Origin of the sequence: Delftia sp. 11MD, assembly GCF_050907895.1 — a bacterium.
Lineage (GTDB): Bacteria > Pseudomonadota > Gammaproteobacteria > Burkholderiales > Burkholderiaceae_C > Comamonas > Comamonas tsuruhatensis.
The window spans coordinates 1439372-1497042 of sequence record NZ_CP194333.1 but is presented as its reverse complement, the minus strand read 5'-3'; the positions used below and the strand labels follow the sequence as shown (position 1 = coordinate 1497042).

At 67.4% G+C, this 57671-nt stretch carries 46 protein-coding genes and 3 tRNA genes (2 of these 49 running past the window's edge); 19 read left to right on the top strand and 30 right to left on the bottom strand.

The window, feature by feature from the left end:
- The 13 genes from ACRSCF_RS06745 to argH form a co-directional block, all read right to left on the bottom strand.
- Positions 1–349, bottom strand: partial view of an endonuclease/exonuclease/phosphatase family protein gene (locus ACRSCF_RS06745; protein ID WP_016451137.1) — the start only. The gene continues 521 nt to the left of window position 1, outside the view; only the first 349 of its 870 coding nucleotides appear in the window; it begins with the start codon at positions 347–349; the stop codon falls past the left edge of the window.
- A complete protein-coding gene (locus ACRSCF_RS06740) occupies positions 346–735 on the bottom strand; it encodes a glyoxalase/bleomycin resistance/dioxygenase family protein (RefSeq protein ID WP_016447842.1) in 390 nt (129 codons plus the stop codon). Before ACRSCF_RS06740 ends, ACRSCF_RS06745 begins: the two co-directional genes overlap by 4 nt.
- A 48-nt stretch (positions 736–783) precedes the next feature.
- A complete protein-coding gene (locus tag ACRSCF_RS06735) occupies positions 784–1632 on the bottom strand; it encodes a carbohydrate ABC transporter permease (RefSeq protein WP_244387885.1) in 849 nt (282 codons plus the stop codon).
- Positions 1629–2525 carry a carbohydrate ABC transporter permease gene (locus ACRSCF_RS06730; protein WP_034366340.1) on the bottom strand — a complete coding sequence of 299 codons (897 nt, stop codon included), beginning with the start codon at positions 2523–2525 and terminating at the stop codon, positions 1629–1631. Before ACRSCF_RS06730 ends, ACRSCF_RS06735 begins: the two co-directional genes overlap by 4 nt.
- 21 nt (positions 2526–2546) lie before the next feature.
- Positions 2547–3842: an ABC transporter substrate-binding protein gene (locus ACRSCF_RS06725; RefSeq protein ID WP_034366337.1), complete on the bottom strand. Its 1296-nt coding sequence runs from the start codon at positions 3840–3842 to the stop codon at positions 2547–2549.
- Between the two features lie 91 nt (positions 3843–3933).
- Positions 3934–5001 (bottom strand): ABC transporter ATP-binding protein, encoded by a 1068-nt coding sequence (locus ACRSCF_RS06720; protein WP_046985879.1) that lies wholly within the window; start codon positions 4999–5001, stop codon positions 3934–3936.
- A gap of 66 nt (positions 5002–5067) precedes the next feature.
- Positions 5068–6468 (bottom strand): amidase, encoded by a 1401-nt coding sequence (locus ACRSCF_RS06715; protein WP_034366333.1) that lies wholly within the window; start codon positions 6466–6468, stop codon positions 5068–5070.
- Positions 6469–6599: 131 nt separating this feature from the next.
- Entirely contained in the window at positions 6600–7544 is a 945-nt protein-coding gene (locus ACRSCF_RS06710) for a helix-turn-helix domain-containing protein (RefSeq protein ID WP_034366330.1), read from the bottom strand.
- A gap of 95 nt (positions 7545–7639) precedes the next feature.
- Positions 7640–9727 (bottom strand): BCCT family transporter, encoded by a 2088-nt coding sequence (locus tag ACRSCF_RS06705; RefSeq protein WP_026062436.1) that lies wholly within the window; start codon positions 9725–9727, stop codon positions 7640–7642.
- A 206-nt stretch (positions 9728–9933) separates the two neighbouring features.
- Positions 9934–10461 (bottom strand): DUF2867 domain-containing protein, encoded by a 528-nt coding sequence (locus ACRSCF_RS06700; RefSeq protein ID WP_034366360.1) that lies wholly within the window; start codon positions 10459–10461, stop codon positions 9934–9936.
- An 89-nt stretch (positions 10462–10550) separates the two neighbouring features.
- Complete coding sequence (locus ACRSCF_RS06695) at positions 10551–16613, bottom strand: alpha-2-macroglobulin family protein (RefSeq protein WP_244387884.1); 6063 nt, start codon at positions 16611–16613, stop codon at positions 10551–10553.
- A 433-nt stretch (positions 16614–17046) separates the two neighbouring features.
- Positions 17047–18045, bottom strand: coding sequence for a Bug family tripartite tricarboxylate transporter substrate binding protein (locus ACRSCF_RS06690; RefSeq protein WP_034366327.1), 999 nt, complete (start codon positions 18043–18045; stop codon positions 17047–17049).
- 25 nt (positions 18046–18070) lie between these two features.
- Positions 18071–19552, bottom strand: a complete 1482-nt coding sequence (argH, locus tag ACRSCF_RS06685; RefSeq protein ID WP_016445811.1) for an argininosuccinate lyase — start codon at positions 19550–19552, stop codon at positions 18071–18073.
- 191 nt (positions 19553–19743) lie between these two features.
- Here argH and ACRSCF_RS06680 point away from each other — a divergent pair, with 191 nt between their 5' ends.
- Positions 19744–20898, top strand: coding sequence for a sensor histidine kinase (locus tag ACRSCF_RS06680; protein ID WP_026062438.1), 1155 nt, complete (start codon positions 19744–19746; stop codon positions 20896–20898).
- Positions 20879–21640: a LytR/AlgR family response regulator transcription factor gene (locus ACRSCF_RS06675; protein WP_034366324.1), complete on the top strand. Its 762-nt coding sequence runs from the start codon at positions 20879–20881 to the stop codon at positions 21638–21640. The genes ACRSCF_RS06680 and ACRSCF_RS06675 overlap by 20 nt, the downstream gene beginning before the upstream one ends.
- A gap of 172 nt (positions 21641–21812) precedes the next feature.
- Here the strand turns inward: ACRSCF_RS06675 and ACRSCF_RS06670 are convergent, their stop codons facing one another.
- Positions 21813–23297: an aminotransferase class V-fold PLP-dependent enzyme gene (locus ACRSCF_RS06670; protein ID WP_016445808.1), complete on the bottom strand. Its 1485-nt coding sequence runs from the start codon at positions 23295–23297 to the stop codon at positions 21813–21815.
- Between the two features lie 27 nt (positions 23298–23324).
- Positions 23325–23795, bottom strand: coding sequence for a Rid family detoxifying hydrolase (locus ACRSCF_RS06665; protein ID WP_016445807.1), 471 nt, complete (start codon positions 23793–23795; stop codon positions 23325–23327).
- Positions 23796–24433: 638 nt separating this feature from the next.
- Here ACRSCF_RS06665 and ACRSCF_RS06660 point away from each other — a divergent pair.
- Positions 24434–25846, top strand: coding sequence for a cache domain-containing protein (locus ACRSCF_RS06660; protein ID WP_016445806.1), 1413 nt, complete (start codon positions 24434–24436; stop codon positions 25844–25846).
- Complete coding sequence (locus ACRSCF_RS06655; RefSeq protein ID WP_034366318.1) at positions 25843–26505, top strand: response regulator; 663 nt, start codon at positions 25843–25845, stop codon at positions 26503–26505. The genes ACRSCF_RS06660 and ACRSCF_RS06655 overlap by 4 nt, the downstream gene beginning before the upstream one ends.
- Before the next feature lie 17 nt (positions 26506–26522).
- Here ACRSCF_RS06655 and ACRSCF_RS06650 read toward each other — a convergent pair whose 3' ends face one another.
- The 3 genes from ACRSCF_RS06650 to polA all read right to left on the bottom strand — a co-directional run bounded on the left by ACRSCF_RS06650 (position 26523) and on the right by polA (position 31456).
- Positions 26523–27356 carry a ZIP family metal transporter gene (locus ACRSCF_RS06650; RefSeq protein ID WP_016445804.1) on the bottom strand — a complete coding sequence of 278 codons (834 nt, stop codon included), beginning with the start codon at positions 27354–27356 and terminating at the stop codon, positions 26523–26525.
- Positions 27357–27658: 302 nt separating this feature from the next.
- Entirely contained in the window at positions 27659–28555 is an 897-nt protein-coding gene (locus ACRSCF_RS06645) for a dienelactone hydrolase family protein (protein ID WP_016445803.1), read from the bottom strand.
- Between the two features lie 57 nt (positions 28556–28612).
- Entirely contained in the window at positions 28613–31456 is a 2844-nt protein-coding gene (gene polA / locus ACRSCF_RS06640; RefSeq protein WP_034366316.1) for a DNA polymerase I, read from the bottom strand.
- Between the two features lie 72 nt (positions 31457–31528).
- Between polA and ACRSCF_RS06635 the strand changes: the two genes are divergently transcribed.
- The 5 genes from ACRSCF_RS06635 (at position 31529) to ACRSCF_RS06615 (ending at position 37076) form a co-directional block, all read left to right on the top strand.
- Positions 31529–31903, top strand: coding sequence for a hypothetical protein (locus ACRSCF_RS06635; protein WP_016451118.1), 375 nt, complete (start codon positions 31529–31531; stop codon positions 31901–31903).
- A gap of 126 nt (positions 31904–32029) precedes the next feature.
- Complete coding sequence (locus ACRSCF_RS06630) at positions 32030–32986, top strand: homoserine kinase (protein ID WP_061287392.1); 957 nt, start codon at positions 32030–32032, stop codon at positions 32984–32986.
- A gap of 146 nt (positions 32987–33132) precedes the next feature.
- Positions 33133–33966, top strand: a complete 834-nt coding sequence (locus ACRSCF_RS06625; protein ID WP_016445799.1) for a BPSS1780 family membrane protein — start codon at positions 33133–33135, stop codon at positions 33964–33966.
- 246 nt (positions 33967–34212) lie between these two features.
- The gene (locus tag ACRSCF_RS06620; protein ID WP_016445798.1) at positions 34213–36165 is read left to right on the top strand and encodes a PhoX family protein; all 1953 of its coding nucleotides are present in this window, start codon (positions 34213–34215) and stop codon (positions 36163–36165) included.
- 275 nt (positions 36166–36440) lie between these two features.
- Positions 36441–37076, top strand: coding sequence for a hypothetical protein (locus ACRSCF_RS06615; protein ID WP_016445797.1), 636 nt, complete (start codon positions 36441–36443; stop codon positions 37074–37076).
- Positions 37077–37100: 24 nt separating this feature from the next.
- Here ACRSCF_RS06615 and ACRSCF_RS06610 read toward each other — a convergent pair whose 3' ends face one another.
- Entirely contained in the window at positions 37101–39569 is a 2469-nt protein-coding gene (locus ACRSCF_RS06610) for a UvrD-helicase domain-containing protein (RefSeq protein WP_034366354.1), read from the bottom strand.
- 318 nt (positions 39570–39887) lie between these two features.
- Between ACRSCF_RS06610 and ACRSCF_RS06605 the strand changes: the two genes are divergently transcribed.
- The 4 genes from ACRSCF_RS06605 (at position 39888) to ACRSCF_RS06590 (ending at position 41373) form a co-directional block, all read left to right on the top strand.
- Positions 39888–40865, top strand: coding sequence for a GMP reductase (locus ACRSCF_RS06605; protein WP_016445795.1), 978 nt, complete (start codon positions 39888–39890; stop codon positions 40863–40865).
- A 178-nt stretch (positions 40866–41043) separates the two neighbouring features.
- Positions 41044–41119: transfer RNA gene (locus ACRSCF_RS06600), tRNA-Lys, on the top strand.
- A gap of 55 nt (positions 41120–41174) precedes the next feature.
- Positions 41175–41250 (top strand) — tRNA-Lys (locus ACRSCF_RS06595).
- Between the two features lie 47 nt (positions 41251–41297).
- Positions 41298–41373 (top strand) — tRNA-Lys (locus tag ACRSCF_RS06590).
- Positions 41374–41409: 36 nt separating this feature from the next.
- Here ACRSCF_RS06590 and ACRSCF_RS06585 read toward each other — a convergent pair.
- Positions 41410–42408 (bottom strand): TRAP transporter substrate-binding protein, encoded by a 999-nt coding sequence (locus ACRSCF_RS06585; RefSeq protein ID WP_244387883.1) that lies wholly within the window; start codon positions 42406–42408, stop codon positions 41410–41412.
- A gap of 267 nt (positions 42409–42675) precedes the next feature.
- On the opposite strand from ACRSCF_RS06585, the gene ACRSCF_RS06580 reads away from it, so the two are divergent.
- Positions 42676–43908 (top strand): multidrug effflux MFS transporter, encoded by a 1233-nt coding sequence (locus ACRSCF_RS06580; protein WP_016445793.1) that lies wholly within the window; start codon positions 42676–42678, stop codon positions 43906–43908.
- Between the two features lie 28 nt (positions 43909–43936).
- On the opposite strand, the gene ACRSCF_RS06575 is transcribed toward ACRSCF_RS06580, so the two are convergent.
- The 3 genes from ACRSCF_RS06575 to orn all read right to left on the bottom strand — a co-directional run bounded on the left by ACRSCF_RS06575 (position 43937) and on the right by orn (position 48544).
- Positions 43937–45406 (bottom strand): sensor domain-containing diguanylate cyclase, encoded by a 1470-nt coding sequence (locus ACRSCF_RS06575; RefSeq protein WP_016451114.1) that lies wholly within the window; start codon positions 45404–45406, stop codon positions 43937–43939.
- A gap of 150 nt (positions 45407–45556) precedes the next feature.
- The gene (locus tag ACRSCF_RS06570) at positions 45557–47608 is read right to left on the bottom strand and encodes a DEAD/DEAH box helicase (RefSeq protein ID WP_016445791.1); all 2052 of its coding nucleotides are present in this window, start codon (positions 47606–47608) and stop codon (positions 45557–45559) included.
- Between the two features lie 330 nt (positions 47609–47938).
- Complete coding sequence (gene orn, locus ACRSCF_RS06565; protein ID WP_244387882.1) at positions 47939–48544, bottom strand: oligoribonuclease; 606 nt, start codon at positions 48542–48544, stop codon at positions 47939–47941.
- 30 nt (positions 48545–48574) lie between these two features.
- On the opposite strand from orn, the gene ACRSCF_RS06560 reads away from it, so the two are divergent.
- The 3 genes from ACRSCF_RS06560 to rsgA are packed head-to-tail and all read left to right on the top strand — an operon-like array spanning position 48575 to position 51212.
- On the top strand, positions 48575–49876 hold the full coding sequence (locus ACRSCF_RS06560) for a M48 family metallopeptidase (RefSeq protein ID WP_034366313.1): 1302 nt from the start codon (positions 48575–48577) through the stop codon (positions 49874–49876).
- Positions 49877–49892: 16 nt separating this feature from the next.
- Positions 49893–50225, top strand: a complete 333-nt coding sequence (locus ACRSCF_RS06555) for a 4a-hydroxytetrahydrobiopterin dehydratase (protein WP_016445788.1) — start codon at positions 49893–49895, stop codon at positions 50223–50225.
- A gap of 18 nt (positions 50226–50243) precedes the next feature.
- Positions 50244–51212, top strand: coding sequence for a ribosome small subunit-dependent GTPase A (gene rsgA, locus ACRSCF_RS06550; RefSeq protein WP_016445787.1), 969 nt, complete (start codon positions 50244–50246; stop codon positions 51210–51212).
- A gap of 91 nt (positions 51213–51303) precedes the next feature.
- Here rsgA and ACRSCF_RS06545 read toward each other — a convergent pair whose 3' ends face one another.
- The 6 genes from ACRSCF_RS06545 to rpsP form a co-directional block, all read right to left on the bottom strand.
- Positions 51304–52293, bottom strand: coding sequence for a CobD/CbiB family protein (locus tag ACRSCF_RS06545; protein ID WP_026062341.1), 990 nt, complete (start codon positions 52291–52293; stop codon positions 51304–51306).
- A 68-nt stretch (positions 52294–52361) separates the two neighbouring features.
- Positions 52362–53090, bottom strand: a complete 729-nt coding sequence (locus ACRSCF_RS06540; RefSeq protein WP_034364114.1) for a CoA pyrophosphatase — start codon at positions 53088–53090, stop codon at positions 52362–52364.
- A gap of 87 nt (positions 53091–53177) precedes the next feature.
- Positions 53178–53558 (bottom strand): 50S ribosomal protein L19, encoded by a 381-nt coding sequence (gene rplS / locus ACRSCF_RS06535; RefSeq protein ID WP_013800930.1) that lies wholly within the window; start codon positions 53556–53558, stop codon positions 53178–53180.
- A 110-nt stretch (positions 53559–53668) separates the two neighbouring features.
- Entirely contained in the window at positions 53669–54439 is a 771-nt protein-coding gene (gene trmD, locus ACRSCF_RS06530; protein WP_034364112.1) for a tRNA (guanosine(37)-N1)-methyltransferase TrmD, read from the bottom strand.
- Positions 54440–54451: 12 nt separating this feature from the next.
- Positions 54452–55021 (bottom strand): ribosome maturation factor RimM, encoded by a 570-nt coding sequence (gene rimM / locus ACRSCF_RS06525; protein WP_013800928.1) that lies wholly within the window; start codon positions 55019–55021, stop codon positions 54452–54454.
- Positions 55022–55153: 132 nt separating this feature from the next.
- Complete coding sequence (gene rpsP, locus ACRSCF_RS06520) at positions 55154–55408, bottom strand: 30S ribosomal protein S16 (protein ID WP_012207143.1); 255 nt, start codon at positions 55406–55408, stop codon at positions 55154–55156.
- 146 nt (positions 55409–55554) lie between these two features.
- Between rpsP and ACRSCF_RS06515 the strand changes: the two genes are divergently transcribed.
- Together ACRSCF_RS06515 and ACRSCF_RS06510 are read left to right on the top strand one after the other, a co-directional pair.
- Positions 55555–56079, top strand: coding sequence for a GNAT family N-acetyltransferase (locus tag ACRSCF_RS06515; RefSeq protein WP_034364110.1), 525 nt, complete (start codon positions 55555–55557; stop codon positions 56077–56079).
- 7 nt (positions 56080–56086) lie between these two features.
- Positions 56087–56593, top strand: coding sequence for an NINE protein (locus tag ACRSCF_RS06510; protein ID WP_212644951.1), 507 nt, complete (start codon positions 56087–56089; stop codon positions 56591–56593).
- A gap of 76 nt (positions 56594–56669) precedes the next feature.
- Here the strand turns inward: ACRSCF_RS06510 and ACRSCF_RS06505 are convergent, their stop codons facing one another.
- Positions 56670–57671: the 3' portion of an inorganic phosphate transporter gene (locus ACRSCF_RS06505; protein ID WP_016445779.1), read on the bottom strand. The gene runs 9 nt beyond the window's last position; the window shows 1002 of its 1011 coding nt (coding positions 10–1011); its start codon lies beyond the right edge, outside the window; its stop codon occupies positions 56670–56672.

The following is a 57671-nucleotide window of genomic DNA, read 5'->3' as shown; positions in this document are numbered from 1 at the left end:
GCATGCTGCGCACGCCGCCGTCGTGCGGATACGGCAGGCGGTGGTGGGCCAGTTGCAGCACCGGCAGGCGCGTGGCCACCAGGTTGCCGAAGCGCTGCCGGCCCACGGCCGTGAACTCGTCCACGGCGGCGCCGAAGAAGACCTTCCAGCCTTCGGGCAGGGCCTGGCGGATCTGCGCCACCTGGTCGCCGGGCGCACCCTGCAGGCCGGGATAGTGGATGGCGATTTCCTGCAGGCACAGCACGTCGATATCGGCCATGGACAGTGCATGCGCCACGATGCGCTCCGGGTCCATGCGGCCGTCCAGGCCCAGGCACCATTGGGTGTTCCAGGTGAGGATCTGCATCATGCGGACAGCGGCTCGCGCAGCTGGAACAGGTTGCCTTCGGGGTCCATGGCGTTGCAGACGCGAAAGCCCGGGCCCAGCCAGGACTGCTCCCACAGCTGGCCGCCATGCGCGATGACCAGGGGGCGCACGGCCGCAAAGCTTTTCACGGTGGCAAAGAACTTGATGGCCACGTTCTCGCGCGGCTGGGGTGGCTCGGTGATGGTGATGTGCCGCGCAATCGCCTCGGGAATGGCGTGCAGCACCAGTTGCAGGTCCGGCGACTGCAGCACCATGAGCTCGCTCGTGTGGTGCAGCATGCGCATGGCCAGCACCTCCATGTAGAACAGCGCCAGCCGGTCAGGCTGCTTGGCGTAGATGAACAGACCTGCGGATGCGGGACCGGACATGGTGGACCTCGGGGTGAAAGGCTGGGACAAGGAACTTTAGCACCGCCCTCACTTGATCCCCGCACGCATGAAGCTCTGCACGAACTGGCGCTGGAACAGCACGAAGGCTACCAGCAGCGGGCCCGAGCTCAGCAGCGTGGCGGCCGTGATGGTGGCCCATTCCACGCCAGACTCCACGCTGGAGAACACCTGCAGGCCCACAGTGAGCGGACGCGCCTGCACGCTGTTGGTGATGATCAGCGGCCACAGGAAGTTGTTCCAGTGAAAGCTCACCGACACCAGCGCAAACGCCAGGTACACGGGCCGCGCCAGCGGCACGTAGACGCGCCACAGGATCTGCAGGGTGCTGGCACCCTCCACCCGCGCGGCCTCGTCCAGTTCCCGGGGAATGCCCAGGAAGGTCTGGCGCAGCAAAAAGATCGCAAAGGCCGATGCGAAGTACGGCAGGCCTATGCCCAGCAGCGTATCGACGGCGCCCAGTCGCGACACGGTCTGGTAGTTCGCCACCAGCAGGATGTCCGGCATGATCATCAGCTGCACCAGCACCAGCGCAAAGGCCAGGCCCTGGCCGCGAAAGCGGTAGCGTGCAAAGGCATAGGCCGCCAGCGTGCCCAGCACCAGCTGGGCCGCCAGGATCATGGCCACCAGCACGGCCGTGTTCAGGAAATAGCGCGCAAAGGGCGCGGCCTGCCAGGCACGGCGAAAGTTCTCCAGCGTCCAGGGCGCTGCCAGGTCGAAGCGTGCCGAGTATTCGGGCGGATGGAAGGCCGTCCAGAACGCATAGGCCAGCGGCAGTATCCACAGCAGGGCCAGCAGCCAGGCGGCCAGCGTGTCCAGCCAGGGGGCGCCGTACAGCGCGGGCGGCGCATGGCGCGGGGCAACGGGTGCGGCGCTCATTGGTAGTGCACCTTCTTGTCGAGCACGAAGAACTGCAGCAGCGCCACGGCCGCCAGCACCACGACCAGCACCACGGTGATGGCCGCCGCATAGCCCGTGTCCCAGAACTTGAAGCCCACTTCGTACAGGTGATAGAGCAGCAGCGTGGAGGCGTTGTCCGGCCCGCCGCGCGTGAGGATGAAGAGATGGTCCACCAGGCGGAAGGCATTGATCACCGCATTGACCAGCACGAACAGCGTGGTCGGCATCAGCAGCGGCCACTGCACGCGGCGCAGGAAGTACCAGCGCGAGGCGCCTTCGATGGCCGCAGCTTCCCTGAGGCTGGGATTGAGCGTCTGCAGCGCGGCCAGGTAGAAGATCATGAAAAAGCCCGCCTCCTTCCACACCGCCACCACGGTCACGCAGGCCAGCGCCGTGGAGGGATCGCCCAGCCAGTTGTGCGCGGGAAGGCCCAGTGCGCCGCGCAGCTGCTCCAGCAGCCCGTACTGCGGTGTGTAGAAGAACAGCCAGATGTTGGCCACGGCAATCATGGGCAACACCGTGGGCGTGAAGTACGCCATGCGCACGAAGGCGCGGCCGGCCAGCCTCTCGTTGACCCACAGCGCCATGGCCAGCGCCAGCGCCATGGACAGCGGAATCGTGGCCGCCGCAAACCACAGGTTGTTGCGCACGGCCTGCCAGAACACCGGGTCGTCCAACATGACGGCGTAGTTCTCCAGCCCCACCCATGGCCCCGGCTGGCCGCCGCGCGGCGTGGCATGCAGGCTGTCGATCAGCGTGGCCACGGCCGGCCAGTGCGTGAAGGCCACCAGCAGCACCAGCGCCGGCAGCAGCATCAGCCAGGCATGGACGGCCTGGCGGCCGCGGACAAGGGAGGCGGGGGCGGAGCTCATGCGGTCAGCGGCACTGCGCCATCACTTGTAGCGGCGCAGGATGCGGTCTGCTTCCTTTTGCGCATCCTGCAGGGCCTGGGCCGAGGTCTTGCTGCCGTTGAGGGCGGCCTGCACGGCGTCGTTGAGCACCTTGGTCACGCGCTGGTTCTCATGCGTGGAGAACTCGGCCACCGATACCGGCAGCTGGTCGCGCGCCACCAGGGCCTGCGGGAAGTCCTGGCCGTACTTCTTGAGCGCGGGCGTGTCATAGGCGGCGGGCGAAACGGCCACGTAGCCGCTGTCCATGCTCCACTGCGCGGCCAGCGGGGGCTGGGTGACCCACTTCATGAACTGGAAGGCCGCCTCCTGCTGCTCCCGGGGGGCCTTCTTGAACAGGTAGAAGTTGCCGCCGCCCGTGGGCGAGCCCTTGCGCACATTGCCTGCGATCTGGCCCACGCCGAAGTCGAATTTAGCATTGGCACGGATATTGGTCAGGTTGCCCGTGGTGGTGACGATGATGGCGGCCTTCTTTTCCATGAAGTCCTTGGGCGTCGTGCCCCACTCCACCACGCCGGCCGGGTGCACGCCTTCCTTGACCAGGCCCACCCAGTAGTCCAGCGCCTCCACTACCTTGGGGCTGTCCAGCGTGACCTGGGTGCCGGCCTCGTTGGCCAGCAGCACGTCATTGGGCGTGGTCAGCGTCTGCAGCATCCAGTAGGCAAAGCCGGTGGACGGGATCTGGATGCCGTACTGCACGACCTTGCCGCTGGCGTCCTTCTTCGTCAGCCTGTGGGCGGCTTCCTTGAGTTCCTTCCAGTTCTGCGGCGCCTTGTTCGGGTCCAGGCCGGCTTCCTTGAAGGCTTCCTTGTTGTAGTACATGACCACGGTGGAACGCTGGAAGGGCACGCCCCAGGTCTTGCCGCCCGCCTGGCTGTTGGCCATGAAGGCCGGGTAGAAGCCCTTGAGCCAGGCCCGGTCGGCATCGGTCTTCACGAAGTCGTCGATGGGGGCGATGGCGTCCTCGTCGATCAGCGTGAACATGTCGGTGGACAGCAGCACCGAGGTGGCCGGCGGCTTGCCCGACTTGTGGGCCGTCAGCGCCTTGACGATGGTCTCCTGGTAGGTGCCCGCATAGACGGGCGTGATCCGGTACTGCGGATGGGCCTTGTTGAACTCGGCCGCATAGCCGTCGATCACCTTGGTGATGGGGCCGCCCACGGCCACGGGGTAGTAGAACGGCACCTCCAGCGGCGTCTGCGCGCTGGCGGTGTGCAGCAGGCCCGTGGCGGCCAGGGCGGCAGCGGCTGCGAGGGTTTTGAGGAAGGCATGGCGTTGCATGGCGGACTCTCCTGGAAGGTGCTTCGGGTGCGAAAGCCGGAACGGCTGAAACGGTGGAACTGCGGAGGAAGATAGGAGCGGTGCCACGGCCTCAGGCCGCGCAGCGCCGCCCCTGTTCGTCAAAGAAATGCGTGGCCTCGCGCGCCCAGCGCAGGCCCACGAGCTGGCCCGGCTGCAGGCCGCCGAGCTGGCTGCCAGCGGTGCGCACCATCAGTTGTTCGCTGCCCACGCGGCAGCGCAGCACCAGGTCGGCGCCCAGGTATTCGAGGCTCTCGATGTCGGCAGCGACCACGGGGCCGCTGCCGACATCGCCATGGAGCGACAGGCGCATGTCCTCGGGCCTGACGCCCAGCCAGCGCGCCTGGCCCGGCTGCTGCAGGCCGGCGGGCGCGGCGCTGGCATGGCTGCCCGCGATGTGCAGGCCGTCGAGGCGTGCGATGTTCATGGCCGGCGTGCCGATGAAGCGCGCGGCAAAGGTGGTGGCGGGCCGGCGGTAGATCTCCTGGGGCGCGGCGCACTGCTCCACGCGCCCCTGGCTGAGCAGCACCACCTGGTCGGCCATGCCCATGGCCTCGGCCTGGTCGTGCGTGACATAGACCACGGTCAGGCCCAGGCGCCGCTGCAGCTCGCGCAGCTCGGTGCGCATTTCCTGGCGCAGCTGGGCGTCGAGGTTGGACAGCGGCTCATCCATCAGGCAGACCCGGGCGCGGGCCACCAGGGCGCGGCCCAGCGCCACGCGCTGCTGCTGGCCGCCCGACAGCTGGCCGGGCCGGCGCGCCAGCAGCGCGTCCAGGCCCAGCAGCGCGGCGGCCTCGTCGATGCGCCGGCGCGCCTCGGCCGCCGGGACCTTGCGCACGGACAGGCCGAAGCCGATGTTCTGCGCCACCGTCAGGTGCGGGAACAGCGCGTAGTTCTGGAACACCATGGCAATGCCGCGCCGTGCGGGCGGCAGTTGGGTGACGTCCTGCCCATCGATGCGCACACGGCCCGAGGTGGCGCTTTCCAGGCCCGCGATGATGCGCAGCGTGGTGGACTTGCCGCAGCCCGAGGGACCGAGCAGCACGCAAAAGGATCCGGGTTCAATGCGCAGATCCAGCGCCTGCAGTGCCGTGGTGCCGCCCCAGGACTTGGCAACACCTTCCATCTCGATCAAGGACATCACGCCAGTCTAGGAAGGCTGTGTGACAGGCCCGTGTCGCGCCACCGGACTGGCAGCTCAGGCAGCTCAGGCAGCAGGGTGCCGTCTGTGCCAGTCCGTGGCCTGCTGGAACGCCCAGCCCGCGCGCACCAGCAGGTCTTCGCGGAAGTCGGGGGCCACGAACTGGAAGGCCACGGGCGCGCCCTCAGAAGTGCGTCCGCCGGGCAGCGTGATCGTGGGGCTGCCCGTGAGGTCGAAGGGGCAGGTGTAGCGCAGCATGCCCGAGAACAGCTCGGCATCGGAGCCGAAATGCGCCATGCGCTGCAGCGTGGGGGCCGCAAAGGCCGTGGCGGGGACCAGCAGCAGGTCCACCTGCACGAAGAGTGCGCGCACCCGGCCCGTGAAGTCCGCGCGGCGCAGCAGCAGCCGCTGGTAGTCGGTGGCGGACAGGCCCAGCCCCAGGTCGATCAGCCCGGCGAGCCCGGGGCCATAGGCCTCGCGCCGTGCAGGGAACGTGGCGCCGTGCGCCACGGCGGTCTCCACCGCGCACAGCGCCGGCCAGTCCTCCACCGCCTGGGTGGCATCGGGAAAGCGGACCTCCTGCACGCTGGCCCCCAGGCGTTGCGCCACCGCCAGGGCCTGCTCCACCGCCTGGCGGGAGGGGGCATCCACGCCGTCCAGTGCCCATTGCCGGTCCATGCCCAGGCGCAGGCCGGAGAATCCGCGCGTCATCATGGCCAGATAGTCGGGCACGCTGCACTGGCTGGCCGTAGGGTCCAGCGGGTCCGCCCCGGCGATGGCCGCGAGCATGGCTGCGGCATCGGCGGCACTGCGCGCCATCGGGCCTATGTGGTCCAGGGACGCGGCCAATTCGAAGGCGCCGTGGCGGCTCACCCTGCCCCAGGTGGGCTTGAGCCCCGTGATGCCGTTGGCGGCCGATGGAAAGCGGATGGAGCCCCCGGTGTCCGTGCCCAGCGATCCGAAGCACAGCCCCGCCGCCGTGGCCACGCCCGAGCCGCTGGACGAGGCCCCGGGCCATAGCTGGGCGCCCCAGGGGTTGACGGGGGCAGTGATCTCGGGATGGTGGTCGGCGAAGGCGCCTTCGGTCTGCTGCAGCTTGCCCAGGATGACGGCGCCGGCCTCGCGCAGCCTGCGCACCACGGTGGCATCTTCCGTGGGGCGATGGTCGCGGTGCAGCGTCATTCCATGCGTGGTGGGGACGCCCCGGGTCCACAGCAGGTCCTTGAGCGCCAGCGGCACGCCGTGCAGCGCACCGCGGCGGCGGCCCTGCGCGATCTCGGCGTCGGCGCGGCGGGCGTCCTCCAGCGCCTGCTGCGCCATCACCGTCACGTAGCTGTGCAGCCGCGCGTCCACGGCCTCGATACGCGCCAGCATGTGGCGGGTCACCTCTTCCGAGGAAATGCGGCGGGACTGGATCTCGCGCCCCACCTCCAGCAGTTCGAGATGGTGCAGTTCGCTGTCGTTCATGGCATGTCTCCCGGCGCCCGGCTCCGGGGCGCCACCGTTGTTGCACTGGAAAAGCCGCACGGGACGCGCGGCAGCCCCATGCTAGGGAGCCGGCGGCACCGACGCTTGTTCGGGAGGGTCAGCGACCTTGCTCAGGCGGCCAGCAGGCTGCGGGGCGTGCAGCCGAACGCCTTGCGAAAGGCTCGGCTGAAGTGCGCCGCATCGGAGAACCCATGCGCGAAGGCCGCCTCGGTCACGCTGGAGCAGCGCCCCTGCATCAGGGCCTGGCGGCTGGCCTGCAACCGCAGCTGCCATACCAGGCCCATGGGCGTCTGGTTGTGCCGCGCAAAGGCCCGCGTCACGGTACGGGGCGAGACGTTGTGCTGCTGCGCCAGCCATTGCAGCGACAGCTCGGGCGAGCCCAGGTTGTCCTGGATGAACGCCTGGATGCGGCCATGCAGGTCCCTTTCCGCGCGGGGCTGCACGGCCATTTCCTGCATCTCCAGCGCCAGGGCCAGCACGTCGAGCAGCGCCATGCCAAAGCGCTGCGCCAAGGCATCACCGTGCGGCGCAGGCGGCATGGCCATGGCCTCGCCGAGCATGGCCCGCAGCGGCGCCACGGCCGGGGCATGGCCATGCAGCGCCCGGCCCGCGTGCAAGGGTGCACGGGCAAAGCGATTCAACAATTCGCTGCGCGGAATGCGCATCAGCAGGATATCGCGGGGCGCCACCGAGAATTCGAAAGGCTGCGCAGCGTCATAAAGCACCAGATTGCCCGCACTCAGCCGGGCCACTTGCCCGCCCTGGCGCACCTCGGCCTGGCCCTGGAGCAGATAGCCCAGCCACAGCTCATCGCGGGCATGCAGGCGCAGGTGGGCTGCGTTGCGCACCCAGCGGTGGTTGGGCGCCGACATGGCACTGATCTCCAGCAGTCCCAGGGACCGCACGGACAGCGTGGCCCCGAAGCCGCCGGGACCTGCACCATCCCCCTGCGCGCGGTGGCTGTCGGCCGGGATGCAGTGGCGGCAGACCACCTCGTGCCAGTAGTCGAAACGATGGCGTGGCTCCTGCGAATGGGTAGAGTATTCGAGCTGCATGGCAGCGCCCAGTATCCGCAGGCGGCCGCCGGCTGGCACCCCGGTGTTTACCCAAAGGCCCGGGGTGCCGCGACGGCGGCGCTGCCAGGCACGGCTCAGCTGTGGCCCGGCGCCCGGTTCAGCAGATGCGTGCGCTGGTCGGCGCTCAGCGACAGGTAGCGCTCGTAGTGGCGCAGGATGTCGGCGATGACTTCCTCGCTGCGCAGGTACTGGATGTCGTGGCCCAGGCGTCCGTCCTCGAAGAACGTGATGGGCTCGTAGACATGGCGGCGCTCCTGCTCGTTGGCCGCCTCGCTCACCAGGAAGGTGGGCACCGTGCGGCGCGTGGCGCGCACGCCGTAGACGAAGTCGCGCAGCGAGGGATCGGGCACGGTCAGGCGCACGGCGCCTTCGCCGTCCAGGTCCTCGGTGACCACCGCCTCGACGCCGCGCTTGTGCATTTCGGCTGCCACCTCGTTCATGGCGGGCAGCACCACGCCGGCCAGGAACCTGCGCACATCGGCGCGCGAGGGCTGGTGCACGATCTGCTCCAGGCGCTTGCGCCAGTGCTGGCCGCTCCAGAAGCTGGTGGCCGGAGCCAGGTCGGGCGAGAAGTGCGCGCGGTCGGCCAGCAGGCCGCGCCACAGCCCGTAGCACAGCGCCAGCATGATGACGGCCACCGGCAGGGCCGCCACCAGGGTCATGGCCTGCAGCGCCTTGAGGCCGCCGGCCAGCATCAGCACCATGGCCGTCGCACCCAGCACGGCAGCCCAGAACAGCCGCTGCCAGACCGGCGAACGCGCATGGCCGCGCGAGGCGATGTTGTCCACCACGAAGGCCCCGGAGTCCGCCGAGGTGACGAAGAACACCGCGATGAGCACGATGGTGAGCCAGGCCACGGGCTTGAACCAGGGCAGGTACTCGAAGAAGCGGAACAGCAGCGCATCCACGTTCGAGGCCGTCTGCCCCAACGCGCCCATGGCCACGTGGGTGTCTATCCAGATGGCGCTGTTGCCGAAGGCCGTCATCCACAGCAGGTTGAAGGCCGTGGGCACCAGCAGCACGCCGGTCACGAACTGGCGGATGGTGCGCCCGCGCGAGATGCGCGCGATGAACATGCCCACGAAGGGCGACCAGGAGATCCACCAGGCCCAGTAGAGGATGGTCCAGCCGCCGAACCAGCCTTCCTGGCTGGGCGGCTCGTAGGCAAAGGTGCGGAACGACAGCTGCACCAGGCCAGACACGTAGTTGCCGATGTTCTCGCTCAGCGCCTCGAACAGGAAGACCGTGGGCCCGGCGACGATGACGAAGGCCAGCAGGATGAAGGCCAGCATGAGGTTGAACTCGCTCAGGCGCCGCACCCCTTTGTCCAGGCCCGAGACGGCCGACAGCCCGGCCAGGCAGACCACGATGACGATGACCGCGATGCGGAAAGCCGCCGCAGAGGTGTCCCAGCCCGTGAGGGTGTGCAGGCCGGCGGCCAGCTGCAGCGCGCCGTAGCCCAGCGTGGTGGCGATACCCGCGATGGTGCCCACCAGCGCGAAGGCATCCACGCTGTGGCCGATGGGGCCGTTGATGCGCTTGCCCAGCAGCGGGTACAGGCCCGAGCGCATGGTCAGCGGCAGGTTGTAGCGAAAGCCGAAGTAGGCCAGCACCAGGCCCATGGTCCCGTAAACGGCCCAGGCATGGAAGCCCCAGTGGAAGAAGGTGGACTGCAGGGCCTCGCGTGCGGCGGCCGGCGTGGAAGGCACGGCCGTGGGCGGCTTGAGGAAGTGCTGCAGCGGCTCGCCCACGCCGAAGTACATCAGGCCGATGCCCATGCCGGCGGCGAACAGCATGGCGGTCCAGGAGATGAAGCTGAACTCGGGCTCCGCATCATCGGGACCCAGGCGGATGTCGCCGAAGCGGCTGGACGCGACGAAGATCAGAAAGACCAGGAACAGCGTGACCGAGACGGCATAGAACCAGTCCATGTGCCCCACCACCCAGGCCTGGGCGCTGGAGAACAGCCGGTCGGCGCTGTCGGGCATGAAGCCGCAGTACAGCAGCAGCAGGCCCAGCACCAGCAGGGAAGGAATGACGACGGGGCCCGAGAACGTGATGCGCGGTGCAGGCTCTGCAGGCGATGGCGTGGCCGCCTGCGGCGCATCCGGTGGCGGAGCTGCCGGTGGCGCCGTGCGGGGATCGGTGTTCATGTCTGGCATAGACCCTCTCTCTCTTGTGATCAATGGTGTGCCCGGGAACCGATTCGCAATGGTGGCGGCCTTGCCCTTGTGGGGCGGGCCGCGTTCCCTGCTCGGGGTATGTCCGCCGGGCAAAGGCCGCAAGTATCGTGACTCTTCGCGTCTGCCCGCGTCGGACGCAGGCCCTGAAGGCTTCCGTTTTGCTGACGTGATGCCTTCAGGCCAGGTCAGCCGGCCAGCTTGGCCACCACGGCCGGGGCGATGACGCGGTGCGCCGGCGCCACGCCCAGCATGTAGATACGGCCCAGGGCATTGTGCACATGGACCACGGTGGACATGGCGGCGGTGAAGGTGGCGGACGGCGTGCCCTCGGGGCCGGGCAGCCGCATGAGGGAGACCTGCACGTCCAGGTGCCTGTCGCTGTCGCCCAGCACCACTTCGCTGTCGCTCAGGGCATGGACACGGAAGATGCCGGCGCGGTCGCCCACGCGGTAGCTCGATGGATGGCGCTGCGCATCGACGCCGCTGAGCGTGCCCAGGTCCTTGATGCCGAAGGGCGCCACCACGCGGTTGCGCAGGCGCATCAGAAAGTCGATCCAGCCCGGCGTGCGGCCCACGCAGCGCAGGTACAGCGCCATGGGGCTGCTGCCGTCGTCCGGCAATTGCAGCTGGTAGCTGTCGTGGAAATAGGCGGTCTTGAGGCGGTCCTGCAGGGCGCTGCCCGCGGGAACCGGGGAGAGGATGACTTGTGCCATGGAGCGGAGGGTGATGAAAAAAGGGGGCGGTCCTGCAGCCATCATAGGCCGCAGGGCCGCCCCCTTGTCAGGGCGCCATCAACGCTGCATCAGCGCTTGTCGCCCACCTTGATGCGGGCGTTGGGAACCTCGCCGAACATCTCGGGCGCATACAGCGCCTCCACCCGCGTGGGCGGCAGCGCGAAGTCGCCGGCATTGTTCAGCCGCACGGTGTACTCCACGCGCGTATTGCCCTTGGGCAGGTACTGGTAGTAGGCGCGGTAGGCCTCGAAGCTGCGCTCCTCATAGGCCAGCCAGCCCGCGCCTTCTGCGCGCTCGCCGCCCGAGGCGATCTCCGAGTCGCGCCCCAGACCGCCGCCCAGGATGGTGGCGCCCGTGGGCACGGGGTCGGTGATGGCCACCCAGGTCATGTCGGTGCGGGCCTGCACCTCCAGCGTGACGCGCAGCACGTCGCCGCGCGAGTACTGGCCTGCGGGCAGGCTCTTGTCGGCCTGCTCCACGGGCTTGACCGTGCGCGTGACGGTGTAGCCGGCACTGAACGGCGCCTTCAGCTGCACGGCCGCCACAGACTGCAGCGTGAGCCAGGGCTTGCCGGTGCCCTGCTGGGTCACCGTCAGCTGGCCCTTGCGGGCCTCGCCCACCGCGCTCCAGGGCAGGAACATGGTGTTGTTGCGCAGGCCGCCGACCACCGTGGTCGCGCCGAAGCTGGACGCCTGGTGCGCCGCGCCCTCGCTGTCGCTGGCGCGCATGCGCGTGACCTGGCTCCACTCCACGCGGGCCTGGGACGCGCCCAAAGCCGCCTGGGTGGCGCCCGTCACGGGCGTGGCCTCGAACTGCTGCGAGAAGCGCTGCAGTGCCAGCGCCCCCCACAGGTTGGCCGTGGTCGTGCCCCAGGCGCCATTGCTCTGGCGCGAGATGAAGCCGTTGGCCAGGCGCGGCAGCTCTTCCTTCCACGTCGGGTCGTCCATGTTGACCAGCATCAGGCGGGCCAGGTTGACCTCGGGGCCCTGCATCAGCCACCACCACTGGTCGTCCTGCTCGTTGCTGAAGGCCACGCGCGTGCCCTGGTAGCTCAGGCGGGCGCGCAGGATCTGCTGGGCCTGGGCCAGCTGCTGTTCGCGCTGGGGCAGCTCGCGCATGTGCTTGAGCAGGGCCACCCAGTCGATGACGGCATGCGTGGGCCAGTCGTTGGGCGCGATGGTGATGCTGTCGAGCATGCGCGGATTGGCGCGGCCCGTCAGCGCCAGCGCCTGGATGGCGGCCAGCTTGCGCATGTCCAGGTCCTTGCGCGGGCTCCAGAAGCTGCGCTGGATGCGGCCTTCGACGAAGGCGATCAGGCCGTTTTCCATGCGCTCGCGCTCGGCCGCCGGCAGCACGAAGCGCTTGTCCACGCCCTGCGCCAGTGCCGAGAGGTTGAGCAGGTGGGCCGTCAGCGTATCGCTGCCGCGGGCCGCACGGCCCGAGCCGTCGCCGGCCAGCGGGAAGTAGCTGGCCAGGCCGTCGCTGTCCAGGTAGCTGGGCAGCTGGCCCATGGTGGACTGCCACAGCGTGGCGTCACTCATGCCCACGGCCTTGCTGGTGACCTGCTCCAGGCAGCTGTAGGGATACCGCGCCCACCAGTCGCGCACGCCCGGCAGGCCTTCGGCCAGCTTGGGCGCCAGCGACATGCGCAGGCCGCCGCGGCCGGCCAGCGCGTCGGCCGGCAGCTGCACGGGCAGGTTGATGTTGCCATCGACCTGCATCAGCGTGCCCTGCTGCACCGTCAGCGGCACGGCCGGGATGATGCGCTGGCTGACTTTCAGCCTGTCGCTGGCGGGCTTGTCGCCACCCGCAGTGTCGCGGGCCTCGATCTCCCAGATCAGCGACTCGGCGCGGGTCTGGCCCAGCTGGGCCGGGGCGGTGACGTTCCAGCCCACCTCGCGCGCCTCGCCCGCGGGAATCTCCACGGTCTGCGCTGCCAGCTCCAGCAGCGTGGCGCGCGGCGTGACCTGCACCTTCATGGCCTTGGCCGAGGTGTTGCGCAGCGTGACCATGGCACGGAACTGGTCCTCCTCGCGCACCAGCGGCGGCAGGCCGCTGATGATCTGCAGGTCCTGGGCCGTGCGGATGGGCGCCTGGCCCGTGCCGAACATCGACACGCCATGGTCGGCCACCGCCACCACCTGGAAGGTGGTCAGCGAGTCGTTGAGCGGCACGCTGACCTGGGCCTTGCCCTGGGCATCGAGCACCACGCTCGGATTCCACAGCAGCAGCGTCTCGAACAGCTCGCGCGTCTGGCTGCGGCCACCGCCGCCGCCAGCGGCCACGGCCTTGCGGCCGTAGTGGCGCCTGCCGATCACCTCCATCTGCGCGGTCGAGGTCTGCACGCCCCACTCGCGGCGGCGCAGCATGGCGTCGGCCAGCTGCCAGCTGGTGTTGGGCATGAGCTCCAGCAGGGCCTGGTCCACGACCGCCAGCGCCACCTCGGCGCCAGCGGCGGGCTTGCCGTCGGGCAGCGTGGCGCTGATGGTGACCTTGGCGGTGCCGCGCACCTGGTAGCTGGCCTGGTCGGCCGTGACCTTGACGTCGATGCGGTGGGCCTTGGTGCCCACGCGGATCTCGGCCATGCCCAGGCGGTAGGCGGGCTTGGACAGATCGACCAGGGCCGTGGGCGCGATGTATTCCTTGCCCTCGTGCCAGAAGGCATTCCACCACTCGCGCGGCGCCTTGAAGCCCCAGGTGAAGAAGCTGTACCAGGGCACCTCGCGCAGCCGCCCGCGCAGGGCCAGCACGCTCACGTAGACGTTGGGCCCCCAGTCGGGCTGGACCTTCAGCTCCACGGTGGGGTTCTGGCCATTGAGCTGCATGACCTGGGTGCTGACGATGCCTTCGCGCTCCACGGCGACCAGGGCCGTCGCATAGCGGAAGGGCATGCGCACCTGAAAGCGCGCGGTCTCGCCGGGCTCGTAGCTGCGCTTTTCGGGCAGCACGTCCATGCGGTCATGGTCCTCGCCGCCGAACCACAGCTCGCCCTGGCGCGTGACCCAGACGCTGGAGGCGGCCTGGGCGGGCCGGCCGTCCTTGTCGGAGGCGGTGACGATCAGCTCGACCTCGCCGGGCTGCGACAGCTGGGCCTCGCACTGCACCATGCCCTGGGCATCGCTGTTGCCCGTGCACACCGTGCCCATGGATTGGAGCGCGGTCTGGTTGTCGTAGCTGTAAAAGCCCCCCACCAGGCGCTTGCGGCTGCTGGTGGTGACGCGGGAGATGGCCTCCACCTTGACCGGCACGCCGGCCTGGGGCTTGCCGTCCACGCCCAGCGCCAGCGCCTGGAACTGCAGCTTGCGGCCCGTGGTGATCCAGCTTTCGGCGCGCACGCCGGCCACGATGGCCGCGGGCCACAGCATCTGCGTGCTGCGCAGGGTCTGCACCTCGCCATTGGGGTCGGCATAGGTGGCCTCGATCAGCAGCTCGCGCGGCTCGCGCAGCTTGGGCAGGTTCTCGATCTTGAGCTTGCCCAGTCCTTCACGGTCCAGCGTCACGGGCAGCTTGTCGGCCACCACCTTGCTGTCCTGGGAGGCCGTGGCCTCCTCGTCATCGCTCTGGCCCGTGTCCTGGGCGCTGCGCGGTGCCGAGAAGCTGAAGCCCTGCCAGTCGCTGCGGTCCATCCAGGTGGAACGCACCAGGGCGGACACGCGCACCGGCAGGTTGGCGGCCGGGCCGCCGGAGACGTAGTTCACCTGCACCTGCACCGGCAGGCTGGAGACGCCGACCAGGGCCTGCTTGCCTTCGGGTCCCACACGGCCTTCGAGCACGGGCAGGCGGAATTCCTCGACACGGAAGCTGCCCGTGCCGAAGCGGTTGTTGCGCCCGCGCGAGCCGTTGCCCTCGCCGCGCAGCTCCACGGAGTACGAACCCAGCTTGGCGCCCTTGGGCACGGAGAAGCTGTTTTCCGCACTCAGGCCGCCCGTGCCCGTGGAACGCCACTGCAGCGGCTGCGTGTACTGCTGGCCGCTGCCTTCATGGGTGATGACCAGTTGCGTGGGCCGCTGCTCGGGCAGCGCAAAGCCGCCCTGCCCCTGGCCGATGCCGGTCTGGGTGCGCATCAGGTGCTTCATGGACACGGTCTCGCCGGCGCGCAGCAGCGTGCGGTCGAAGATGGTGTGGGCCACTTCGTCGCGCTGGGCGCTGCGGCTGGTGGGCACGTTGAAGCGCCAGGACTCGATGCCGCGCTGCCAGTCGCTCCAGGTGAAGGCCAGCTCCTGCTGGCCGTCCTTGCCCTGGGCGCGCGCGCTGACGAAGTAGGCCGGCGAGCGGTAGCCGACACCGCCCGTGCACTGGGGCGGCTCGGGCGACAGGCCGTCCAGGCGGGCCACGCCGCTGGCATCGGTGGTGGCCGAGGTCAGCACCTTGCCATTGCAGTCGGAGACCTGGACCCTGGCATTGGCCACGGCCTGGCCCTTGTCCAGCGTGGTGACCCAGGCGGCCGCGTTCTCGCGGCCAAGCTTGAAGTGCACGGACAGGTTGGTCACCAGGGCCGAGGTGCGCACATACATGCTGCGCGCCGAGCCGTAGCGCTCATCGAGCAGCGACTGCCCCAGCAGCGGCGAGGCGATCTCGACCACATGAAAGCCCGGCGTGAGCGGAATGCCCACCACCTCGAAGGGGCGCGGATCGCCCTTGACGGGCTTGGGCAGCTCCAGCGTCTTGACGTCGCCCTGGCCGGCCAGCAGCGACAGCATGCGCGTCTGCACATAGTCGCGGTTTTCGTTGTCGATCACGGGCGGCAGCGGGCCCTTGATGTCGCGCGAGGCGCGCTTGCGGTCCATGTCGGAGGACTCGTAGTCGGCCACGCGGCGCATCCAGGCGATGATCTCGGCATCGCTGCCGGGCTGCTTGGTGCTCACGCGGCTGGCATCCAGGGACCTGGTGGCCAGCTCGGACTCCACATTGCGCAGCGTCACGGGCAGCAGGGCCGGGCCGTCCGGGCCTTCGGCGTAGCGCTCGACGATGCCGAAGGGCGAGGCCGCGAACTTGGCCAGTGGCGGCAGCGCGCCCGTGGCCACCTGCAGCGGGAACATGTCGGCATTGCTCAGGCTGCGGCCTGCCGCGTCCTTGAACTGCGGAGGCAGCTCCACCGTGTAGCGCGCCTGGGCCTGCATGGTGGCCGGGAAGCTCAGGTTCTGCACCAGCGAATCCTCGCTGAGCTTTTCGCCGTATTCGCTGTCGATCACGGGCGCCACCTTGGAGGCGCCGCTGCTCAGGCGGATGCCCTCGGCCAGCTTGCGCGGCACGGGGGCATTGAAGCGCAGGCGCATGGGACGGATCGGCAGGCAGGCGGCCTGGGCGTTCTCGCGCTCGCAGCTGAACTCGGCGGCGAAGGGCTCGCGCACGCGGTACTCGAAGCGCTTGTCCTGGCGGCTGGCCACGCCGTTGGGCGTGGCAATGCCGGCGCCGAAGACCAGCTTCATGGTCGTGCCCGCCGTCAGGCGGCGGTTGCAGGCCAGCGTGGCGTACTGCAGCGGGTTCTTGGCAGCGGCCTTGTCCCAGCCGCGGTGCTTGAGCAGCTCGTCGCGCTCCTTGCCTTCGATCAGGCGCACGGGAATGCGCTCGCCCACGCCTTCGGCCGTGCACCACATGTGCTGCTGCAGGCTTTGCACGGTGGCCGGGCCCGACAGGCGCAGAGCGAAGTACTGCTCCTCGTCGATCTGTTCATAGGTGTCGGGTGCCATGTCCAGCACGGCCGGGCCGCCGGTCTGGAACTGGTAGCTGGCAGCGCCCGTCACGGCCGTGCCCGCAGGCGACTTGTAGCCGGCCACGAGCTGGGCCGTGCAGCGCACGCCGGGCGGCAGGGCCTGCTTGAAGTCGAACACCCATTCGCGGTCGCTGTTCCAGCGGCCCGTGCCCTGGGTGGCCGCCGCATCGCTGCAGCTGAGCGTGACCGGCGCGGCCGCCTTGGGGTCGCCAAAGCGCACGGCCGTGCCATCGAACTGCACCACCACCTGCTCGACCTTGGCCACCTCTCCCTGCGGGCTGAACTGGCGCACGCCCACGGCCTGCGCCGCCAGCGCCGCCGATCCCAGCAGCAGGCCCAAACCCCACCTGCCCCAGGGCCGGCCGTGCGCCGGCGGACTCTGGAACCCCTTGATCGCTGTCGTGCGAAGCACCCCCATGGCAATCCCTTCTGTCGGGCTCAGATGGCCCGGTGTTTTCTTGGAATGAGCAGGCTTTCAGCGCTGCGGCGCGCGCCGTGCACGGTGCACAGGCTGCAAATGAAAAGCCCTGCGCTGCGGCAGGGCTCGGCGGCAAGGGCTGCAACGAGGCAGATGCCCGCCGCCCGCATGCGCCGAATGCAGGGCCGCATCCGCTGCGGCTGAAAACCACTGCGCGGGATGATACCGGGCCGCATCCGCTGCAGGCCCTGCTGCGGGTGCCCGGAACCGGGTCTGCGGTGTATCCATCTGTAAGACATCGGCGCACAAGGGCGTCATATATGTCCGATCACAAGGATTCGCGCCACCCACTGCACCGTCAGCTCCGGCGATGGCCGTACCAAAACACAGCGCCTGCCGGCCGCGGAGGCTGTCGCCCCGCAGTCCGCCTGTCTTACTGCGGCTGGAAGCCGCTGGTCTGGATGATGCGTTTCCAGACCTGGGTATAGGCCTGCTCGCGCTCGGCCAGCTGGGCGGGCGGCATGTGGCCCACGGTCAGGCCCAGGGCGGTGAGCTGCTCGTGCACATCGGGCTGCTTGAGCACGGTGGCCACGGCGGCGGAGAAGCGGTCGATGAAGGCCTGGGGCGTGCCGCGCGGCGCGTAGATGCCGTAGTAGGGCGTGTCCTCGAAGCCCTTGACGCCCTGCTCGGCCAGCGTGGGCACTTCGGGCATGGTGGCCTGGCGGCGCGTGCCCAGCACGCCGATCACGCGCAGCTTGCCGGCCTTGTGGTTTTCCATGAAGTCCTGCACCGAGGCGATGCCGGCCGGGATCTGGTTGCCAAGCATGTCGGCCAGCATGGGCGCGCTGCCCCGGTAGGGCGCGGCCACCAGGTCCAGCCTGTAGTGCTCGCCCAGCAGCCTGACCAGGAATTCCGGCGTGGACGCGGGCGCGGGTATGCCGAGGCTGCCGCGCTTTGCGCCCTGGCGCACCCACTCCACATACTCGGCGAGGTTGCGCGCCGGCGTGCTGGCGGAGACCGCCAGCGCGTTCACGAAGGTGGCAAAGCCGGCCACGGGAACGAAGTCATGGGCCGGGTCGAAGCCCGGCTTCTTCACCACCTGGGGCAGGATGGAGATGGTGTGGTCATGCGTGAGGAACAGCGTGTGGCCATCGGCCGCAGCCGCCTTGAGCTGCTGCGCCGCGATCTGGCCGCCCGCGCCGGGGCGGTTGTCCACCAGCACCGTGGTGCCCAGCACGTCCTTGAGCCGGTCGGCCAGCAGGCGTGCGATGGCATCGGTGCCGCCGCCCGGCGGAAAGCCCACGAGGACGCGAATGGCCTGCCCCGGCTGGGCCCAGGCCAGCGGGGCCAGGGCGGACGAGGCGGCAACGGCGGTCACTGCGCCGGCGGCGCGCAGCGCCCCCGTCAGCAGTTGGCGGCGGGAGGATGTCATGGCGTGGCTCCGGCGAACGGGGGGATCAGCCCAGGCGCGCGTTCAGGCGTGCATTCAAGCGCGCCTGGTGGCCTGCCAGCTGCTTGCGCACCTGGGCCGGCGCCGTGCCGCCCAGGGTGTTGCGCGCATTGAGCGAGCCTTCCAGGCTGAGCGCCTCGAAGACATCGGCCTCGATGCCGGGATTGAAGGCCTGCAGTTCGGCCAGCGGCAGCTCGGTCAGGTCCACGCCCTTTTGCGAGGCCAGCTTGACGGCATGGGCCACGGTCTCGTGCGCGTCGCGGAAGGGCAGGCCCTTCTTGACCAGGTAGTCGGCCAGGTCGGTGGCCGTGGCGTAGCCCTTGAGCGCGGCGGCGCGCATGGCTTCGGCGTTGACGGTGATGCCGCCCTTCTTGCCGCCCGTGGCCGGGTCGGCCTGGCCGCCGATCATCTCGGCGAAGATGCGCAGCGTGTCCTTCAGGGTGTCCACCGTGTCGAACAGCGGCTCCTTGTCTTCCTGGTTGTCCTTGTTGTAGGCCAGGGGCTGGCCCTTCATCAGGGTGATCAGGCCCATCAGGTGGCCGACCACGCGGCCGGTCTTGCCGCGCGCCAGTTCGGGCACGTCGGGGTTCTTCTTCTGCGGCATGATCGACGAGCCGGTGGTGAAGCGGTCGGCGATGCGGATGAAGCCGAAGTTCTGGCTCATCCAGATGATCAGCTCTTCGGACAGGCGGCTCACGTGCACCATGCACAGGCTGGCGGCCGAGGTGAATTCGATGGCGAAGTCGCGGTCGCTGACGCCGTCCAGCGAGTTCTGGCAGACGCCTTCCATGCCCAGCGTGCGGGCCACGCGCTCGCGGTCCAGCGGGTAGGTGGTGCCGGCCAGGGCGGCGCTGCCCAGCGGCAGCACGTTGACGCGGCGGCGCAGGTCCAGCATGCGCTCGGCATCGCGCTTGAACATTTCCACATAGGCCAGCAGGTGGTGGGCAAAGCTCACGGGCTGGGCCACCTGCAGGTGGGTGAAGCCGGGCAGGATCACGTCCACGTTCTTCTCGGCCACTTCGACCAGGGACAGCTGCAGCTCGCCCAGCAGGCCTTCGATGAGGTCGATCTCGCCGCGCAGCCACAGGCGCACGTCGGTGGCCACCTGGTCGTTGCGGCTGCGGCCCGTGTGCAGGCGCTTGCCGGCGTCGCCCACCAGCTGGGTCAGGCGGGCCTCGATGTTCAGGTGCACGTCTTCTAGGTCGAGCTTCCACTCGAACTGGCCGGACTCGATTTCCTGCGTGATCTGCGCCATGCCCTTGCGGATGGCTTCATGGTCGGCGGCGGCGATGATGCCCTGGGCCGCCAGCATCTCGGCATGCGCCAGGCTGCCCGTGATGTCGGCCTGCCACAGGCGCTTGTCGAAGAACACGCTGGAGGTATAGCGCTTGACCAGATCGCTCATCGGCTCTTCGAAGAGAGCGGACCAGGCCTGGGCCTTGGTATCGAGCTGGTTGTGCGAGGCGGACGTTGGTTGATTGGCAGACATGTGAGGACGCGATCTTCGATGGGGCTGTGCAGGCAGCGCAGGCGGCGGGCGGCATCGCCCCCCGGCGCAGGCAGGAAGCGAAGATTCTATCGACCTGGGCGGCGCCACGCCCGTGCAGGGGCCTACACGGGCCTGCATGGGCGTGCATGGGTGTGCATGGGCGGTGTGACCGCTGTGCAGGCCCGCCCGGCATGACCATAATCCGGGCATGCGGCGCGAACCCCACCCGCCGAAACACTACCTGCCGCCCCTTGCCGACCCAGCCAACCCCCACCACTGCCCCCCCGCCCCTGCCTGCGGCGCTGGTCTTTGACGCCTGCAACGTAGGCGTGGTGCTGCGCGCCGTGCTGTTTGTGCAGGCCGTGGTGGCAACGGCCTCGATGTTCGGCGCCGACTCGCCCCTGCAGTGGCTGCAGGGCATGGCCCTGCTGACCGGCGCCTGCCTGCCCGGCACGCTGGTCTGGCTGGTGGCCGCCTGCCTGCTCAAGCACCCGCTGCAGCGGCTGCCCGCCTCCGGCCAGTACGCGGCCGGCGTGCTGCTGGGCATGGCGGCCGGGCTGTATGCCTGCGCCATGCTGCACCTGGCCGGCGGCACCAGCGCCCCCTGGCTGGCCAGCGCCGTGTCCGGCGGACTGCTGGCAGCCCTGCTGGTCGCAGCCCTGGTGCTGCGCGCACGCGGCCACGCACCCGCCGACACGCAGGCGCGGCTGGCCGAGCTGCAGTCGCGCATACGCCCGCATTTCCTGTTCAACACGCTCAACAGCGCCATCGCCCTGGTGCGCGCCGAGCCCGCCAAGGCCGAGGCCCTGCTGGAGGACCTCAGCGACCTGTTCCGCTATGCGCTGGCCGAGCCGCACAGCACGACCACGCTGGCCGAGGAGATCGAGCTGGCCCAGCGCTACCTGGCCATCGAGCAGGTGCGCTTTGGCGAACGGCTGCAGGTGCGCTGGCAACTGGACCCTGCCGCCCACGGCGCCCTGCTGCCGCCGCTGCTGCTGCAGCCGCTGGTGGAAAACGCCATACGCCATGGCGTGGAGCCCAGCGCACGCGGCGGCAAGCTGCAGGTGCGCACCGAGCGCCGTGGCGATCTGGTGGAGGTGCGCATCACCAACACCCTGCCCTCCGAGATCGATTCCGCCAGCGCAGCCGGCACGCGCGGCAACGGCATTGCGCTGGCCAATGTGCGCGCCCGGCTGTCGCTGCTGCACGACCTGCAGGCCCACCTCACGGCGCGCACGCTCAACGGGCATTTCGTGGTGCGCATCAGCCTGCCGCTGGCACCGCCTGCCAGCCAACCCACGAAGGCTTTATCGAAGAAGAAGCACCATGCACATCCTGATCGTTGACGACGAAGCCCTGGCCCGCGCGCGGCTGCGCACCCTGCTGGCCGACGTGCAGGCATGCACGGGCAGCGGCCCGCACCAGGTCAGCGAGGCGGCGGACGCCCGCCAGGCCATGGCCGTGCTGCAGGCGCCGGGCCCGCGCCCCGTGGAGCTGGCACTGCTGGACATCCACATGCCCGGCCAGGACGGCCTGGCCCTGGCCCATATGCTGCGCCGCCTGCCGCTGCCGCCTGCCGTGGTCTTCGTCACCGCCCATGCCGGCCACGCGGTCGAGGCCTTCGACCTGGATGCTGCCGACTACCTGACCAAGCCCGTGCGCCGCGAACGCCTGCAGCAGGCCCTGGCCAAGGCCGCGCGCACGGCCGCGCACCAGACGGCCGAACGCGACAGCGGCCCCGTGCTGCTGATACAGGACCGGGGCGCCACCGTGCGCCTGCCCCTGTCGGAGGTGCTCTATCTCAAGGCCGAACAGAAATACGTGACCGTGCGCACCGTGGGCCGCAGCTACATCCTCGACGGCGCCCTGGCCGAACTGGAGGCCCGCCACGCCGACCACCTGCTGCGCGTGCACCGCAACGCGCTGGTGGCCCGCAGCGCCCTGCGCGCCCTGGAACGCCACGACGACCCCACCGAAGGCGAAGGCTGGGCCCTGCGCCTGCACGGCATCCCCGAACTGCTCATGGTCTCGCGCCGCCAGCTCCCCCAGGTCCGCGCCGCCATCCGCGACGAAGGACAGCCCGGCTGAGGCGCAGGGCTCAAGGAGCCCGGCCCAAGACAGCCCCCGCGTCAGAAAGCACGCCCGCAACACAAGCATGGCCCAACGCGAGGGACACCGAGCAAGGGCCTATGCCGGCCGCGCCGCCCCGCAGCGAGGGTGTCGTCCCCCTCGGGGGGAAGGCGCGCAGCGCCTCAGGGGGCTACATTTTTCTAGACAGATCCCACATCGCATCCACCAGCAGATCGATGTCCCGCGCGTCATGCCACAGGTGCGTGGACACGCGCACGCCGTAGTGGTCTGCCGCCGCGCCGATCACGGGGAAGTTGGAGTTGCGGATCACGAAGCCCTGCGGATAGTCGCTGAGCATGCGCGCCACGAAGGTCGAGGACTTGGTCCCGTTCATCACGTCGTCCTTGTTCTGGAACGGGTTGAAGCAGGTCAGCGCCGACAACAGCTTGGGATCGTCCTTGGGCGAGTACAGCGAGTCCACGCCCCAGCGCTCGACGATCTTTTCCTTGAGGTAGGACGACAGCGTCAGGTCATAGGTCTCGATCTTCTTGCGGCCGATGCTGTCCCACTGCGCGCAGGCCTGGGCCAGCGCCATGAACATGGGCGTGTGCACGCTGCCGCAGGAGGTGACCGAGGCGGCGATGTCGTAGGTCTCCTTGGCCGTGGTCGTGCGCTCCAGCGCCGGGTAGGCGCTGGTGTGCACCGGGTACCACTTGGGCAGGGGCAGCGGGTTGGAGGCGCGGATCTTGTTGCGGATGATGAGGATGCCCGTGGAGCCCGGGCCGCACTGCCACTTGTGGCCCGCGCCCGACATGAAGTCCATGCCCAGCTCCGCATAGTTGTAGGCCATCATGCCCGGCAGGTGGGCGCCGTCCACGATGCTGATCAGGCCGTGCGCCTTGACCACGCCCATCAGGTCGGCAATGGGCAGCATGGTGCCGGTCTTGTAGGTGGGAGAGGACCACATCATGGCGCGCACGCGCTTGCCCTGGGCCTTGAGCGCGCGGATGCGCTCGTCGAACAGGTTCACGTAGGTGGCGGCCGTCTGGTTGTTGCCCACGGGCAGCGCAATGCGCGAGACCTCGATGCCGTAGCGGTCCTGGGCGATCTTCAGCGGCGTGTCGCCGCCGCCGTGCTCGTGGTTGGTGGTCACCACCACGTCGCCACGCTGCCAGTCGATGCCCAGGATGGCGTGGCACATGCCCGAGGAGGTGTTGGCCGAGAAGGCCAGCTCGTCGGCATCCACGCCAAAGCCCGGCGCCACCTGCTTGCGCAGGTCCAGCAGGTTGCTGTAGCCGTTGCCCGAGTCGGCGGCCTTCTTGCGGTTTTCGGTATCGAACACATCGAGCACCAGCTTGGGCATGGAGCCCGCCGTGCCGATGTTCATGTAGGTCTTCTCGGGCTTGAGGATGAACATGCTCTGCACGTCGGTCCAGAAGGCCTCGTCACGCATGAGCTGCTCGCGCAGCGCAGCGGCCGAGGTCTGGGCATTGCCGCTGCCGCAGGCAGCCAGCAGCGGGCCCAGCGTGGCTGCGCCGGTGCCGTAGCCCAGCATGCGCAGGAAGTCGCGGCGCTTGGAAGTCCAGCGCGCGGGATAGCCGGATTCGCCGGCGGCCGCAGTGGCGGTCAGGGATGTGGCCTGCTCGGCCGCGATCTGGGGGTGTCGTGCGTTCATGCGGTCCTCCTGTCGTTGCGCAAGCGGTCAGCGGCGGCCGACGATGGCCGAGATTTCGATCTTCACATCGCGCGGCAGGCGCGCCACCTCCACCGTGGCCCGAGCGGGGGCGCCGGTCTTGAAGTACTCGCCATAGACCTTGTTCATGGCGGCGAACTCGTTGAGGTCCTTCATGAAGACCGAGGTGGACAGCACATCCTCATAGCCCAGTCCCTGGGACTTGAGCTTGGCGCCGATGTGGTCCAGCACGGCGCGCGTCTGCTCCTCGATGGTCGTGCCCTGGATGGCCGTGCCCTGCGCGTTCAGCGGCAGCACGCCCGAGAAGTAGATCGTGTTGCCATGCGCCACCATCTGCGAATACGGGCCGATGGCCGGATAGATCTGCGTGGTGGACAGCACCTCGCGCTTGTGGGGCGCGGCGCAGCCCGCCAGCGTCGCTACCGCCGCCGCCACACCGCATGCCAGCGCCACGCGCCGCAGGTTCGATCGAATATCCATGGTATTGCCTTTCTGAAACAAGAATACAAACTGCCACTGCCGTGCCGCGCATTACTGCAACGGCGCCCCGGAAACACTTCGTCACCATTTAATTGGGTCATCGAAGGCGACATGAATCATTGACACAAAATGATTCGAATCAGTGATTTCACGGAGAAATTCTAGGCAGGGATCTGGAGCATTCGATAATGAATTTTCCCCTACGCACCACTACGCAGGACCGCTTGCGCAGTGCTACGCAGCAGGATAACTCTCTTCTGAAACAACGGCTTGGCACGGAACCTGCTCAACCGTAGCCAGGCATGTCAGACAGATGAGGGACGGCGCACCACAATACGGCAAAACCATTATTCAAGACCCCAAAAAGGGGACAACGCACCAAGAAAATGCATATCGGATTCCCTATGTCAATGGGATATTCTTTCGTGCGCGAAATATATTATCCATGGCATTTTCCTTGGGATATTCAAATTCTTTTTCCTGCGCGCGTGGATATGCAGCGCGCACAGGCCATTGGCAGATACGACGCCCGCCATTCAAGGTCCGATGCCGGGCCCCGGCGCCATGCGCGCAAGCCCTGTTGACAAGGTCCGTGCACTGGGCGGAAAAGATCGTCGGTGCACCCCACACAGGCTCCCATGCAACTTCCGCTGAAACTTGCGCTTCTGTCGATTGCCGCCATCGCGCTGGCCCTGGGCCTGGTCGCGGTGACCGTGCAACACCAGACACTGGAGCTGGCCCGCCAGGAACGAGAGCTGGTCGAGACCGCCTACCTGCACAGCAAGGAGACCGAGCTGCGGCACTACGTGCAGCTGGCGACCACGGCGCTGGCGCGCATCCAGTCCAGCGGCGAGGAGCCATCCGTGCAGCGGCGCCAGGCGCTGGATACGCTGGCGCGCATGCAGTTCGGCGAGGACGGTTACTTCTTTGTCTACGACGAACACGGCAACGTGCTGCTGGATGCACGGCAGATGGGCCTGTCGGGCGTGGACCTGTGCGATCCCAACAGCCCGGGCGGCGCAGGGCCCGCCAGGATCATCCTGGATGCCGCGCGCAGCGGCGGCGGCCTGGTGCGCTACCAGTGGCAAAAGCCGTCCTCGCTGCGTACCGAGGCCAAGCTCGCCTACGTGGCCACGGTCCCCGAATGGGGCTGGTCGCTGGGCACGGGCCTGTACCTGGACGATGTGGAGCAGGCGCTGCGCCAGATCGACGAAAGCGCCCAGGCCAATATCGCGGCCACGCGCTGGCGCATCTTCGGCATTGCGGCGCTGTGCATCGTGCTCATCGGCGTGGCGGGGCTGGCGTTCAATCTCAGCGACCACCGCGTGTCCAGCACCAAGCTGCAGCGCCTGGCCCAGCGCGTGGTGCATTCGCAGGAGGAAGAACGCACGCGCGTGGCGCGCGACCTGCATGACGGGGTGGTCCAGGTGCTGGTCTCGTCCAAGTTCCTGCTGGAGACGGCCCAGGCCCAGCTCAGGCGCCTGGCCGCACAGGACCCGGCCACGGCCCAGCGCATGGTGGACCAGGGACTGGAGCAGCTCAACCACGCGCTGGTGGAGATACGGCGCGTCTCCCACGGCCTGCGCCCCGCCCTGCTGGACGACCTGGGCCTGGCCCCGGCCCTGGCACTGATGAGCCAGCAGATGCAGGCCGAGGACGGCCTGCGCATGCAGTTCGGCTGCCGGGGCGAGACCCGCTTTCTGCCGCCCAGCCACGCCACGGCCCTGTTCCGCGTGGCCCAGGAGGCCGTGACGAATGCGCAAAACCATGCGCAGGCCACGCGCATCGACGTCAGCCTGCACTTTCAGCGCCGCCGCGTGGTGCTGCAGGTCAGCGACGACGGCCAGGGCTTCGACATGCGCCGCGTGCAGCGCGACCGCCAGGGCGGCATCGGCCTGCGCAACATGCGCGAGCGCATCGAGGGCCTGGGCGGCCATCTGAGCATCAGCTCGGGCGCCCGGGGCACCCGGCTGGTCGCCGTGCTCTACCGCAGCGGCGGCATGCCGCTGTCTCCCTCACCGGAATTCGAACTCCCACAGGCCGCTGCATGAACCCCATGATCCGCATCCTCCTGGTGGACGACCACCCTCTTGTGCGCGACGGCGTGTCCATGCGCCTGCAGGCCACCGACCATATCCGTGTCGTGGGCGAGGCCGCCAGCGTGGACCAGGCCGTGCCGCTGGCGCGCGAGCTGTCGCCCGACCTGGTGGTGACCGACATCCGCATGCCGGGCGCCAGCGGCATCGACCTGGCCGCGCTGTTCCGCGATCAGTTCCCCCTGGTGCGCGTGCTGGTGCTGTCCATGCACGAGGACCCCGAATACGTGCGCCGCGCCGTGGCACTGGGCGCACGCGGCTATGTGCTCAAGGATGCGCCGGCGCAGCAGCTCATCGAGGCCATAGACCGGGTCTACGCGGGCGGCCTGTATTTCAGCCCTGGCCTGCAGCCCGTGGTCGAGGACGACGGCGCCGGTGCCGGCCCCCGGCGCGCCCTCACGCCGCGCGAGGCCAGCGTGCTGCAGTGGATCTCGGAGGGCCGCTCCAACAAGGAGATTGCGGCACTGATGGGCACCTCGGTGCGCACCGTGGAAACCCACCGGCTGCACCTGCGCCGCAAGCTGCGCATCGACGGCCATGCGGCCTTCATCAAGTACGCCGTGGACTATGCCGACCTGCTGGGCAGCACGCCCGTGCAAGCAGGTGCGGGATAGCCTGAAACGCCGCCCGCTCAGTGCGCGTGCGCCGCGCGGCTGACCACGGTGACCAGCACGATGCCCAGCATCAGCCAGCCCACCTGGGCCACGGTCTCGCGCGCGCTCAGGCGCTTTTGCAGCTGGGGAATCAGGTCGGCCAGCGCCACGTAGATGAAGCTGCTGGAGGCCACGGCCAGGAAGTACGGCAGCAGCTCCTGCAGCTGGCCGACCAGGAAATAGCCGCCAATGCCGCCCAGCGTGGTCACGGCCCCGGCCATGGACACCTTGATCAGGGCCACGCGCCGGTTGGAGCTGGACTGGCGCAGCACCACGATGTCGCCCATGTGGTGCGGCACCTCGTGGGCCAGCACCGACACCGCCGCGATCAGCCCCAGGCGCATGTCGGCCATGAAGGCGGAGGCGATCAGCACGCCATCGCCGAAGCAGTGCACGCTGTCGCCGGTCAGCACCGCCCAGCCGCCGTGGCGGTGGCCATGATGGTGGCCATGGGAATGGTCATGGGCGTGGCCCTGGTGATCGTGATGCTCGTGGTGATCGTGCTCATGGGCCGGCGGCGCGCCGTGCTCATGCCCGTGGTGCCACAGCTCGGCCTTGGACAGCAGGAAAAAGAACACCAGGCCCACCAGCAGCGTGACGAACAGGTCGTGCGCGCCGGCCTCGCTCTCGAAGGCTTCGGGCAAGAGGTGCATGAAGGCCGTGGCCAGCAGCGCGCCCGCCGCCAGGCTCAACAGCCGCTGCGGCATCATGCCCGGCGAGCGGTTGCCTCCCAGCCCCATCAACAACGCGGCCACCCAGACGCTGCCAATACCGGCGGCCAGGGTGGCCAGAATGATTGCTACCAATGTCATAGCGATTTGTGCTTCAACCGTATGCCCTTGCAGGCGAAACCCGCGAATTCTCGCAGAAAGACCGGCCCCATCGCAGCCGTGGCCTGCGATCCCATGAAGGAAGCAGGCCACGGTGTCGGGTACCCTCGGTTTCAGCCTACAGAAGCTGTCAAGCCCCCCTGCGCGAATAAAGTTGAAAGCTAGTCAGCAATACCTTAAAAACTGGCGCGTCCTCATACCAGGGACACCGAGGAAGGGCCGCCCCGCACCGAGGGTGTCGTCCCCCTCCCGCGAAGCGAGAGAGGGGGAAGCGGCGCAGCCGCTCAGGGGGTCACCCCATGCTTGTTGAACCAGGCCAGCATTTTCTGCCAACCGTCGCGCGCAGCCTGCTCGCGGTAGCTGGGCCGGTAGTCGGCATGGAAGGCGTGTGGCGCCTCCGGGTAGATCACGAACTCCGAGGCCTTGGCCGCTGCCGAGCCCTGCTTGAGTGCCTCGCGCATGCGCTCCACGGATTCCAGCGGAATGCCCGTGTCCTGCCCGCCATACAGGCCCAGCACCGGCGCCTTGAGGCTGGAGACCAGCTCCAGCGGATGGCGTGGCTGCAGCGCGGTCTTGGCGCCTTCCAGCCGGCCGTACCAGGCCACGCCGGCCTTGACCGGGCCATGGGTCGCATACAGCCAGGTGATGCGCCCGCCCCAGCAAAAGCCCGTGATGGCCACGCGCGCCGTATCGCCGCCCTGGGTGCCCGCCCATTGCACGGCGCCGTCCAGGTCGGCCATGACCTGTTCGTCGGGCACCTTGGAGACCAGCTCGCTCATGAGCTTGGCGATCTCGGTATAGGTCTTGGGATCGCCCTGGCGCGCATACAGATCGGGGGCGATGGCCAGGTAGCCGGCACGCGCCAGGCGGCGGCAGGTGTCGGCAATGTATTCGTGCACGCCGAAGATCTCGGAGATCACCAGCACCACGGGCACATTCTTCTTGCCGGCGGGCGCGGCGCGGTAGGCCGGCACCTTGAAGCCGTTCACGGTGAAATGCACCTCGCCGGCCGTCAGGCCGTCGGCCGGCGTGGAGATGGCGGTCTGCGCCATCAGCGGCGTGGCCGCTGCGGCATAGCCCAGGCCCAGGGCCGTCTGCAATGCCAGGCGCCGCGTGGGCCCCTCTTCGCTGCTGCGCCCCGGAACCAGGGCCTTCAGGTCTTGCTGCTGATCGTCACGCATGCATCTCTCCTTGGTGGTGGTTGAGAACCGGCCAAGTCTACGATGCGCGCGTGAAGCTCAATGTGCCTTGTCCCAGTTGGGGCCGACGCCCACTTCGGCGAGCAAGGGAACCTTCAGCTCCGCCACGCCGGCCATCAGGCGCGGGATCTCGGTGCGCACCCAGTCCGACTCGCCTTCGGGCAGCTCGAACACCAGTTCGTCGTGCACCTGCATGATGACGCGGACCTCGGACTGCCTGGCATCGAGCTCGGCCTGCACCGCCACCATGGCCTTCTTGATCAGGTCGGCCGCCGTGCCCTGCATGGGCGCGTTGATGGCCTGCCGTTCGGCCGCCTTCTTGCGCGGGCCGCTGCCGCCGTTGATGTCCACCAGGTACAGGCGGCGGCCGAAGACGGTTTCCACGTAGCCGTGGTCGCGCGCGAATTCCACCGTCTCGTCCATGTAGCGCTTGACGCCTGGATAGCGCTGGAAATAGCGGTCGATGTAGGCGGCCGCGGCCTTGGTCTCTATGCCCAGGTTCTTGGCCAGGCCAAAGCTGCTCATGCCGTAGATCAGCCCGAAGTTGATGACCTTGGCATAGCGGCGCTGCTCGCTGCTGACCTGCTCCAGCTCCACGTTGAAGACTTCCGATGCCGTGGCCCGGTGCACGTCGCGGCCTTCGTGGAAGGCGCGCAGCAGCGACTCGTCGCCCGACAGGTGGGCCATGATGCGCAGCTCGATCTGCGAGTAGTCGGCGCTGGCGATCACATGGCCGGGCGCGGCAATGAAGGCCTCGCGCACGCGCCGGCCTTCGGGCGTGCGGATGGGGATGTTCTGCAGGTTGGGGTCGTTGCTGGACAGGCGCCCCGTCACGGCCACGGCCTGGGCGTAGTGCGTGTGCACCCGGCCCGTGCGCGGCAGCGCCAGCTGGGCCAGCTTGTCGGTATAGGTGCCCTTGAGCTTGGACAGGCTGCGGTGCTCCAGCAGCTTGGCGGGCAGCGGATAGTCCTCGGCCAGCTTCTCCAGCACCTCTTCGTCGGTGCTGCGTGCGCCGGTGGCCGTCTTCTTGACCACGGGCATGCCCAGCTTGTCGAAGAAGATTTCGCCGAGCTGCTTGGGGCTGGCCAGGTTGAAGGGCTGGCCCGCGATGTCGTAGGCCTCCTGCTCCAGCTGCACGATGCGCTGGCCCAGGTCGTTGCTCTGCCTGGCCAGCGTGGCGGCATCGATGAGCACGCCGTTGCGCTCTATGCGGAACAGGGCCTCGCTGGTGGCGATCTCCAGCTCGTAGACGCCGCGCAGGCCGTCGTTGGCCTGCAGCTGCGGCCACAGCACGCGGTGCACGTCCAGGGTCTGGTCGGCATCCTCGCAGGCATAGGCGGCAGCCTTGTCCACGGGCACCTGGGCGAACGGGATCTGGTGGGCGCCCTTGCCGCACAGGTCTTCATAGCTGATGCCCGTGCGGTTGGTGTGGCGCAGCGCCAGGCTGGCCAGGCCGTGCGGGCGGTGCACCTCCAGCACATAGCTTTGCAGCATGGTGTCGTGCACATAACCGTGCACCTCGATGCCGGCATTGGCGAAGACATGGCGGTCGTACTTGACGTGCTGGCCCAGCTTGGGCCGGGCCGCATCCTCCAGCCAGGGCTTGAGGCGCTGCAGCACCTCGTCGGCCGGCAGTTGCTCGGGCGCATCGGGGCCGGCATGGCGCAGGGGGATGTAGGCAGCGGCGCCGGGCTCCACGCTCAGCGAGATGCCGACGATCTCGGCACGCATCTCGTCCAGCGAGGTGGTTTCGGTATCCAGGGCCGTGAGTTCGGCGGCGTTGATCTTGGCCAGCCACTGGTCGAACGCTTCCCAGGTCAGCACCACGTCATAGTCCAGCGCACGCTGCTGGACGGCCTCGGCCTCGGTGGTGGCGTCGTCGGATTCGGCCTGCTCCTGGGCAAACATGTCGCCCGTGGACTGGTCGGCACGCGGCTTGGCCGCTGGCTTGCGGCCGGCCTTGACGGCTTGCAGCGCATCGGGCTCGGGCGCGGCACCGCCGAGCATGCGTGCCAGCCCCTTGAAGCCGTAGCGCTCATAGAACTCGCGCAGCGGCGCGGTATCGGGCTCGCGCGGAGCCAGCGCGTCGAGCACGGGCAGGGTGGGCACTTCGGCGCTCAGGTCGCAGTCGGTCTTCATGGTGACCAGCTGGCGGCTCAGCGCCAGCTGGCCCGAGGCGATGGCATCGCGCAGGTTCTGGCCAGCCACGCCCTTGATGCCGTCGGCCGCAGCGATCAGGCCGTCGAGCGAGCCGTGCTCGGCCAGCCACTTGACGGCCGTCTTGGGGCCGACCTTGGCAACGCCGGGCACGTTGTCCACGGCATCGCCGACCAGCGCCTGGTAGTCGATCATCTGCGCAGGCGGCACGCCGAACTCGGCCGTCACGCCGGCCACGTCGCGGCGCTTGCCGCTCATGGTGTCCATCACCATGATGTGGGGATCCACCAGCTGGGACAGGTCCTTGTCTCCACTGGAGATGACCACGTTCACGCCCTGGGCGGCGGCCGTCTTGGCCAGGGTGCCGATCACGTCGTCGGCCTCCACGCCCTGGATGGCCAGCACGGGCCAGCCCATCAGGCGGACCACTTCGTGGATGGGCTCGATCTGCGAGCGCAGATCATCGGGCATGGGCGAGCGGTGCGCCTTGTATTCGGGATAGAGCGCATCGCGGAAGGTGGGGCCGCTGGCGTCGAACACGCAGACCGCGTAGTCGGCCGCCACTTCCTTGCGGATCGCCTGGAGCATGTTGATCATGCCGCGGATGGCGCCCGTGGCGGGGCTTTCCGGGTTGCCGGGCTCGGCGCGCAGATCCGGCATGGCGTGGTAGGCGCGGTAGAGGTAGCTGGAGCCGTCGATCAGCACCAGGGTCTTGGAATTGCTCATGCGCCGATTGTGCACGCGCCGGCAGGGGGACAGGGCGGGACAGGGCCCGCCGCAAGACCTACAATGGAGCCCATGCGCGCCGCTCCACTTCTCATCCTCCTGAGCCTGGCCGCCAGCCCCGTGCTGGCCCAGAACCCCACGCCTGCCCCGGCTGCCTCCACCGCCCCCGCGGCGGCGACCGCCGGGCAGACCGCGCCGGACACGGCCAGGCCCGAGGCCCGCGACCGAAGCAACCAGCGCGTGGAACGCATCCATGTGGAAGACGAAGGCAGCCGCGTTGACGAACTGCGCGTGGGCGGCCAGACCCGAAGCATCACCGTGCAGCCCAAGGTCGGCGACATGCCCTCCTATGAGGTGCAGTCCAACGACGGCGCCCGCTCCTCGCGCAACCGCGGCGATGGCGACGGCACCAACGGCACTCGCGTCTGGAACCTCAAGAAGTTCTGATCCTCACCGGACTGTCCGGGCCCCGGGCCCGGCGGCATCCCAGGGGGCAGCACCTGACGGCGCTGCCCTCTTTCCATATCTGACGACAACGATTTCCGCCGAGCCGCGCTGGCCGGCAATGCAAACATGGCCGTTTTCACCGAAGTCTCCGACAAAGATGCGCGCGAGCTGCTGCGCCGCATGTCCCTGGGTTCCTTCAAGGAGCTGCGCGGCATCCAGGGCGGCATAGAGAACACCAACTACTTTCTCACCACCGAGCAGGGCGAGTGGGTGCTGACGCTGTTCGAGCGCCTGACGGCCGAGCAACTGCCCTTCTACCTGTACCTGATGAAGCATCTGGCGCAGGCCGGCATTCCCGTGCCCGACCCTCAGGCCGAGACGCGCAGCGGCGACATCCTGCTGCGCGTGTGCGGCAAGCCCGCCTCCATCGTCAACCGCCTGCCCGGCAGGAGCGAGCTGACCCCCCAGCCCGCACACTGCGCCGCCGTGGGCGAGATGCTGGCGCGCATGCACCTGGCCGGCCGAGACTACGATCGCCAGCAGCCCAATCTGCGCGGCCTGCCCTGGTGGAACGAGACCGTGCCCACGGTGATCCCGCACATCGACGCACCCACCGCCGACCTGCTGCGCTCCGAACTGGCCTTCCAGAACCATGTGGCCGCCTCGCCCGCCTATGCGGCCCTGCCGCGCGGCCCCGTGCATGCCGACCTGTTCCGCGACAACGTGATGTTCGAGGGCGAGCGCCTGACCGGCTTCTTCGATTTCTACTTCGCAGGCGTGGACAGCTGGCTGTTCGACCTGGCAGTGTGCCTCAACGACTGGTGCATCGAACACGCCACAGGCGCCCATGACGCGGCCAAGGCCAAGGCCATGATCGATGCCTACCAGTCCGTGCGCCCCCTGACCGCCGCCGAGCGAGAACTGTTCAACCCCATGCTGCGCGCGGGCGCGCTGCGCTTTTGGATCTCCCGCCTGTGGGATTTCCACCTGCCGCGCGAGGCCTCCATGCTCGTTCCCCACGATCCCACGCATTTCGAGCGCGTGCTGCGCCAGCGCCTGGCCCGCCCCGTGGCGCTGGACTGACGTCCCAGGCCGGCCACGACGCGGCTGCCGGAGGGCTTTGCGGTCCACGGGCCGCGCTTCCTCGGGTACAGTCCCCGTTCGGGCGCCAGCGGCGCGGCCCATGCCAGAGGCCATGCCCCATCCAGGCGCCCCGACTTCCTCACCCCATGAAACTTCTCATCGTTCCCGCCCGTACCGGCCTGCAATGGGTGCAGCAGGGCATCCGCACCTTCCGCCAGCAGCCGCTGGCGCTGGCGGCACTGTTCTTTCTGTCGATGGCGGCCATGTCGCTGGTCACGGTGCTGCCGCTGATCGGCCCCGTGATCGCGCTGGGCCTGCTGCCGGCCACATCGCTGGCCATGATGGTGGCGGCGGCCGAAGCCTCGCACGGGCGCGCGCCCACGCCGGCCCTGCTGCTGGTGGCCTTTCGCACCGGGCGCCAGCGCCTGAATTCCATGCTCACGCTGGGCGCCATGTATGCGGCAGGCTTCTTGCTGATCATGGGCCTGTCCATGCTGGTGGACGATGGCCAGTTCGCCAATGTCTACCTGGGCGGCGAGCCGCTGACGCGCGAGATCGCCGAATCGCCCGACTTCCAGGCCGCCATGTGGCTGAGCATGGGCCTGTACCTGCCGCTTTCGCTGCTGTTCTGGCATGCGCCGGGCCTGGTGCACTGGCACAACGTGCCGCCGGTCAAGGCCGTGTTCTTCAGCCTGGTGGCGTGCGTGCGCAACATCGGCGCACTGGTGGTCTTCGGCCTGAGCTGGATGGGCGTGTTCATCGTGGCCGGCATCGTGATGGCACTGATCTCGGCCGTGCTGGCCCAGGTGCTGGGCGGCATTGCCAACGGCCTGATGATTGCCACGGCCATGCTGCTGGCCGCCATGTTCTTCACCTCCATCGTCTTCACCTTCCGTGACTGCTTTGCGGCGCCCGATGAAAGCGATGGCAGCGACGCCATCGGCACCGAACCGCCGCAGCCGCCCGGACTGTCCGGCTGACGCCTGCACGGCACCAGATCACCAGGCCCCTTTCGAGGGGCTTTTTCTTTGCCGTTTCTCTGTCGTGCCAGCGGCCACCCGGGCGTCCACATGACGCAGTCACTGTTGTGTCATGCGGATGCCATCGCTTTGTCACAGTGCCTGCCTAGCATGCCGTGCGGATGCATAGCCAGCGAGTGCGCAGCGGCATCCCGGCCCATCCCGCCCCCGATGGGCTGATGCAGACAACCCCACAACGGAAGCCCCATGTCCCAATCCACGATGCTCTCCCGCCGCAAGGCGCTGCAATTCCTGACCGGCGCCCCCCTGCTGCCGCTCGGCTCCGCCGTGTCCGCCGCCGGCCTGCTGACCGCCTGCGGCGGTGGCGATGACGGTCCCGCGAAGAACTATGTGGCGGCCAGCTTCACCTCCATGGCCGCGCCCACGCTGGCCACCCCCCAGGCCATGGCCCGGATGACCGTGGCCTCGCAGCTCAAGGTGCAGTACAGCGACAACAGCGAGCAGAGCTTCGACCTGGGCTACCAGCCCTTCTTCGTGACCGGCGACGAAGTGCCGGACGGCAAGGGCGGCAAGATCCTGGCCGGCGGCTACTACGACATCAACAACAACAAGATCATCGACCGCACCGTGGCCGGCAGCGAGCGCCACTTCTTCTCCGATGCGCCCGACGGCACCTCGCTGCTGACCGTGCCCAATGCCAAGGTGGATGGCGTCAAGGGCAAGCCCGTGTTCGCCGTGGTGCAGTTCGAATACACGACCTGGGCGCAGGATGGCAAGACCGACATGTACGGCAAGCTGCCCTCGCCCATCGCCGTGCTGACGCTGGACCAGGACCAGACCACGGGCAAGCTCAGCCTGGTCAAGTACCACAACGTGGACACCTCCAAGGTGCATGGCCTGTGGATCACCTGCGGCGCCAGCCTGTCGCCCTGGGGCACCCATCTGTCCAGCGAAGAGTACGAGCCCGACGCCTTCGCCACCGGCAATGCGCAGTTGCAGGCCTTCAGTCAGAACCTGTATGGCGACCAGACCAAGGCCAACCCCTACCACTACGGCCACATGCCCGAAGTGACGGTCAACGTGGACGGCACGGCCAGCATCAAGAAGCATTTCTGCATGGGCCGCATCTCGCACGAGCTGGTCCAGGTCATGCCCGACCAGCGCACGGCGCTGATGGGCGACGACGCCACCAACAGCGGCTACTTCGTCTTCGTGGCCGACAAGGAAAAGGACCTGTCCTCGGGTTCGCTGTACGTGGCCAAGGTGGGTGCAGGCTTCTCCATCGACCCCGCATCGGGCAGCGCCGCCGCGCTGACCTGGATCAAGCTGGGCTCGGCCACCAGCGCCGAGATCGAGCAGTTGGCCAACACGCTCAAGCCCACGGACATCATGACCGTGGCCAAGACCGATCCGGGCGACGCCAGCTACACCAAGATCACCGCCAACGGCAAGGTGGAGTGGATCAAGATCAACCCCGGCATGGAAAAGGCCGCCGCCTTCCTGGAAACCCACCGCTACGCCGCCTTCAAGGGCGCGAGCATGGGCTTCACCAAGATGGAAGGCACGACCGTCAACGCCAAGGACAAGGTGGCCTACTCGGCCCTGCAGAACTGCGAAAAGTCCATGGTGGCCGGCGATGCGCTGAACGTGGCAGGCAATGGCGTGTCCATCCCCAAGCAGCTCAAGGCCGGCGCCGTGATGGCACTGAACCTGCGCGGTGGCCAGAAGGACACGGCCGGCGCCGCCATCAACAGCGAGTGGATGCCCGTGGACACCAAGGCCCTGCTGGCCGGCGAGGACATCAGCGCCGACGCGCTGGGCAACACCGGCAACCCGAACAAGATCTGCAACCCCGACAACCTCAAGTTCTCGGAGAAGATGCGCACCCTGTTCATCGGCGAGGACAGCGGCCAGCACGTCAACAACTTCCTGTGGGCCTACAACATCGACACCAAGCAGCTGTCGCGCCTGATGTCGATTCCCGCAGGCGGCGAATCCACGGGCCTGCACGCCGTGGACGAGATCAACGGCTGGACCTACATCATGAGCAACTTCCAGCACGCCGGTGACTGGGGCAGCATCCACAACGTGGTCAAGTCCACGCTGGACCCGCTGATCAGCACCAACTATCGCGGCAAGTTCGGCGCCGCCGTCGGCTACCTGACCGGCACCGCTTCCCAGCCCAAGCTGTCGGCCTGACCGCCGCCACAACGCCCCGCCGCCCTGCGGCGCGTGGCGCCACAACAAGAAGGCCATGGATTTCCATGGCCTTTTTGCATGCCTGCGCCGCAACTGCATGGATGTCATGAACCCGACTCCTGGCGTGCAAAACAAGAGTCATTCTCACCTGGTCGCTATAATTTCTGATGCATTGCGGCGTCGCTAGCCCGCCATCGCACCATCTTCAGCCCCGCCGGATCACGCCCCTCAAGGCCCGGCAGGCGCACGCAGAGCCACACCACAGGAGAGACTCCATGACCCCAGCTTCCCGCATCCTTCGCAGCACGGCCTCCGCATGGCTGGCGGCCGCTGCCACCCTGGCGGTGCCGGCCGCGCATGCCGACTATCTCTGGCTGCAGCAGGACGCAGGACAGGCCCGGGCCTATGCCGGAGAACTGCGCAAGCCGCTGCAACAGCTGCCGGCCCTGGAGGACGCCAAGCAGGTCCTGCCCGACGGCAAGAGCCTTCCCCTGAAGGCCGAGGCCAATCATTTCACCGCGGACGCAGGCCAGGGCGATGTGCGCATCGCCGCCACGCGCCCCGGCGCCAATGGCGTGCTGACCTATTACCAGGCCCGTTTCGGCCGCAATGACACCAAGGCCGTGAACGACCTGGAGCTGGTGCCCACCACGGCGGGCGGCGATACGTTCCAGCTGGTGTTCAAGGGCCGCAAGGTCGCGGCCAGCCAGGTCAATGTGCAGACCAGCGAGGGCTGGTACCGCACGCTCACGCCATCGCAGGACGGCACGGTGAGCTTCAAGCCCTACTTCCCGGGCCTGTACGTGCTGGAGGTGACGGCGCGCGTGGACAACGGCTCGGTCACGCTGGACGGCAAGAAATACACCGACGTGCGCCACACCACCACGCTGAGCTTCGAAGTCAAGCCCTGACCGCCGGACACGACGGCCCGGCCCTCACTCCACGACCGTGAGCTTGGCAATGGACAGCGCCAGCCACTTCGTGCCGTGGCGCCCAAAGCTGACCTGGGCACGCGCGTCGTCGCCCGTGCCTTCCAGGGCCAGCACCTTGCCTTCGCCGAACTTGTTGTGGAACACGTTCAGGCCCACGCGCAGGCCGTGGCCCGGGTCGGCCTTTTGCGGCGGCACGGGCGGGCTGGCGAAGACCTCGCTGCGCCAGCCTTCGGCCTTGCTGCCGAAGCCGCCGCGATCGCGTGAGCCATAGCCGCTACCACCGCCGCCACCGGGGCGGGGCGCGTAGCTGCCAAAGCCGCCCTGCTTCGGCGTGATCCACTTGAGCGCCTCTTCAGGCAGCTCGTCGAAGAAGCGGCTCTTGACGTTGTAGCGCGTCTGCCCGTGCAGCATGCGCGTCTGCGAATGGCTCAGGTACAGGCGCTTGCGCGCGCGGGTGATGGCCACATAGGCCAGGCGGCGTTCTTCCTCCAGGCCGCCTCGGTCCATCATGGCGTTCTCGTGCGGGAACAGGCCCTCCTCCACGCCGCCGATGAAGACGGCGTCGAACTCCAGGCCCTTGGAGGCATGCACGGTCATCAGCTGCACGGCGTCCTGGCCTGCCTGGGCCTGGTTGTCGCCAGCCTCCAGCGCCGCGTGCGTCAGGAAGGCGGCCAGCGGCGACAGGGTCTCGCCGGTATCGGCATCGACCATGCCGGCCACGGTGCCGGCCGGCGGCGTGAGCGGCGTGTCCAGCAGCGGCAGCGCAGGGTCCAGGCCCTGGCTGGCGGGGCTTTGCGTCAGCGCCCTGGCGCCGTCGTGCTCGTCCAGCGGCAGGGCCACGGCATCGCGGCCAAAGCCTTCCTGGGTGACAAAGCTCTCGGCCGCGTTCACGAGTTCCTGCAGGTTCTCGATGCGGTCGGCGCCTTCCTTTTCGTTGCGGTAGTGCTCGAGCAGGCCGCTTTCTTCCTCGATGGCCTCGATGATCTCGCGCAGCGTGCGGCCCTGGGTCTGCTCGCGCAGCACGTCGATCTTGGCGACAAAGCCTGCGAGCTTGGCGCCCGGCGCGCCCGGCACCGCCGAGACGGCATCGTGCAGCGAGCAGCCCGCGCTGCGCGCCGCGTCCTGCAGCGTCTCCACGCTGCGCGCGCCGATGCCGCGCGGTGGGAAGTTCACCACGCGCAAAAAGCTGGTGTCGTCGTGCGGGTTCTCCAGCAGGCGCAGGTAGGCCAGCGCATGCTTGATTTCGGCGCGCTCGAAAAAGCGCAGCCCGCCGTACACGCGGTAGGGAATGGCGGCATTGAACAGCTGCGATTCGATCACCCGGCTTTGCGCATTGCTGCGGTAGAGCACGGCGATTTCCTGGCGCTGCCAGCCGTCCTTTTTCACGAGCTGCTGGATTTCCTCGACCATCCACTGCGCCTCGGCCATGTCGGTGGGCGCCTCGTAGATGCGCACGGGCTCGCCCGGGCCCTGGGTGGTGCGCAGGTTCTTGCCCAGGCGCTGGCTGTTGTGGCTGATGAGCGCGTTGGCGCAGTCCAGGATGTTGCTGTAGGAGCGGTAGTTCTGCTCCAGCTTGATCTGCTGGCGCACATCGAACTCGCGCACGAAGTCCTGCATGTTGCCCACGCGCGCACCGCGAAAGGCGTAGATGCTCTGGTCGTCGTCGCCCACGGCGATCACGCTGCCCAGGGCCTGCAGGCGGCCATCCACCACGTCGCCCGCCAATTGCTTGAGCCACTGGTACTGCAGCTTGTTCGTGTCCTGGAACTCGTCGACCATGATGTGGCGAAAGCGCCGCTGATAGTGGGCGCGCAGCGCGGCGTCGTCGCGCAGCAGCTCGAAGGAGCGCAGCATCAGCTCGCCGAAATCGACCACGCCTTCGCGCTGGCACTGCTCCTCGTAGAGCTGGTAGATCTCGACCTTCTTGCGCGTGTCCGGGTCATTGGCCACCACGTCGCCGGGGCGCATGCCCTCTTCCTTGCAGCCGGCAATGAAGTACTGCAGCTGCTTGGGCGGGAAGCGCTCGTCGTCCACGTTGAACTGCTTGCACAGGCGCTTGACGGCCGACAGCTGGTCCTGCGTGTCCAGGATCTGGAAGGTGGACGACAGCCCTGCCGCCTGGTGGTGGGCACGCAGCAGCCGGTTGCACAGGCCGTGGAAGGTGCCAATCCACATGCCGCGCACGTTGTAGGGCAGCATGGTCGACAGGCGCGCCAGCATTTCCTTGGCCGCCTTGTTGGTGAAGGTCACGGCCAGGATGGAGCCCGGCGTGGCCTGGCCCGTCTGCAGCAGCCAGGCGATGCGCGTGGTCAGCACCCGCGTCTTGCCCGAGCCGGCGCCGGCCAGGATCAGCGCATGGCCGGCCGGCAGCGTGACGGCAGCGAGCTGCTCCTCGTTGAGGTTGGCCAGCAAAGGGGAGTTGGAGGCGGGTGCGGCACCGGAGGCGCCGTCGAGCAGATCGATCGGGAACATCCCGGCATTGTAGGAAGCGCCCTGGCCTGCGGGGAAAGCCATGCTGCATTTCCCGCATTCGACACATGCAGCGCATCTTCCCGGTCCATAACGCCATTGCTATAACCGCTATATCGACAGGGCGCCCAGGCCCGCCGCCGGCAACGTATAGAATCAATCACCGGGCCCAAGTTTCTTGCGGTCCGGTTTTTTGTGCCCGGGCCACAGCCGCCCTGGCGACGCGGCCCGCCCGCGCCGCCCGCAAGACCGGCCTCCAAGCCAAGCGCCCCATCGCGGAGGGATGTTCCTGCCGCGACCTTTCATGGAGCTTGGAATCAAATGGAAATCTTCGACTACGACAACATCCTGCTGCTGCCGCGCAAGTGCCGCGTGGAAAGCCGCTCGGAGTGTGATGCCAGCGTGGAGCTGGGCGGTCGGTCCTTCCGCATCCCGGCCGTGCCGGCCAACATGAAGACGGTGGTGGATGAAAGCATCTGCACCTGGCTGGCCCGCAACGGCTACTTCTACGTGATGCACCGCTTTGACCTGGACAACGTGCAGTTCGTGCGCGAGATGCAGGGCAAGGGCTGCTTCGCCTCCATCTCGCTGGGCGTCAAGAAGCCCGACTACGACACCGTGGACCGCTTCGTCGCCGAAGGCCTGTGCCCTGAATACATCACCATCGACATCGCCCACGGCCATGCCGACAGCGTGAAGAACATGATCGGCTACCTCAAGGAAAAGCTGCCCAAGTCCTTCGTGATCGCCGGCAACGTGGGCACGCCCGAAGCCGTGATCGACCTCGAGAACTGGGGCGCCGACGCGACCAAGGTCGGCATCGGCCCCGGCAAGGTCTGCATCACCAAGCTCAAGACGGGCTTCGGCACGGGCGGCTGGCAGCTGTCGGCGCTCAAGTGGTGCGCGCGCGTGGCCACCAAGCCCATCATTGCCGACGGCGGCATCCGCAGCCACGGCGACATCGCCAAGAGCGTGCGCTTTGGCGCCACCATGGTGATGATCGGCTCGCTGTTCGCGGGCCATGAGGAATCGCCGGGCCAGACGGTCGAGGAAAACGGCCAGCGCTTCAAGGAGTACTACGGCTCGGCCTCGGACTTCAACAAGGGCGAATACAAGCACGTCGAAGGCAAGCGCATCCTCGAGCCCGTCAAGGGACTTCTGGCCGACACCCTGATCGAGATGGAGCAGGATGTGCAAAGCTCCATCAGCTACTCGGGCGGCAAGAAGCTGATGGACATCCGCAAGGTCAACTACGTGATCCTGGGCGGTGACAACGCAGGCGAACATCTGCTGATGTAAGCGCAGACACCAAGGCAAGGCGGCTTCGGCCGCCTTTTTTTGTGCCTGCGTTCCCGACGTCACGCAGGCCGCGCATGCCGAGATCGCGCCATGAACCAAAAAATTGGCGTGTCTTCCTGCAAGCATGCCAAAAATGCCGCATAATTGCGGTCTCGTTTGCAGCGCAGACTTGTTTTTGGGGCTCTTAGCTCAGCTGGTAGAGCAGCGGACTCTTAATCCGTTGGTCGAGTGTTCGAATCACTCAGGGCCCACCAAAAATTCCTTTTCAGCCTGGATTCATCCAGGCTGATTCCTTCGGAATACCCGAGGGGGCTCTTAGCTCAGCTGGTAGAGCAGCGGACTCTTAATCCGTTGGTCGAGTGTTCGAATCACTCAGGGCCCACCAAGAATTCCTTTGCCTGATCTCTTCAGGCAGCCACGCAGAAATACGTGGGGCTCTTAGCTCAGCTGGTAGAGCAGCGGACTCTTAATCCGTTGGTCGAGTGTTCGAATCACTCAGGGCCCACCACCAACACCCCGAAAAAGGCACTCAGCGCACCGGCGCTCAGTGCCTTTTCTTGTTGTACTCCATCAGCACCGACATATTGCTGCTGCCGGCCTTGGCCACCCACTCGCGACCAAAGCGCTCGCCCACCAAATCCAGCATGTGGCGCAGATCCGCCGAAGGCGCGGCCACGGACACCTTGTTGTCGGCAAGGATCTTCTTGCCCAGCTCATCGGCCTGCTGGGCCAGCGCCCAGCCCTCTTTTTCAGCCGACTCGGTAGCGCGGCCGATGGCCTGGCGCTCGGGCTCGGTGAAGCCCCTCCAGGCAAGTTCGCTGACGCAAAGCATGTTCTTGGGAATCCAGGCCTTGATATCCAGAAACACCTTCATGGCCTTCCAGGCCTGGATGTCGGCGCCCGTGGCGCTGGAGGTAATCATGGCATCGATACCACCTTGCTCCACGACGGCACCCAGATCGCCTGCGGCAATCACCACCGGCTGCGCCCCCCAGAGCTCGGCCAACCGCTTGGTCGCATCGCTTTGCACACGCAGCCTGAGGCCCTTGAGATCCGCGATGCTGTGGACCGGGCGCCGACTCAGGAGACCCTGCGCCGGCCAGGGCACGGCAAACAGCAGGCGCGCGCCCTGCTGGGCCAGCAAGAACTCCTGCAGCACGGGGCGGGTCAACTGCCACAGGCGCGCGGCCTCGTCAAAGCCACGCACCATGAAAGGCAGCGAGTCCATGGCCAGCAGCGGGTGGATATCCGCACAGGACGTCATGAGCACTTCGCCGAACTGGAGGTCATTGCGCTTGAGCGCAGGCAGCACCTGCGCCATGGGCTTGAGCGCCGAGCCGGACACCACCTCGATCTCCAGCGACTGCCGGGTGTCGGCACCCACGCGTGCCGCGAAATTGCGCAGGTTCTGCGTGTGGAAGATGCCATCGCCATAGGCCGCCGACAGCTGCAGCCGGTGGCCCTTGGACCAGGCAGCGCCGGCGGTCAGTTGCAACGCGGCCGGAGCCAGGCCTGATATCAACGTGCGGCGAGAAACAGTCATGAAAGATCCTTGGCGAAAGCGCCCAGAACCATGCCATCCACCCGACGGCGGACCTGTGCATGCGGGCGGAAAAGATAAATTCTATCGATATTTATATCATTTAGATACAAACTATCGATCCATTCCATCGCACAGGTCATTCGCCAAGCCATCCGTCACACCGGATTCCAGCCAAGCCGCTACAGTGTCACCCTGCCGCAGACGCATGAGTGTGCGGCCCTCTTCTGCGCCTGTGGCCCGCCTGCAGCGCACAACCGCCTCGCCTGCATGCCACAAAATGTTTCCCCGCTCTGGCAGGGCCCGCGCTGGGCCCTGGCCGTCCTGCTTGCCATCCTGGGCATGCTGGGGCCGTTCTCGATCGATACCTACATCCCGGCCTTCTCGGGCATCGCCCAGGCCTTGAACGCCACGCCGCTGCAGATGCAGCAGACGCTGTCGGCCTATCTGTTCGGCTTTGCCTTCATGAACCTTTTCCATGGCGCCATGGCCGACAGCTTTGGCCGCCGCCCCGTGGTGCTATGGGGACTGGCCGTGTTCACGCTGGCCTCGGCAGGCTGCGCGCTGTCGCAGAACATCACGCAGCTGGTGCTGTTCCGGGCGCTGCAGGGACTGTCCACGGGCGCCGGCATCGTGGTGTCGCGCGCCGTGGTGCGCGACCTGTTTCCGCCTGCCCAGGCCCAGCGCGTGATGGCCCAGATCACCATCTTCTTCGGCATTGCCCCGGCGCTGGCGCCGGTGCTGGGCGGCTGGCTGTTCGTGCACCTGGGCTGGGCGGCCGTATTCTGGTTCCTGACGCTGGTGGGCGTGCTGCTGTGGAGCATCAACTGGCGCTTTCTGCCCGAGTCTCTGCCGCAGGCGCAGCGCCAGCCCTTCCGGTTCAAGCCACTGATGCAGGGCTACAAGGCGCTGTGCAGCGATCCGCGCTTTGTGCTGCTGGCCTTTGCCAGCGGCGTGCCCTTCAACGGCATGTTTTTGTACGTGCTGTCGGCCCCCGCCTTCCTGGGCGACCTGCTGCACCTGCAGCCGCAGCAGTTCTTCTGGTTCTTCGTGATTTCGATCTCGGGCATCATGGGCGGCGCCTGGGTGAGCGGCCGGCTGGCCGGGCGCATTCCACCCAAGCACCAGATCCGCCACGGCTTCGTGATCATGTTCGTGGTGTCCATCGTCAACCTGGTTGCCAACCTGATCTGGCCTGCCCATGTGAGCTGGGCGTTGATTCCCGTGGGTGTGTTCGCCTTCGGCTGGGCCATGATGGTGCCCGTCGTGACCTTGCTGGTGCTGGACATCCATCCCGAGCGGCGCGGCCTGGCCTCATCGCTGCAGGCCGTGGTGGGCTCCACGGCCAATGGCATCGTGGCCGGCGTGCTGGCGCCGCTGGTGATGCATTCGACGGTGCTGCTGGCCCTGGGCTCGATCAGCATGATGCTGATCGGGCTGGCGTCGTGGATCTACCTGCATCACCGCTGGCCCGAAATCGGGCGGCATGCCTCGGAGGCCTGAAGCCCACTGCTCCCGGGATCCCGGGCGTCTATGCCCGGCCCGCGCGGCGGTCCAGCATTTTTTCCTTGTAGTAGCGCGCCTTTTCGGCATACATGGCCTGGTCCGCGCGTGACACGGTGGCCTCCAGCTGGCTGCCCTCGTTGCAACAGGCCACGCCCATGGACAGGCTGACCAGCTGACCCGGATAGAACTGGTTGTTGAGCTCCAGCAGGGACAGGATGCGCTCCTTGACGGCTTCGGCGCCGCGCTCGTCCGAGGCTGGCAGCAGCACCATGAATTCGTCGCCGCCCACGCGTGCCGCACAAGCGGGCGCATCCACGGCCTTGGTCAGCACTTCGCCCACGCGGCGAAGCATGTCGTCGCCTGCGGCATGGCCATGCTCGTCATTGGCCTCCTTGAGACCATTCATGTCGATGGCGATCACGGCCAGCGGCCACGGCCCCTTGCGCGCCAGGCGGTTCAATTCCTCGATATAGAAGGCGCGGTTGCGCAGTTGGGTGAGCACGTCGTGCTTGCCCAGGTATTCCAGATAGGCCTCGGCCTTCTTGCGAGCCGTGATATCCACCAGGGACAGCAGCACCAGCCCCCAGTCGTCCGCATGGCCGTCCAGCACGGCCAGCTGCATGTGGATGTGCAGCGTGTCGCCCGACAGCGCGTAGTTCACCACTTCGCGGTGCTGCACGAGCTTGCCGTTCCACAGGTCCTGCAGTTGATCGGCAAAGGAGTCGATCATTTCATCGCGGAAGATGCGGCCCAGCCGGCTCAGCAGCTGCAGCTTGTCGGTGGCACCGAACATGCGCAGCGTCTGGCGGTTCACGTCGATGACGCGAATCTCCTGCATGCAGCGCGAGATGAATTCCGGATGCACCTTGAGGAAGGTGGCGAAATCGCTGATGCCCTGGGCGCGCACATCGTCGAGCAGGCGCTTGATGGAGCTGAAGTCCTCGACCCACAGCGACACGGGCGAGTACTCGAACAGGTCGCGCGAGTACTGCTCGCTGCGGTGCAGCTGCCGCGTGCTGCGCATCTCGGCCGTCACGTCTTCCAGCGACACCAGCACGCAGTCCCAAAGCTCCTCATGGCCGGGCAGGATGCGGCCACGGATCTGCACGTCCAGCCGGCGCCCGTCCAGCGTGTAGTTGGCGGTGCGGTTGGCAAAAGTCGGCGAGCCCTTCCAAAGCTCCTGCAGCTCGCAGGCCAGGCCGGCATGCATGTCGTCACGGAACACCTGGCCCAGGCTGTCGAGAAAGGTCTGCTGGTCCGCGGCGCCGAACAGGTCCAGCGTGCGCTGGTTGACGCGAACCACCCTGAGCGCGGCACTGCACTGCTGCAGTGCCTGCGGATGGGCAGAAAAATGCGCCTGCAGATCGGTCACGCCCTGTGCTCGCCACTGGTCGAGCAGGCGCTTGAGCGCGCTGTAGTCCTCCAGCCATAGCGAGACGGGGGCCAGTTCGAACATGTGCTCAAAATCCACACTGGACGCGATCAAAGACTCCACAGGGCACCTCCGCGCCGCGATTATGGCAGTCGCAGAGCCCGCCAGACAGCAGGTTCTGCGCCACGAACACAGGCAGCGCCAGGCAGGCAGGCGGATTGCCCAAAAAAAACCGGCCCCGAAGGGCCGGTCTGCATGCAAAGCCGGAATCGATCAGCGCACGGCGCGCTTGCGATCGCCGCCCTGGGGCGAGTAAGGCTTGGGAGCGCTCTTGCCAAAGGCCGGACGGCGCTCACCACCGCCGAAGCCGCCGCGGGATTCACCGCCGAAGCCACGCGATTCACCGGATGCACCACGGAAGCCGCCATCGCGGTGGCCGCCATCGCGGGGAGCACCCTCACGACGGTCGCCGCCGCGCGCAGCGCCACGGTCGCCGCCGAAGCCACGGCCTTCGCCGCCACGGCCAAAGCCGCCTTCACGCGGAGCCTGGCTGTAGCCACCTTCGCGCTGGCCCTGGCCAAAGCCGCCTTCGCGCTGACCCTGGCCGAAGCCGCCTTCACGCTGGCCGCCACCGAAGCTGCCGAAGCCAGCCTTGCGGCCATAGCCTTCCGAATCACGGCGGGGGCCGAAGCCACGGTCGCCACCGCGATCACCAAAGCTGCGCTCGCGGTCACCACCGCCGAAGCCGCGGTCGCCACCGAAACCACCACGACCACCGCCGGCGGAGCCTCGGCGATCACCACCACGGCCTTCAAAGCCGCCGCCACGACGGCCGCCACGGCCTTCGTTGCCGCTGGGTGCGCGCTGTGCAGGCTCGAGACCAGGAATCACCTCGGCCTTGAATTGCTGACGGCTGTAGCCTTCGATATCGAAAATGCGGCGGCGGTCACGGAATTCCGCGAACGTCACGGCCACGCCTTCGCGACCGGCACGACCCGTGCGGCCGATGCGGTGGGTGTAGTCCTCGGCCTTCATGGGCAGGCCGTAGTTGAAGACGTGGGTGATGGAGGGCACGTCAATGCCGCGTGCCGCCACATCGGTCGCCACCAGCACCTGCACCTGGCCGCTGCGCAGCGCCATCAGGCGGCGGTTGCGCAGGCCCTGGCTCAGGGCGCCGTGCAGCGCCACGGCCGAGAAGCCGTCCTGCTGCAGGTCGTTGGCCAGGCCGTCGCACTCGACCTGGGTCGATGCGAAGACGATGGCCTGGTTGATGGTGGTGTCGCGCAGCCAGTGGTCCAGCAGCTTGCGCTTGTGCTGGGAGTTGTCGGCCCAGAACAGCACTTGCTTGATGTTGGCGTGCTTTTCCTGGGGCGTGTCGATGGTGACCTTCTTCACGCCCGATCCGCCGTCATGCATCACGCGCATGGCCAGCTGCTGGATGCGGGGCGCGAAGGTGGCGCTGAACATCATGGTCTGCTTGCGCTGGGCCGTCAGGTCGTTGACTTCGGCCAGATCGTCCGAGAAGCCCAGGTCCAGCATGCGGTCGGCCTCGTCGACCACCAGGAACTGCACCTGGTCGAGCTTGATCTGCATCGAGCGCTGCAGGTCCAGCAGACGGCCAGGCGTGGCCACCACGAGGTTGGCGTTCTGCAGCTTGGCAATCTGCAGCTGGTAGGGCATGCCGCCCACCACGTTGGCAATGCGGATGCCACGGCAGTGCTTGACCAGTTCGATGGCGTCATGCGCCACCTGCTGAGCCAGCTCGCGCGTGGGGCACAGGATCAGGGCGCCGGGAACGGCCGCCTTGAAGTTGCGGGGATTGGTGGGGTCCTTGCGCTTGTTGCGCTTGGGCGTGGGCTGGCCGCTGGCAGTGGCCTCGGCGCACTGGCGGTCATATTCGGCACGGATGGCGGCTTCCTCGTCAGCCTTTTGCTGGATCAGCGTGTGCAGCACGGGCAACAGGAAGGCGGCGGTCTTGCCCGAGCCGGTCTGGCTGGAAACCATCAGGTCGATGAAGGCCTGATCACCACTGCCCATGGCCAGGGGAATGGCTTGCGCCTGCACGGCCGTGGGCTGGGTGTAGCCCAGATCGGCAACGGCGCGGACCAGCTCTTCAGCCAGGCCCAGCTCGACGAAGGCGTTGGGGAGTTCGGGAGCTGCCTGGGCGGCTTCGGCGCCCTCGACGGTTTCAGCAGCGGCCTGCGACTCGGCGGCCTGCTCGGCACCGGCAACGGCGGCGTCCAGCACGGAAGAGGCTTGGGCAGCGCAAGCAAAAGAGGAATCGGCAGCGGCAATGATGCCCTGCTCTTGAGAGATGTCGTTCATGAATGGCTCTAACGAAAAGCACGCGCAGTCAGCGATCTGCCACGCTTTTCTCGACGGTTGGGTCAACATCCACCGTCAGACTTGACCGGCCCTTCGCAAAAGGGCGGATGGGCGTTTTCGGCTGGTCCGAAACCGATGGTCCCGCCATCCATGAAAGCCTTCATGGAGGTCTGTGGACATCGACCTCAGACACACAGCGCAGGAGCCCTTGTGTGATGGAGATGTGCAAATTGCCCCTTGTTGATGGAGGCAAGCTGTAGATTGTCGCACTCCTGGGGTTTTCCCGCAAGCCCCCTGCACAAAAATGGCCGGAGGGCCCGGCTCCGGGCGCTAGACGCTCAGCAGGCGTGCGCGATAGTGCGCCAGCTCATCGATGGATTCATGCACATCGGCCAGCGCCGTGTGGCGCTGGGCCTTCTTGAAGGATGCGTAGGCATCGGGCTTCCAGCGCCTGGCCAGTTCCTTGAGGGTGCTGACATCAACGTTGCGGTAGTGAAAGAAGTCGTTGAGCTTGGGCATGTAGCGCTCCATGAAGCGCCGGTCCTGGCCAATGCTGTTGCCGCACAGCGGCGCCTTGCCCTTGGGAACGTACTGCGCCAGGAACTTGATCAGCGCGGCTTCCGCATCGGCCTCGGTGGTGGTCGATGCCTTGACGCGCTCGATCAGGCCGCTCCTGCCGTGCGTGCCCTTGTTCCAGGCGTCCATGCCGTCGAGCAGGGCATCGCTTTGATGGATGGCGAACACAGGACCCTCGATGCGCGTGGCAAGGTCCGGGCTGGTGACGACCACGGCGATCTCGATGATGCGATCGGTGTCGGGCTGCAGCCCGGTCATCTCGCAGTCGAGCCAGACGAGATTGAGATCGGATTTGCTCAGGGTGACGGGCGTGCCGGCTTCGGCGGGGACGGGAATGCAGGCGCTGGAGGCTTCGGACATGGCCCAAATTGTCGCCTACACTGCGGCCACATGGTCTTCAACCCCGATTTTTCCTCGACGCTTTCCCTGCTGTTTGCCGCAGCCGTGCTGGCCCAGTGGCTGCTGCGCGCCTGGCTGGCCTCGCGCCAGGTTCGCCATGTGGCAGGCCACAGAGCGCAGGTGCCCGAGGCCTTTGCGCAGCGCATCAGCCTGGCCGCCCACCAGAAGGCCGCCGACTACACACTGGCGAAGGCACGCGTTGCCCTGATCGACATGACGCTGGGCGCCGTGGTGCTGCTCGCATGGACGCTGCTGGGCGGGCTGGATGCACTCAACCAGCAGTTGCTGGAATGGATGGGCGCCGGCCTGTGGCAGCAATTGGCGCTGCTGGCCAGCTTTGCACTGATCTCCGGCCTGGTGGAGCTGCCGCTGTCGCTCTACCAGACCTTTGTGCTGGAGCAGCGCTTCGGCTTCAACCAGATGACGCTGCGGCTGTGGCTGGCCGATGCCGCCAAGTCCACGGCCATGGGCGCAGCCATCGGCCTTCCGATTGCGGCGCTGATCCTGTGGCTCATGGGTTCGGCCGGCGACCTGTGGTGGCTCTGGGCATGGGCCGTCTGGACGGGCTTCAACCTGCTGCTGATGTGGATCTTCCCGACCTTCATCGCACCGCTGTTCAACAAGTTCGATCCGCTGGAGGACGGCCCGCTCAAGGAGCGCGTGAGCGCACTGATGCAGCGCTGCGGCTTCACGGCCAAGGGCCTGTTCGTGATGGACGGCAGCCGCCGCTCGGCACATGCCAATGCCTATTTCACGGGCTTCGGCCACTCCAAGCGCGTGGTGTTCTTCGACACCTTGCTCAAGCAGCTGGACGCCGACGAGGTGGAGGCCGTGCTCGCGCATGAGCTGGGCCATTTCAAGCACCGCCACATCCTCAAGCGCATGCTGCTGATGTTTGCCGCCAGCCTGGCGGGCTTTGCGCTGCTGGGCTGGCTGTCGCAGCAGCTGTGGTTCTACCTGGGCCTGGGCGTGCGTCCGGGTCTGGACCTTGCGCTGGGACACAGCGGCATCGGCGCCGGCAACGAGGCCGTGGCGCTGCTGCTGTTCCTGCTGGCCGTGCCGGTGTTCAGCTTCTTTGTCACCCCGCTGTTCTCGGCCCTGTCGCGCCGCGACGAGTTCGAAGCCGATGCCTACGCCATGCAACAGGCCAGCGGCGCCCACCTGGCCTCGGCACTGCTCAAGCTGTACGAGGACAATGCTTCAACGCTCACGCCCGATCCCTGGTACGTGGGCTTCTACTACTCGCATCCGCCCGCCCTCGCCCGGCTGGCGCGCATGCCCTCTCCGACCTGAACCATACGCACTCACCATGAGCACACAACGCTTGCAACAACAGGACTGGTCCAACCAGCAGCGCCGCGCGCTGACTTCCGACGAACTGCACACCGCACTGGCCGCCCTGCCGGGCTGGCAGCTCGATGGCGATGCCATCGCCAAGAGCTACGCCTTCGCCAACTACTACGAGACCATGGCCTTCGTGAATGCGCTGGCCCTGATCGCCCACCAGCAGGACCACCATCCCGACCTGACCGTCAGCTACGGCCGCTGCGGTGTACGCCTGAACACGCATGACGTGAACGGCATCTCGTCCACCGACATCGAGTGCGCACGCCGCATCGATGCGTTGCTGGCGCGCCCATGAATCGCACCCCGCTGACCCATGGCTGAGCGCTCCGCACTGCACGAAGGCCTGGTCGTCTCCAGCCATGGCCGCCATTGCGTGGTCGAGACCGAAGACGGCTCGCGCCACATCTGCCACCCGCGCGGCAAGAAGAGCCAGACCGTGGTGGGCGACCGCGTGCGCTGGCAACTTCCGCCCCCAGGCCAGGGGGAGGAAGGCACCATAGAAAAGGTGCTGGAGCGGCGCAACCTGTTCTACCGGCAGGACGAGATACGCACCAAGTCCTTTGCAGCCAACATCGACCAGGTGCTGATCCTGATCGCCGCCGAGCCGGTCTTCTCCGAAAGCCAGCTGGCCCGCGCCCTGATCACTGCCGAAGCCACCCACATCAAGCCCCTGATTGCCCTCAACAAGCGTGACCTGGCCGAGCCCTTTGCCGACGCCTGGGAGCGCCTGGAGCCTTATCGCGAGATGTACCTGGGCCAGGAAAAGCCGCACTACGAGGTGCTATCGCTGTCGCTGGCCAATGAGGGCGAGGCCGATCGGCAGCTGCTGATGAAGCACCTCAAGGGCAAGGCCACGCTGGTGCTGGGCCCTTCCGGCTCGGGAAAGAGCACCCTGATCAACCTGCTGGTCCCCGGCGCGCGCGCGGCCACCAACGAGATCTCGCAGGCACTGAACTCCGGCAAGCACACGACCACCACGACCAGCTGGTACTGGATGGACGAGGAGCGCACGACAGCCCTGATCGACTCGCCGGGCTTCCAGGAGTTCGGCCTGCGCCACATCGAACCCACCGACCTGCCCCGCTGCATGCCCGACATCGGCGCCCATGCGCAGGAATGCAAGTTCTACAACTGCACCCACCTGCACGAGCCCGGATGCGCGGTCATGCCGCGCGTGGAGGATGAGGAACACGGCATGGACGCCGACCATGACATCAGTGCCAACCGGTACTGCATCTATGCCGAGCTGTTTGATGAGTTGAGTCAGGCCACGAAGTATTGAGCCTCCCCCAAACGCCACGGGGCCGCTCCGGGAGGAAGGAAACGACGCCTCCAAAGGGGCGTCATCCAGGGCTCGCCCGCAGGCTGCGCACTCAGCCCAACAGGCGCGCCAGCGACAGCAGCGCCAGCAGCAGCAGCCAGACCACGACCGAGCGCCAGACCAGGCCGACCACGCTGCGCAGGTGGCCGATCTCGGGCTCACGGCCCGGCGTGGCTTCGCTGTCCACGTCGAGGTCGATCTCCTCGCCGTCGTCACGGGTCACCGAGATGCCCTCGCGGCGCTTGAGTGCCTCGCCGCCCAGGCGCACGTTGATGGCGCCCGAGGTGGCGGCCAGGATCACGCCGTCGTTGTCGTTGGGAAAGCGCTGGGCATGGAAGCGCCAGCCCTCGATGGCCTCCTCGAAACTGCCGACCACGGCAAAGGAAAGAGCCGTCAGCCGTGCGGGCAGCCAGTCGATCACGGTCCAGGCCAACCGTGAGGCGTGCTGCAACTGGACACTGACCTGGCTGCCACCCAGCAGGCCCTTGCGCGACCAGGAGCGCGACAGGTGCTCGGTCATGCGGTAGAACACGGCACCCAGCGGACCCAGGCCCAGCGCCGCCAGTGCAGAGAACCAGAACAGCACGCCAAACACATGGCGATGCGCGGCCAGCACCGAGTACTCGATCACATGGCGCACCACCTCGCTGCGGGGCACTTCGCTGGCGTCCACCTGCTGCCAGTGGGCGAGGGCTTCGCGCGCCGCGTACTCGTCACCTGCATCCAGCGCATCGCGGATGCGCGTGAAGTGGTGGCTGAACTGGCGAAAGCCCAGCGTGACGTAGAGCACGGCCACATTCCAGACCATGGCCAGCGGCCAGCCCACGCCCCACAGCAGCAGCAGATAGATGCCTGTCACCAGCACGCAGGGCAGCGCCACCGCCACGGTCCAGGCCAGCCAGCCGTGGTGCGCCTGGCCGGCATCGAAGTTGCGGCGCACCGAAACCGTCCAGGCCCTGTAGCCTGTGTGCACCAGGTTGGCCGGCGTCAGGGGGCGCGCCTGCTCGATCAGCAAGGCGATCAGAATGGCAAAGAAACTCATCCGGCCATCATACTGGCGCATGCGGGCAGGCCCGTGACCCCGGGGTGGCACGGCACCCCATCCGGGCATCAGGCCGACAGGAATCGGTAAAGATTGCGCAGCATGCCGGCCGTGGCGCCCCAGATGTAGCGCTGGCGGTCTCCATCCTGGTAGGGCATGGCAAACCATTCGCGCGGCACGCCGTTCCAGACCATGGCGTGGCGCTCATGGTTGGCAGGATCGAGCAAAAAGGACAGCGGCACCTCGAACACGTCCGCCACCTCGTAGGGATTGGGATGCAGGCGCGCCCGGGGATCGACCAGGGCCACCACCGGCGTGATCAGAAAGGCCGTGCCCGTGGTGTAGATGGGCAGGGTGCCCAACACTTCCACATCGCCGGCAGCAAGCCCGACTTCCTCCTGCGCCTCGCGCAGGGCCGTGGCCTGGGCAGACACATCCTCAGGATCGCGCTTGCCACCCGGAAAGGCCACCTGGCCCGAATGGGTGGACAGATGGGCCGTGCGTTCGGTCAGCAGCACCGTGGGTTCGGGGCGCATCACGATGGGCACGAGCACAGCGGCATCGGTGGGCTGGCGATCGCTGAAGCGCTTCTCGCGCACCACCTCGGGAGCCCACTGGGGCGGCAGCGCAAAGCGCTGGCGCAGGGCCTCGGGCGTGCGGGCTTCGGGGGGCACGGCAGGCAGGTGGCTGTCCTTGCCAATCAGTTGCGCCATGCGCGGGTCGGCGATCGACGGCACGGCTGCGGGCACTGGCCCGCCGGTCGGCACGGGAATGGCGGTATCGGGCAGAGAGGACACGAATGAAGGCTTGTGATGGGCAACGGCCGGACAACAAAAAAGCCGCTACAGGCGACTGTAGCGGCTTTCCAGCTGTGACGCAGGTGCTTAGGCTTCGGCAGAAACCTTGACACGCGACGGCAGCTTTTCCTTGATGCGGGCCGACTTGCCGCTGCGCTCGCGCAGGTAGTACAGCTTGGCACGACGCACATCACCGCGACGCTTGACTTCGATGCCGGCGATCAGGGGCGAGTAGGTCTGGAACGTACGCTCCACGCCTTCACCGCTGGAGATCTTGCGCACGGTGAAGCCGCTGTTCAGGCCACGGTTGCGCTTGGCGATCACCACGCCTTCGTAAGCCTGCACGCGCTTGCGGCTGCCTTCGACCACATTCACGCTCACGATGACGGTGTCACCGGGGGCGAACTGGGGGATGGTCTTGTTCAGACGGGCGATTTCCTCTTGCTCGAGGATCTGGATCAGATTCATGGTCAACATCCAATCGATCTTGTCCGCGCCAGGATTGGCAAGCGCCGGGATTGGCGCCATGGCTGCTTTGTTCGTAGCAGCGGCCGGATAGAGGATCGAAGAATCGTGGATTATAGCCCGGAGACGTTTTTTGCCAAAAACCCCTCGTCCTTGGCGTTGAGCAGGCCCTGGGCGCGCGCCTGCTCTATCAGCTCGGGCCGGTGCCTGGCCGTGATGGACAGGCGCTGGTCGCGGCGCCAGCGCTCGATCTGCGCGTGGTGGCCGGACAACAGTGGCGCCGGCACTTCCCGCCCTTCCCAGACTTCGGGGCGGGTGTAGTGCGGGCAATCGAGCAGGCCGTCTAGCGCCGGATTGAAGCTGTCCTGCTGGAAACTGCCTTCGTCATTGAGCACGCCGGGCTGCAGCCGCGCGACGGCATCCAGCAGGGCCATGGCAGCGATCTCGCCGCCAGAAAGCACGAAGTCGCCCAGGCTCAACTGGTGGGTGACATGGGTATCGATGAAGCGCTGGTCCAGGCCCTCGTAGCGGCCGCACAGCAAGATTGCGCCCTGCCCCTGCGCCCAGTCGGCCACCACGGCATGGCGCAGCGTGGTGCCGATCGGCGAGAACAGCACCACGGGAGCCGGCTCGGGCTCGCCGGCCTCGCGGCGCGCCTGCCGGGCCGCCTCCAGGCAGCGCTGCAGCGGCTCGGCCATCATCACCATGCCCGGACCGCCGCCAAAGGGGCGATCGTCCACGCGCCGGTAGTTGCCCTGGGCATGGTCGCGCGGATTCCACAGGTGCACGCCAACCTGGCCCGAGGCATAGGCACGGCGCGTGACGCCGCTTTCAAGAAACGGCGTGAACAGCTCGGGGAACAGCGTGATGATGTCGAAGCGCATGGAGGTCGGCGATCAATAGTCGGGCTGCCAGTCGGCAACGATGGTCTTGCCCGGCAGATCCACCTTGTCCACATAGGCATCGACAAAGGGAATCATGCGCTCGCGCTCCTTGCCATCCTCTTCATAGGCCAGCACCAGCACGGTCTGCGGACCGGTGGACAGCAGGTCGCGGACGACGCCCAGGGCCACGCCCTCGCGGTTGACCACGGACAGGCCCAGCAGATCGACCCAGTAATACTCGCCATCCTCGGGCTGCGGGAAATCGCTGCGCGCCACGAAGATGCGCGCGCCACGCAGGGCCTCGGCGGTATTGCGGTCGTTCACGACAGGCGAGGTGGCGACGACGGAATCGGAGTGGACGCGCGCCTGCTTGACCGGCAGCAGCACCGTACCGGTGAACTGCCGCGCACCCTTCTCGGGGGGCTGCAGATACCACTGCTTTGCGGTGAACAGGGCCTCGGGGTCGGCACTGAAGGCGGCCACCTTGAACCAGCCCTTGATGCCCCAGGCATCGGCGATACGCCCGACCTCCACGGCATCGGCGGGCAGGACGCTGGCTTCGAGTTCAGGCATGTGGCTCATGGCAGTCGGTAGGCAGTAGATGGACAGTCAATGCAGATCGTTGCAGATCCGTGCAAGGCGATCCGGAGGGGAAAACAAAAACGGGCTCCGTCAGACAAGCCAACGGAACCCGATTTCAGAAGGGATGCTGAATTAGGCAGCAGTCTTCTGGGTGGCCTGCTTGATCAGGCGCTCTGCGGTCTCGGAAGCCTGCGCGCCAACGCCCTTCCAGTAGTTCACGCGGTCCAGAGCAACGCGCAGACCCTCTTCGCCGCCACGGGCGTTGGGGTTGTAGAAGCCCAGGCGTTCGATGAACGAACCATCGCGGCGCACGCGCTTGTCGGCGGCAACGATGTTGTAGAAAGGACGGGCTTTGGAACCGCCGCGAGAGAGTCGAATGACGACCATGATTTTCCTTCGGGTGGGCGCAGCCACCACACAATTAACTAGACAATGAATGGCTGCACATGTTTTGCGGCGTTTGAGACACGCGACATGGCCACCCGGCCAGCGACACGCCGTAAAACCAGCGATTATATCCAACTTCTCTTTCCATGCCTACCATTCGCTCAAGCCTGGACGGCGATCTCGCCGCCATCACCGCCATTTACCGCCACCACGTGCTGCACGGCACGGGCACGTTCGAGACCGATCCCCCTGCCGAATCGGACATGGCAACGCGCCGCGCGGACGTGCTGGCCAAGGGCCTGCCCTATCTGGTCGCCGTGGACGAACAGGGCCAGGTGCTGGGCTTCGCCTATGCCAACTGGTTCAAGCCGCGCCCGGCCTATCGCTTCTCCGCCGAGGATTCCATCTACGTGCATGACGCGGCGCGCGGCCAGGGCGTGGGCCGACTGCTGCTCGATGCGCTGTCGCGCGAATGCGAGGCGGCCGGCGTGCGCAAGCTGCTGGCGGTGATCGGTGACTCGGCCAATGCCGGCTCCATCGGCGTGCACCGCGCCGCGGGCTTCACTCCGGCGGGCACGCTGAGCTCCATGGGATGGAAGTTCGGCCGCTGGCTGGACATCGTTCTCATGGAGAAGACCCTGGGAGACGGCAACCGCAGTTCGCCCGAATAATGGGTGCATGAACCGACCCAGCACGCCTTTGCCTCAGCCCGCTCAAGCACAGCAGGGGGCTCCGCGCCCCAAAAGCAAGACCCTGACGACCTGGCTGGCCTTCGTCGGCGGGCCGCTGGGGCTGCACCGCTTCTATCTGCATGGCTTCGGCGACTGGCTGGGCTGGCTGCTGCCCGTGCCCACGGCGCTGGGCGTGTACGGCATCGAACGCGTGCAGCAACTGGGACAGGACGACCAGCTCAGCTGGCTGCTGATTCCGCTGCTGGGCTTCACCATCGCCGGCTGTGCGCTGCGCGCCATCCTCTACGGGCTGACCGACACCGAAGCCTGGAACCGGCGCCACAACCCCGGCATTGACGTGCAGGCGCAGGCCGGACGCACGGGCTGGTCAACCATCTTTGCCATTGCGCTGTCGCTGATGCTGGGTGCCGCCGTGCTCATGGCCAGCATTGCCTACAGCTTCCAGCACTACTTCGAGCACCAGGTGGAGGAGGCGCGCAAGATTTCGCAGTGAGGCGCAGCCAACGCTTCCCCCGAAAAAAGAAAGACCGCCATGGGCGGTCTTTCTTTTTGGCGGCAGCAGCCCCGGCTCAATACAGCTGCAGGCTGATCCAGTAGGCAATCGATGCCACGAAGGCGCTGGCAGGGATCGTCAGCACCCAGGCCCAGACGATGTTGCCTGCCACGCCCCAGCGCACGGCGCTGGCGCGCTGGGTGGAGCCCACGCCGACGATGGCACCGGTGATGGTGTGCGTGGTCGAGACCGGCACGCCCAGGAAGGTTGCAAAGAACAGCGTCAGTGCACCACCGCTTTCGGCGCAGAAGCCGCCCACGGGCTTGAGCTTGGTGATCTTCTGGCCCATGGTCTTGACGATGCGCCAGCCGCCGAACATGGTTCCCAGGCCGATGGCCAGGTAGCAGCTGACGATGGTCCACAGCGGCGGCTCGGCGTCGCCGGCATTGGCATAGCCGGTGGCGATCAGCAGCAGCCAGATGATGCCGATGGTCTTTTGCGCATCATTGCCGCCGTGGCCCAGGCTATAGGCACCGGCGGAGACCAGCTGCAGCCTGCGGAACCAGCGGTCCACCCTGTTGGGCGCGGCGCGCCGGCAGACCCAGGCCACCAGCACCATCATCAGCGAGCCCAGCAGGTAGCCCAGCAGCGGCGAGACGAAGATGAAAGCCACGGTCTTCCCGATGCCGCTGGCAATCAGCGCGCCTGCGCCGGCCTTGGCCATCACCGCACCCACGATGCCGCCGATCAGCGCATGCGAGGAACTGCTGGGGATGCCGTAGTGCCAGGTGATCACGTTCCAGGCAATGGCACCGACCAGGGCACCGAAGACCACATGCGTGTCGACGATGCCGGGCTGCACGATCCCCTTGCCCACGGTGGCTGCCACGCTCAGGTGAAAGACAAAGACCGCCACCACGTTGAAGAAGGCCGCGAAGGCCACGGCCTGCGTGGGCTTGAGCACGCCCGTGGAGACCACGGTGGCGATCGAGTTGGCAGCATCGTGGAAGCCGTTCATGAAGTCGAACAGCAGGGCCAGCACCACCAGCAGGATCACGACCCACAGGGCCGCTTGTAC

Excerpts from the sequence above, each read along its gene's own strand:
- ACRSCF_RS06740 (WP_016447842.1), bottom strand. The coding sequence starts at position 735 with ATGTCCGGTCCCGCATCCGCAGGTCTGTTCATCTACGCCAAGCAGCCT.
- ACRSCF_RS06735 (WP_244387885.1), bottom strand. The coding sequence starts at position 1,632 with ATGAGCGCCGCACCCGTTGCCCCGCGCCATGCGCCGCCCGCGCTGTAC.
- ACRSCF_RS06730 (WP_034366340.1), bottom strand. The coding sequence starts at position 2,525 with ATGAGCTCCGCCCCCGCCTCCCTTGTCCGCGGCCGCCAGGCCGTCCAT.
- ACRSCF_RS06725 (WP_034366337.1), bottom strand. The coding sequence starts at position 3,842 with ATGCAACGCCATGCCTTCCTCAAAACCCTCGCAGCCGCTGCCGCCCTG.
- ACRSCF_RS06720 (WP_046985879.1), bottom strand. The coding sequence starts at position 5,001 with ATGTCCTTGATCGAGATGGAAGGTGTTGCCAAGTCCTGGGGCGGCACC.
- ACRSCF_RS06715 (WP_034366333.1), bottom strand. The coding sequence starts at position 6,468 with ATGAACGACAGCGAACTGCACCATCTCGAACTGCTGGAGGTGGGGCGC.
- ACRSCF_RS06710 (WP_034366330.1), bottom strand. The coding sequence starts at position 7,544 with ATGCAGCTCGAATACTCTACCCATTCGCAGGAGCCACGCCATCGTTTC.
- ACRSCF_RS06705 (WP_026062436.1), bottom strand. The coding sequence starts at position 9,727 with ATGCCAGACATGAACACCGATCCCCGCACGGCGCCACCGGCAGCTCCG.
- ACRSCF_RS06700 (WP_034366360.1), bottom strand. The coding sequence starts at position 10,461 with ATGGCACAAGTCATCCTCTCCCCGGTTCCCGCGGGCAGCGCCCTGCAG.
- ACRSCF_RS06695 (WP_244387884.1), bottom strand. The coding sequence starts at position 16,613 with ATGGGGGTGCTTCGCACGACAGCGATCAAGGGGTTCCAGAGTCCGCCG.
- ACRSCF_RS06690 (WP_034366327.1), bottom strand. The coding sequence starts at position 18,045 with ATGACATCCTCCCGCCGCCAACTGCTGACGGGGGCGCTGCGCGCCGCC.
- argH (WP_016445811.1), bottom strand. The coding sequence starts at position 19,552 with ATGTCTGCCAATCAACCAACGTCCGCCTCGCACAACCAGCTCGATACC.
- ACRSCF_RS06680 (WP_026062438.1), top strand. The coding sequence starts at position 19,744 with ATGACCATAATCCGGGCATGCGGCGCGAACCCCACCCGCCGAAACACT.
- ACRSCF_RS06675 (WP_034366324.1), top strand. The coding sequence starts at position 20,879 with ATGCACATCCTGATCGTTGACGACGAAGCCCTGGCCCGCGCGCGGCTG.
- ACRSCF_RS06670 (WP_016445808.1), bottom strand. The coding sequence starts at position 23,297 with ATGAACGCACGACACCCCCAGATCGCGGCCGAGCAGGCCACATCCCTG.
- ACRSCF_RS06665 (WP_016445807.1), bottom strand. The coding sequence starts at position 23,795 with ATGGATATTCGATCGAACCTGCGGCGCGTGGCGCTGGCATGCGGTGTG.
- ACRSCF_RS06660 (WP_016445806.1), top strand. The coding sequence starts at position 24,434 with ATGCAACTTCCGCTGAAACTTGCGCTTCTGTCGATTGCCGCCATCGCG.
- ACRSCF_RS06655 (WP_034366318.1), top strand. The coding sequence starts at position 25,843 with ATGAACCCCATGATCCGCATCCTCCTGGTGGACGACCACCCTCTTGTG.
- ACRSCF_RS06650 (WP_016445804.1), bottom strand. The coding sequence starts at position 27,356 with ATGACATTGGTAGCAATCATTCTGGCCACCCTGGCCGCCGGTATTGGC.
- ACRSCF_RS06645 (WP_016445803.1), bottom strand. The coding sequence starts at position 28,555 with ATGCGTGACGATCAGCAGCAAGACCTGAAGGCCCTGGTTCCGGGGCGC.
- polA (WP_034366316.1), bottom strand. The coding sequence starts at position 31,456 with ATGAGCAATTCCAAGACCCTGGTGCTGATCGACGGCTCCAGCTACCTC.
- ACRSCF_RS06635 (WP_016451118.1), top strand. The coding sequence starts at position 31,529 with ATGCGCGCCGCTCCACTTCTCATCCTCCTGAGCCTGGCCGCCAGCCCC.
- ACRSCF_RS06630 (WP_061287392.1), top strand. The coding sequence starts at position 32,030 with ATGGCCGTTTTCACCGAAGTCTCCGACAAAGATGCGCGCGAGCTGCTG.
- ACRSCF_RS06625 (WP_016445799.1), top strand. The coding sequence starts at position 33,133 with ATGAAACTTCTCATCGTTCCCGCCCGTACCGGCCTGCAATGGGTGCAG.
- ACRSCF_RS06620 (WP_016445798.1), top strand. The coding sequence starts at position 34,213 with ATGTCCCAATCCACGATGCTCTCCCGCCGCAAGGCGCTGCAATTCCTG.
- ACRSCF_RS06615 (WP_016445797.1), top strand. The coding sequence starts at position 36,441 with ATGACCCCAGCTTCCCGCATCCTTCGCAGCACGGCCTCCGCATGGCTG.
- ACRSCF_RS06610 (WP_034366354.1), bottom strand. The coding sequence starts at position 39,569 with ATGTTCCCGATCGATCTGCTCGACGGCGCCTCCGGTGCCGCACCCGCC.
- ACRSCF_RS06605 (WP_016445795.1), top strand. The coding sequence starts at position 39,888 with ATGGAAATCTTCGACTACGACAACATCCTGCTGCTGCCGCGCAAGTGC.
- ACRSCF_RS06585 (WP_244387883.1), bottom strand. The coding sequence starts at position 42,408 with ATGACTGTTTCTCGCCGCACGTTGATATCAGGCCTGGCTCCGGCCGCG.
- ACRSCF_RS06580 (WP_016445793.1), top strand. The coding sequence starts at position 42,676 with ATGCCACAAAATGTTTCCCCGCTCTGGCAGGGCCCGCGCTGGGCCCTG.
- ACRSCF_RS06570 (WP_016445791.1), bottom strand. The coding sequence starts at position 47,608 with ATGAACGACATCTCTCAAGAGCAGGGCATCATTGCCGCTGCCGATTCC.
- orn (WP_244387882.1), bottom strand. The coding sequence starts at position 48,544 with ATGTCCGAAGCCTCCAGCGCCTGCATTCCCGTCCCCGCCGAAGCCGGC.
- ACRSCF_RS06560 (WP_034366313.1), top strand. The coding sequence starts at position 48,575 with ATGGTCTTCAACCCCGATTTTTCCTCGACGCTTTCCCTGCTGTTTGCC.
- ACRSCF_RS06555 (WP_016445788.1), top strand. The coding sequence starts at position 49,893 with ATGAGCACACAACGCTTGCAACAACAGGACTGGTCCAACCAGCAGCGC.
- rsgA (WP_016445787.1), top strand. The coding sequence starts at position 50,244 with ATGGCTGAGCGCTCCGCACTGCACGAAGGCCTGGTCGTCTCCAGCCAT.
- ACRSCF_RS06545 (WP_026062341.1), bottom strand. The coding sequence starts at position 52,293 with ATGAGTTTCTTTGCCATTCTGATCGCCTTGCTGATCGAGCAGGCGCGC.
- rplS (WP_013800930.1), bottom strand. The coding sequence starts at position 53,558 with ATGAATCTGATCCAGATCCTCGAGCAAGAGGAAATCGCCCGTCTGAAC.
- trmD (WP_034364112.1), bottom strand. The coding sequence starts at position 54,439 with ATGCGCTTCGACATCATCACGCTGTTCCCCGAGCTGTTCACGCCGTTT.
- rimM (WP_013800928.1), bottom strand. The coding sequence starts at position 55,021 with ATGAGCCACATGCCTGAACTCGAAGCCAGCGTCCTGCCCGCCGATGCC.
- rpsP (WP_012207143.1), bottom strand. The coding sequence starts at position 55,408 with ATGGTCGTCATTCGACTCTCTCGCGGCGGTTCCAAAGCCCGTCCTTTC.
- ACRSCF_RS06515 (WP_034364110.1), top strand. The coding sequence starts at position 55,555 with ATGCCTACCATTCGCTCAAGCCTGGACGGCGATCTCGCCGCCATCACC.
- ACRSCF_RS06510 (WP_212644951.1), top strand. The coding sequence starts at position 56,087 with ATGAACCGACCCAGCACGCCTTTGCCTCAGCCCGCTCAAGCACAGCAG.